The sequence below is a fragment of the Rhizobium sp. AC44/96 genome, from assembly GCF_001692185.1.
In the GTDB taxonomy this organism is placed as follows: Bacteria; Pseudomonadota; Alphaproteobacteria; order Rhizobiales; family Rhizobiaceae; genus Rhizobium.
This window is the reverse complement of record NZ_LXKO01000043.1, coordinates 114,040-170,166: the sequence shown is the minus strand read 5'-3', so window position 1 is coordinate 170,166 and position 56,127 is coordinate 114,040. Positions and strand designations below refer to the sequence as shown.

Sequence of the window (56,127 nt, the reverse complement as noted above, 5' to 3'; positions counted from 1 at the left end):
ATTCGCTGGAAGGCTACCAGGGCAAATGCCTCGTCATCGGCGGCGACGGGCGCTACTACAACAAGGAAGTCATCCAGAAGGCGATCAAGATGGCTGCGGCCAATGGCTTCGGCAAGGTGATCGTCGGCAAGGGCGGCATCCTGTCGACGCCGGCGGCGTCCCACGTCATCCGCAAGTACAAGGCCTTCGGCGGCATCATTCTCTCGGCCAGCCATAATCCCGGCGGCCCGACCGAAGACTTCGGCATCAAGTACAACATCAGCAATGGCGGCCCGGCACCGGAAAAGATCACCGACGCGATCTATGCGCGCACCAAGGTGATCGACAGCTACAAGATCGCCGACTTCCCAGACGTCAACCTTGACCGCATCGGCAAGGACGAACTGCCGGGCGGCATGATGCTTGCGGTTCTCGACTCGGTCGAGGACTATACGGCTCTGATGGAAGAGCTCTTCGACTTCACGGCGATCCGCAATCTCGTCAGCCTCGGTTTTCGCATCGCTTTCGATGCGATGAGCGCCGTCACCGGCCCCTACGCCAAGGAAATCTTTGAAAACCGCCTCGGCGCCCCGTCCGGCTCGGTCCGCAACTTCATGCCGCTGCCGGATTTCGGCGGCCACCATCCGGATCCGAACCCCGTTCACTGCAAGGAACTCTACGACGAGATGATGGGCGACGACGCGCCCGATTTCGGCGCAGCGTCAGACGGCGACGGCGACCGCAACCTCATCATCGGCCGCGGCATCTTCGTCACGCCATCCGACAGCCTGGCGATCATCGCCGCCAACGCACACCTGGCACCGGGCTATTCCGGCGGCCTCACCGGCATCGCCCGTTCCATGCCGACCTCGGGTGCCGCCGATCGCGTCGCCGAGAAGCGCAACATCGGCATGTACGAGACGCCCACCGGCTGGAAGTTCTTCGGCAACCTGCTCGACGCCAACATGGCGACGATCTGTGGCGAGGAAAGCGCCGGCACCGGCTCCAACCACGTGCGCGAAAAGGATGGACTCTGGGCGGTCCTGATGTGGCTGAACATCCTGGCCGTGCGCGGCGAGAGCGTGCAGGACATCGTCACCCAGCATTGGCAGACCTACGGCCGCAACTACTATTCGCGCCACGATTACGAAGGCGTGGACACCGAAGCCGCCAATGGCCTGATCGCCAACCTGCGCGACCAGCTGGCGAGCCTGCCCGGCAAGACCTTCGGACCGCTGAAGGTCGAGAAGGCGGACGATTTCGCTTACCATGATCCGGTCGACAAGTCGGTCAGCGAGCATCAGGGCATCCGCGTCATGTTCGAAGGCGGCTCCCGCGTCGTCTTCCGCCTGTCCGGTACCGGCACCTCGGGTGCGACGCTGCGCGTCTACATCGAGCGCTACGAACCGGATTCGACCCTTCACAACATCGAGACACAGGAAGCGCTTGCCGATCTGATCGTCGCGGCCGAGGCCATCGCCGATATTCGCAGCCGCACGGGGCGCGATGCCCCTTCCGTCATAACCTGACCGGAGCACCATGGCGGCAAAACAATCGGGGCAAGGCGGAGCGGTGATCTTCGAGACCGGCGTCGATTTTGCCGTCTGGTCACACCACGCAGGGCAGATCGAGCTTTGCCTCTTCGATGACGACGACAAGGAATTCACGCGCCTGCCGATGGCGCGTGATGACGATCATGTTCACCGCCTATTCGTCGACGGCCTGAAACAAGGCGCTCGCTACGGCTTCCGTGCCGACGGGATCTACGCCCCCGACAACGGCCTCTGGTTCGATCCTGCGAAGCTCCTGGTCGACCCCTATGCAAAGGAACTCGACCGGCCATTCCGGTATGATCCCCTACTCGGTGTCTTCGGTGAGGAGACGCGCCATCTCGTGCCGAAGGCGATTGTCACCCGCGATACGCCTGTCACGCCACAAAAACCGCTCTTCAAGCCCGGCGGCTTCATCTACGAAGTCGCGGTCCGCCCCTTCACCATGCTCCATCCTGATGTGCCGGAGGCTCAGCGCGGCACCGTCTCAGCACTGGCGCATCCCGCCGTCGTCAGCCATCTCAAGCGCATCGGCGTCGATGCCATCGAACTGATGCCGATCACCGCATGGATCGACGAACGACACCTGCCGCCGCTCGGTCTACACAACGGCTGGGGTTACAACCCCATCGCGTTCATGGCGCTTGATCCGCGCCTCGTTCCAGGCGGCATGGCGGAACTGCGCGACACCGTTGCCAGGCTTCACGCCGAGGGCATCGGCGTGATCCTCGACCTCGTGTTCAACCACACCGGCGAAAGCGACCGGTATGGCAGCACGCTGTCGCTCCGAGGTCTCGACAACCTGTGCTTCTATCGCCATGCCCAGCATCGCCCGGGCGAACTGATCAACGACACAGGCACCGGCAACACCGTGGCCTGCGACCATCCCTACATCAGGCAGCTGATCATCGACAGCCTGCGCCATTTCGTGCTCGGCGCCGGCATCGATGGCTTCCGTTTTGACCTCGCGCCGGTTCTCGGCCGCACGGCCAACGGTTTCGAGGGCCACGGCGAGACGCTGACGGCCATTCTCGCCGACGATGTTCTTGCCGACCGGGTCATGATCGCCGAACCATGGGACATCGGCCCCGGGGGCTACCAGCTCGGCAACTTCCCGGCGCCTTTCCTCGAGTGGAACGACCGCGTCCGCGATGACCTTCGCTGCTACTGGCGCGGCGACGCCTACAAGACGGGACCGCTGGCTACAGCACTGGCAGGCTCCTCCGATATCTTCTCGCGCAACGGCGGTGCGGCAACGCGCAGTGTCAACTTCCTTGCCGCCCACGACGGCTTCACGCTGAAGGACCTGGTTTCCTATAGCGGCAAGCACAATGAGGCGAACGGCGAGGAAAACCGGGACGGTCACAACGAGAACCACTCTTGGAACAATGGCGTCGAGGGCGACACCCGCTACCCCGATATCATCGCCAGGCGCCGAGACGACGTGGAGGCGCTGCTTTCCACGCTCTTCGTGACCCGCGGCAGTGTCATGTTGACGGCCGGCGATGAAGGTGGCCGCTCGCAGCGCGGCAACAACAATGCCTATTGCCAGGACAACGACATAACCTGGGTCGACTGGTCGACGCTCGACGACGAGCTGATCACCCACACCGCCTTTGTCTCCGCACTCCGAAAGCGTTTCAGCGTGTTCTCGCAGGCGACGTTTCTTTCCGGTGACGGCGATGTCGCCTGGATCGCGCCGTCGGGCCAGCCGATGACCGTTTCCGATTGGGAAACGCCTGATTTCGCGACGCTCGGCATGGTCCTGTCGACGACAGACAACAACAGCCGAAAGACGGTGCGGATCGCCGTCCTCTTCAATCGATCCGAGGTTGCACAAACCTTTTCGCTGCCGGGACCGCTCCCCGCCGCCTGGCGCCAGCTGACGGCGACCGGCGAGAAGAAAGCAGCAGCACAAACCACCGTCCCACCACGTTCAGTTTCATTCTATCTGGAAAATTGAGCCTCACCGTCCAGATATCAAAATCCTTATCGCAATCGTCACAAACCAGTCGTAAGGCTGTTGGTCGCAGCTTTCTCACGGGGAATCAATGGTCAAGGAAATCTCGCTTGCAGACGTACGGGAACTGGTCGGCACCGAAACCGGCCTCTCGGACTGGATTCTTGTCGACCAGACGATGATCGACGCTTTCGCCCATGCGACGGACGATCACCAGTACATTCACGTCGATCCGGTGCGCGCGGCCGAAAGCCCGTTCGGCGGGACCATCGCCCATGGCTTCCTGACCCTCTCGCTACTTTCGACGATGAACTACAACTGCCTGCCGAGGATCCGCGAGCAGACGATGGGCATCAACTACGGCTTCGAGAACATCCGCTTTCTCTCGCCGGTGAAGGTTGGTTCCCGCATCCGCGGCCATTTCGTTCTGTCCGAAGCGCGCTTTCGCGGCGCCGGCATGCTGATGACCAGCTATGACGTGACGATCGAGATCGAAAACGAGCGAAAAGCGGCACTCACCGCCAAATGGATCACGATCATCCAGTTCGATCCGAAGGACCGGCCACACAACGCCTGATCACGGCGCCCCGTTGATTTCGACGATATTGCGATCCGGATCGAGCAGATAGGCTTGCGGAAACCCTGCCGGCCCGTCGCGCCTCAGACGCAGCCGCCAGGGATCTCCCTCCGGCACATCCTCACGAAAACCCTTGGCGATCAGGCCGCGGATGCATCCCTCGAAATCGTCCGTGCGGAACGCAAAATGCCCGTCAGTGGTGTCGATCGTGGCATCACGCCGGAAGGTTCCTGCCGGATTGACGATCATGTGGACCTGCAGCGCCCCGCAGGCAAACCATGCTCCGACCGAGCTGAACGCCGGCCTGGCGATCTGTTCAAGCCCGAAGACCTCGCGATAGAAAGCGACCGACCGGCCAAGATCCGTGACGACAATGGAAACGTGATGCAGCATCATGAAAGACACCCCGCCCGTTAGAGCTCCAATCAGGAGCGAACGCCGCTGGTGGATGATGCATCAGTCGCGGCGATCCCGCAACGCAAAGACAATCGGGGACGGCACCGACAGTACCGTCCCCGGTCATAAATTGCAGATCAGCAGCGTTTAGTGCGCCGCGTCTTCCGCGCCCTCGGCCAGCAGGCCGAACACGAAATCGGCGAACGAACGCCAGCATTCGACACGGAACGTATCGTCTTCCGTGCGGAAAAGCACGATCTCGGCCTTGCCGAACAGCGTGCGCGAGCAGGCACCGACGGGGAATGCCTCGAGCGACAGATCCTGCGGGCAGCCGGTGGAGATTGTGGTCTCGGCACCCGGGCCGGAGACGATGATCGCGACGTTGCGGTGTGAGACGTCCGTCGCCGAATGAAGCACTTCCGCCTTCGCGAGAGCGCTCATCAGGTCTGCACCGCTCTCGTCGACGACGAGCCATTCGTCCGGGCCGAGCCAGAGGGCGGCGCGGCCACCCTTGCGGCCCGAGGTCTTCGGTGCGTTGGGTACGGTCACGCCAAGCGCAGAGGAAAGCGCCTTGAGCGACTCGGCCGGTGCGCGAAGCGCAACGCGCGTGGCGAACGGTGCGGGCGTCAGCCGTACGCTGGCGGAGCCGCCCTGCTTGCCCGAGAGAACGGATGTGCGAACTGCCGTATCAGCCATTGATGCGACCTCCTTCCTTGTCAAAGAACACCATATCCGTCACCTCGACTGCGATCGTCTTGTCGGGCATCGGCACGTAGAGCGTCTCGCCCATCCGCTTACGACCACCGGCGACCAGCGCAAACGCGATCGACCTTCCAAGGTTTTCCGACCAGTAGGACGAGGTGACGTGGCCGAGCATCGTCATCGGCTTCGGCTCGTTCGGGTTGGCGACGATCTGCGCGCCCTCTTCGAGCACCAGCGTGGGATCCTTGGTGACGAGGCCGACCAGTTGCTTGCGGCCTTCCTTGACGAGATCCGGCCGCTTCAGTCCGCGAATGCCGACGAAATCCGTCTTCTTCTTCGACACAGCCCAGTTGAGGCCGGCATCGTCAGGGGTCACGGTTCCATCCGTGTCCTGGCCGACAATGATGTAGCCCTTCTCGGCGCGAAGCACGTGCATCGTCTCCGTGCCGTAGACGCAGGCGCCGAGCGGCTCGGCATTGGCCCAGACGGCTTCGAGCACCGACTGGCCGTAATCGGCCGGCACGTTGATTTCAAAGCCGGTCTCGCCGGTGAAAGACACGCGGAAGAGACGTGCCGGAACACCCATGACCGTGCACTCGGCAACACTCATATGCGGGAAGGCCTCGTTGGAGATATCGACGCCCTCGACCAGCGGCGCGATGATCTCGCGCGCCTTCGGTCCCTGCACGGCAATAACGGCCCACTGCTCGGTCACCGACGTCAGCCACACCTTCAGATGCGGGAACTCGGTCTGCAGATAGTCTTCCATGTGGTTCAACACGCGCGGCGCGCCGCCCGTCGTCGTCGTCACGTGGAAGCGATCGTCGGCCAGACGCCCGACGACGCCATCGTCATAAACGAAGCCATCGTCGCGGGTCATGATGCCGTAGCGGCACTTGCCGGGCTTCAGCGTGTCCCAGGCGTTGGTGTACATCAGATTCATGAACTCGGCGGCGTCAGGGCCGACGACCTCGATCTTGCCGAGCGTCGAGGCATCGAACACGCCGGCCACATCACGCGCCGTCTTGCATTCGCGCGCGACCGCCTGGTGCATGGTTTCGCCGGCACGTGGGTAGAACCACGCACGCTTCCAGTTGCCGACATCCTCGAACACCGCACCCTGGGCTTCTTCCCACTGGTGCAGCGGCGTCTTGCGCGTCGGATCGAACAGCTCTCCACGCGAATGCGCGATCAGCGTGCCGTAGGTCACTGGCGTATAGGGCGCGCGGAAGGTGGTGAGACCGACCTGCGGGATCTCCTTGCCCAGCATCTCGGCGGCGATCGCCAGACCGTGCATGTTGGAGAGCTTGCCCTGGTCGGAGGCCATGCCGTTGGTCGTGAAGCGCTTGATGTGCTCGATCGAGTGCATCCCCTCGCGCACCGCAAGGCGGATATCCTTGGCGCAGACGTCGTGCTGGAAATCGATGAAGGCCTTGGCGCTGGTCTCGGGGCCCGCCCCTTCGGCGGCACCGATCATCCCGCCGGTCCACTGATGCGCCTGCTCGGCCGAGATGCTGATCTTGCCCGCCGCCGTCTTGCCGGCAGCCTGCGCCATCAGTTCGCCCGCCGCCAGCGATTCCTCGATGGTGCGCTGCAGATCGTCGGTGCCGTTGCAGGCGCCGACGGAGAGGCAATCCTGGGCATAGGTGCCGGGCAGGAAGCGCTGCGTCTCTGGCTCGAACTTCACCTTGCCGCGCGACTGCGAGAACAGGTGCACCGAAGGCGTCCAGCCCGCCGAAACGAGCAGCGCATCGACCGCGATCTTGCGAGGCGAGCCGCCACCGTTGCGGGCAACCGTCATCGACGAAATGCGCAACTTGCCGGATGTGTTGACGACCGACTGGCCAGAGAGAACATCGATGCCGAGCGAACGGGCCTCGGCCAGAACATCAGCACCCGGCGTCTGCCTGCAATCCACGATCGCCGCGATCTCGACGCCCGCGCGCTTCAGGTCGAAGGCCGCCTCATAGGCGGAGTCGTGCGCGGTGTAGACGCCGACCTTCTGGCCGACGGCAACGCCGTACTGGTTTAGATACATGCGCGCGGCCGATGCCAGCATGATGCCCGGACGGTCGTTGTTCGGGAACACCATGTGGCGCTCGATGGCGCCATTGGCGAGGATGACGCGCTTGGCGCGCAACTGCCACAGACGCTCGCGCGGCAGGTGGCGGCTGGGGTTGGCGACATGGTCGGTCACGCGCTCGGCAAGGCCGACGAAATTGTGGTTGTAGTAGCCGAATGCGGTGGTGCGGGTGAGAACCTGCACATTGTCCATTGCCTTGAGAGCGGCAACCGTCTTCTGCGCCCACTCATAGCCGGAAAGCCCGTCGATCGTCACACCGCTATCGTAGCGCAGCGCGCCGCCGACATCGGCCTGCTCGTCGCAGAGGATGACCTTGGCGCCGGTCTGTGCTGCGGCCAATGCCGCAGACAGGCCAGCGACGCCGGCTCCGACGACAAGCACGTCGCAATGTGCGTAACGCCCGGCGTAGTGATCCGGATCCGCTTCCTTCGGCGCGACGCCGAGGCCCGCTGCACGGCGGATGATCGGCTCGTAGATGCTCTTCCAGGCGGCCTTCGGCCACATGAAGGTCTTGTAGTAGAAACCGGCCGCGAAGAAGGGCGAGAGCAGGTTGTTGATGCCGCCGATGTCGAAGGAGAGCGACGGAAAGCGGTTCTGCGATTCGACGATCATGCCGTCGAACACTTCCTGCACCGTGGCGCGCACGTTCGGCTGCTTGCGGGCGGCATCACGCGAAACGTCGATCAGCGCGTTCGGCTCCTCGGCACCGGCCGACAGAATGCCGCGCGGGCGGTGATACTTGAACGAGCGGCCTACCAGATGGATGTTGTTGGCAATCAGCGCCGAGGCGACGGTATCGCCTTCGAGCGCCGTATAGCTCTTGCCGTCGAAGGTGAAGCGCGCGGTTCTGGCCGGCGTCAGGCGACCCTTGCCTGCAATACGGTTCGTCGTGCTCATTTCGCTTCTCCTTCGAGCTGCTCATAGGTCTCGACGGGAGCATGGGGCGTTGCGGCCGCACCGATATCAGGCTTCGGCTCGCCGGCCTTGTAGGTCATGATGAACTTGTCGCTGATCGTGTCGCGCGCCGCGTTGAAGAAGCGGCCGCATCCGTGCTGGTGGCGCCAGCGTTCGAAGATCAGCCCCTTGGGGTTGTCGCGCAGGAAGAAGAACTCCTCGAACTGTTCGTCGGAGATCTCGGCGATATTGGTCGGGCGGGCGATATGCGCATCGCCGGCGCCGCGGAATTCGAGCTCGGAGCGCTCTTCCTGACAGTATGGGCAATAGATAAGAAGCATGATGTCCTCGTGTCAGTGCGCGACGGCTGCGGCGGCGGCTTCGTCGATCAGACGGCCGGTGCGGAAGCGGTCCAGTGTCAGGCCGGCATTGAACTTGTGCGCCTCGTCGCGGGCGATCAGATGCGCGAAGAGATTGGCCGAGCCCGGTGTCGCCTTGAAGCCGCCGGTGCCCCAGCCGCAGTTGACGTAGAGCCCCGGAACCGGGGTCTTCGACTGGATGGCCGAACGATCCGGCGTGTTGTCGACGATCCCGCCCCACTGGCGCATCATCTTGACGCGACGGAACATCGGGAACAGCTCGCAGATGGCATCGAGCGTATGCGTGATGATCTGCAGGCCGCCGGTCTGGCTGTAGGAATTGTACTGGTCGGTGCCGGCGCCGATCACGAGCTCGCCCTTGTCGGACTGCGAGATATAGGCATGCACCGTGTTGGACATGACCACGCAGGGGAAGATCGGCTTCAAAGGCTCGGAGACCAGCGCCTGCAGCGGGCTCGACTGCAAGGGCACGCGCACATCGGCCATCTTCATGACCGTGGTCGTGTGGCCGGCAGCCGAGACGCCGACCTTCTTGGCGCCGATGAAGCCACGCGATGTCTCGACACCGGTGATGCGACCGTCGGGGCCGCGGCGGATGCCGGTCACTTCGCAGTTCTGGATGATATGGACGCCGCGATCGGACGCCGCACGCGCATAGCCCCAGGCGACCGCATCATGGCGGGCCGTGCCGCCGCGACGCTGGAGTGCGGCACCGTTGATCGGATAGCGGGCGCTGGCGGAGATATCCAGCGGCGGACAATAAGCCTTGGCCTGTTCCGGCGTCAGCCATTCATTGTCGATGCCGTAGAGACGGTTGGCATGGATATGGCGCTTGAAGGACTGCTGGTCGTGCACATTGTGCGACAGCATCATCACGCCGCGCGGCGAGTACATGACATTGTAGTTGAGATCCTGCGAGAGGTTCTCCCAAAGCTTCATCGAATGCTCGTAGATGTGCATGCTCTCTTCATAGAGATAGTTCGAGCGGATGATGGTCGTGTTGCGGCCGGTATTGCCGCCGCCGAGCCAGCCCTTTTCGAGCACCGCGACATTGGTGATGCCGTGCTCCTTGGCCAGATAATAGGCAGCCCCCAGGCCATGTCCGCCGCCGCCGATGATGATGACGTCGTATTCGGCGCGCGGCTCCGGCGAAGTCCATTGCTTCTCCCAGCCCTTGTGGCCCCTCAGAGCCTCTCGTGCCACGGCAAAAACCGAGTATCTACGCATCCGCCTTCATCTCCTTCAAGGGAAAGGTCCCTTCTCGTCGGCCATACAAATCGCAAATCCAAATGCGGCACAACGTTTCTTTTGCGACGCCGGCAGGCTTTTGTTTTGACACTCGGCAAGAATGAAGACGCTTGGCCTGCTGTCTGGAGCGTAGCAAACGCGCACAGCTGAGGCGGCCGATCCCGCGATGGCTTGCAGCCTGCCATCCTTATTACTTTAGAGTAATTGCACTTACAATTTTCGAGCGCATAATTCTTCTGCTGTGTGGGCGGCTTTGCGCCTCAAGGGTCTCGCGCCTGCAGCAACGGGAGCATTCATAATCCAAATTTCGACACGCGTGGCAAAGCCCGTGTGCGACCTGACATCAAAAGAAAACAGGCCGGCAGGGCAGGATGCTTGCTGTCTGGTCTCAGGGAGGATTAGCCATGCAATCGCATTTCATCACCCTTACTGTTGGCGTGCTTTTATCGGGCGCTTGCCTTATCAGCCCCGTCACCGCTGCCGATGGCACCGTGACCAAGGAAGAAGCGGCGGCGATCGGCGTCGACGCCTATCTCTATCTCTATCCGTTGGTCACCATGAACCTGACCCGTGAGCAGGCGACAAACGTCGAGGCCGGCAAGACGATGGGACGAGGACCGGCCAATATGTTCGTCAACGTTCCGGCGTTTCCGACAGCCGATTTTAGGGATGTCGTTCGCCCCAATTTCGATACGCTCTATTCGGTCGCCTGGCTCGACATGACGAAGGAGCCGATGATCGTCTCGGCACCCGATACGAACGGACGCTACTACCTGCTGCCGATGCTTGACATGTGGACCGATGTATTTGCCTCGCCCGGCTGGCGGACGACGGGAACCGCGAAGGCCGACTTCGCCGTCGTCCCACCCGGCTGGACAGGCAAACAGCTGCCGGCCGGAACACAACGGATCGATGCGCCGACACCCTATGTCTGGGTCATCGGCCGCACCAAAACCGACGGACCACCCGACTATGACGCCGTTCACAAGATCCAGGCCGGCTACACGGTCACGCCGCTGTCGCAGTGGGGCAAGAAGGTCGAGCCGGCCAAGGTCACGATCAACCCTGCCATCGACATGAAAACCCCACCGAAGAAGACGGTAGACGGGATGGCGGCCGAGGACTTCTTCGCCTATGCGGCCGAGCTGCTGAAGGTCAACCCGCCACACGCCACCGACCAGCCGATCATCAGCCGGATGCAGCGGATCGGATTGGTTGCGGGCAAGAGCTTCAACAAGAGCAAGGTCGCGCCCGACGTCGCCGAGGCCCTGAAGGATGTCCCGGCCGAGGCCCAGAAGCTGATGGAATGGAAAATCCCGACGCTCGCCCGGGTCGCCAACAACTGGTCAATGAACACAGACACGCTGGGCGTCTACGGAAATTACTATCTGAAGCGGGCGATCGTCGCACAGCTCGGACTTGGCGCCAACCTGCCGGAGGACGCGATCTATCCCCTCAACCTCGGCGACGAGAAGGGAAATCCGCTGAACGGAGCCAACAGCTACAAACTCCACTTCGACAAGGCGAACCTGCCGCCGGTCAAGGCATTCTGGTCCGTCACGCTCTACGACCCCGAGGGATTCCAGGTTGGCAACAGCCTCAACCGCTTTGCCGTCAGCAGCTGGATGCCCTTCGTCTACAATGCGGACGGGTCGCTTGATCTCTACTTCCAGAACAAGAGCCCGGGCACAGACAAGGAAGCCAACTGGCTGCCGGCGCCCGCCGGGCCCTTCAACCTGACCATGCGCCTCTACGGGCCGGAGAGCCAGGCTTTGACCGGGAAATGGAACCCACCGGCCGTTGAAATGATCCAGGCGCTCCAGCAGGTCACGGCCCAGTGAGCGTTCTGCCAATTCCCATTGGGCTGGATTGGAAGATCGGGTATAGAATGGTGGGAACACGGTGCTCGACTGAAAAGCCGGGCACCACCATCCTCGCCGGCGTCTCAGCCAATCACGGTGCTGGAAAACAAGCTGCCCGATCTGCCGATCACAGCATTTTTCCACCTCAATCCCATATCCCTGCTGGACTTTGGCCAATCCATCTGCTATCTCGCCTCACCAATCGCAAAGCTCTGGCTGCGCGAACCATATTTTTTTTGCCTCTGGCGCCGTGCTGACGCCGGCATCAACCAAACCAAAGGAACGTGATTCTCGTGCAGGTACTTGTCCGCGATAACAATGTCGATCAGGCTCTCCGCGCTCTCAAGAAGAAGATGCAGCGTGAAGGCATTTTCCGCGAAATGAAGATGCGCGACTACTACGAAAAGCCGTCGCAGAAGCGTGCTCGCGAAAAGGCTGAAGCCGTTCGCCGCGTTCGCAAGCTGGCTCGCAAGCGGGCACAGCGCGAAGGTATCGTAGCGCGCTAATCGGCGTGCTGTCGTTATTTCGACGTTTTCAGATGCATGTTGGCGGGGGCGATCTGTTCGCCGCCGCCTTTTTAATTTGCTGCTGAAGCCTGCCGTCCACCATCCGGACCGGCTGCACTGGGGGAAAACGAGCCCGCATGGCTGATATCATGTTGAATACCCGCTCCTTGCGTTCGCCGAAAATTGCCGTTCTGCCGGTACTGGCGATTGTTACCGCACTTGGTCTTTCCAGCTGCACGACGAACAACACCTCCGATGCCGTCATTCGCATCGACAAGGCGCAGGGCTCGCAGGAAAATATCGCCTCGCTCACGTCAGTCATCAATGCAAATCCGCGGGATCCGGAAGGCTACAACGTTCGAGGCTCCGCCTACGGTCGCGGCGGCGATTTCCGCCAGGCCCTGAACGATTTCAACACGGCACTGCAGCTCAATCCGAAGTTCTACCAGGCCTACGCCAACCGCGCGCTCATCTATCGCAACATGGGTCAGCCGCAGCAGGCAATCCAGGACTACAACTCCGCCCTGCAGATCAATCCCAACTACGATGTGGCTCTGATCGGCCGTGGCAACGTCTACCGCACCGTCGGCCAGGATGACGCCGCCTTCAACGACTTCAACAAGGCGATCCAGCTCGGCACCACAGACGGCCGCGCCTACCACAATCGCGGCCTCGTCTACCAGAAGCGGAATCAGCAGGACAAGGCGATCGACGACTTCTCGAAGGCGATCTCGCTGTCTCCGAATTCGCCCGAACCCTACAATGGTCGCGGCATCTCTTATATCGCGCTGAATGACGACGACAACGCATTCGCCGACTTCAACCATGCGATCGAGCTTAACGGCAACATCGCGGAATCCTGGGCGAACCAGGCGCTTGTCTACGAGCGCAAGGGAGACAAGCAGAAGGCGGCACGTTCCTATCGCCACGCCGTTGGCCTTGATCCCAAGTATCAGCCGGCGAAAGAGGGTCTTGCCCGCGTAGGCGCGCCGACCGCAGGCTAACGGGCACTCGACGACGATGGCAGCCAAGCAGAGTGTAATCGTCGTCGGCTCTGGCATCATCGGAGCCTCGATCGCCTGGCATCTCACCCGTGGCGGCGCCGCCGTCACCGTGGTTGCCGAAGACGAAGGTGGCGTTGCCACGCCCTGTTCTTTTGCCTGGATCAACGCCAGCTGGGGCAACCCGGAATTCTATTTCCGTTTCCGGCTGCGAGCCATGGCTGAATGGCGACGACTGGCGACGGAACTGCCAGGTCTGCCTCTCGCATGGTGCGGAGGCCTCTGCTGGGATCTCCCGCCGCACGATCTGGAAGCCTTCGCCACCGAGCATATTGGATGGGGCTACGGCATCGACCGTATCGACGGCAACGCTGTCAGGGCGCGCGAGCCGTATCTGGCCAACCTCCCTGATCTTGCCTTGTCGGTGACCGAAGAAGGCGCCGTCGAGCCGGTCGCAGCCGCCCTCGCGATGCTCTCCGATGCAAAGGCGCGGGGCGCAACATTCGTGAATGCGGCCGTGCACAGCCTTATTCGCACCGGAGAACGCATCTCGGGCGTTGTCACCTCCGCCGGGCTGCTTGAAGCCGATCACATCGTGCTCGCGACCGGTGCTGGCACCACGCCGTTGACCGCCGCGATCGACCTCCACATTCCGATCGACACACCACCCGGCCTGATCGTTCATAGCCGGCCGCACGCCCGCCGCCTGAACGGACTGGTGATGGCACCCGAGCTTCACATGCGCCAGACGGGCGATGGCCGCATCATCGCCGGCAGCGATTTTGGCGGCGCTGATCCGGGACAGGATCAGCAAGCGACGGCGGAAGCCTTGTTCGACAAGCTGCGCGGCAGCCTACTGGACAGCCCTTCGCTGGCCATGGATTTCTTCACCGTCGGATACCGACCGACGCCGAAAGACGGCTTTCCGATCATCGATGCCGCCTGTAAGGGCCTCTATATCGCCGTCATGCACTCCGGCGTCACACTCGCGCCGCTTGCCGGCCTACTCGCGTCTAACGAGATTCTGACCGGAGAGAAGGACGCAGCGCTTGCACCCTTCGCGCTCTCCAGGTTCAGTTAGATTTCTGCAACACTAAACTCCGAGAAATGCCGGCGACATGTTTTAGTGTGTTGCAAGGATTTGGACCTGTCCCTAACATACAGCTGGTTCGATAGCAGGCTATCGGCAAGCCAGAGGGCGCATCGGGGGCGATTGTGGTGAACCAGTACAAGCTCGTCAGGGCCTGCGGTGCCAGCGGTTTTGCGCCCGGCATCGGGAGCATATGCCCATGAAGATGTCGGCGCGATTCTTTCCCAAGGCCTCGATCGGCACCTACCTGATCGCCATGGCATTGGCGACTTCGCTGCCGATTTTTGCCTTGGTCGCGCTACTGCTGGGCCAGCTGGAGGACAACCAGCGGTCCATCCAAAAACGCGAGACCGCGCAGGACGCCACGGCCCTCGCCCGCGCCATCGACCGGCAATTGCAGGATATGGCTACCACCCTGAGGTTGCTGTCGACATCGCCCGAACTCGAAAGCAACGACTTCGCCGCGTTTCACAAGCGCACCGCCACGGCTCTCAGGGCAAACACCCTCTATATCATCGCCGTCGATGCCAAGGGGCAGCAGCTGCTGAACACCCGCGTCGAGTATGGGGCGCCGCTCGGCCAGGCCGCAAACATGCCCTCCGTCGAAGCCGTGATCAAATCGGGCCGCATTGAAGCCTCCGACGTGTTTCGCGGCAGGACAAGCGGCGCATGGGTCTACAACGTCACCATGCCGCTGCAGCTCGACCGGGTCGCAGCGCTGATCATCACCCAGAACGCCAATGACCTTGCCAAGCTCCTGTCGACGGATGGCCTTCCCTCGGGCTGGTCCGCGGCCGTTGTCGATCAGGGTGGCCACGTGGTCGCCTCGGTCGGCGCAAACAGCATCGATTACGGCCAGCCGTTCGACCCGCGCGTGCTGCCCGATCTGGTCGATTCGAGCGGCGTCTATGAGAACAGCAGCGTGATGCCGAGAATGCTCCTCGGCTACGCGCAGATCCCCGGCTGGTCCTGGAAGGCGATCATCTGGGGGCCGGTGGCGACCGCGCAGGAATCGATCCTCACGACCTGGCGTTTCCTGATCATCGGCGGCATCGCCCTTGTGACGGTCGCAGTCATCGCCGCTTACGCCGTGGCGCGACAGGTTCGCACCACCATTCGCTCGATTGCAGACATGGCCAACCGCATGGGCGAAGGCCACATCGTCGCGCCGATCGAGACCAGCGTCATCGAAGCAAACCAGGTGGCCGTGGCACTCTCCAACGCCTCCTTCGACCGCAGCCAGACGGAAGATCGCCTGCACTTCGTGATGAACGAGCTCGTGCATCGCACCAAGAATCTGCTGGCGCTGGCGCAGGCGATGATCCGCCAGCTTGCCAGACAGGCAACGACCGTCGAGGAGTTTCAGGCAGCGGTCGCCGATCGTCTCGACGGCTTGTCACGCTCGATCGAGCTCCTGACCAGCGAGCAATGGGCCGGCGCCTCGCTGCGCCGTGTCATCGACAGCCATTTCCAGGCGTTTCCGCAGTCGATCCAGCAGATCGACATCATCGGCAAGGACTTCATGCTGAAGCCTGATGCGGTCCAGAACCTCGGCCTCACCCTGCACGAGCTGGCCACCAACTCCATCAAATATGGCGCGCTTTCCGTGCCGCAGGGCCGCGTGAGGCTCTATTGGCAGAACCTTCAGGAAGCGTCGCATAACGAAGAGATGCTGCGCCTCGTCTGGGAAGAGCAGAATGGCCCGCCGGTCGTGACCCCAACGCGATCGGGCTTCGGGACCACGGTCATCAAGACGCATGCCGCGGCAGCTTTCGGCGGCACCGTACAGGTCGACTTTCTGGCCAAGGGCCTTCGCTGGGAGCTGACCGCGCCGCGCCGGACACTCGAGCGCACGGCGACCCCGGAAGCGCATTCTGATCGGAAAGGTGCATAGCCCCAGCCGGTCATGAAAAGGGCGCGACCGAAGTCGCGCCTCAATTCATCAAATGCTTCCACCTCCGGCGACCATTCAGTGGTTGATCGCCTTGTTGATCTCTTCGGTGACCTTCTTGGCGTCGCCGAGCAGCATCATCGTGCCGTCCTTGTAGAACAGAGTGTTATCGATACCGGCGTAGCCGGAGCCCAGCGAGCGCTTGACGAAGATGCAGGTCTTCGCCTTGTCGACATCGAGGATCGGCATGCCGTAGATCGGCGAGGTCTTGTCGTCGCGTGCCGCGGGGTTGGTCACGTCGTTGGCGCCGATGACGTAGGCGACGTCGGCCTGCGCGAACTCCGAGTTGATGTCCTCGAGTTCGAAAACTTCGTCATAAGGCACGTTCGCTTCGGCAAGCAGCACATTCATGTGGCCGGGCATACGACCCGCAACCGGATGAATGGCATACTTCACATCGACGCCGTTCTTCTTCAGATTGTCGGCAAGTTCGCGGAGCGCATGCTGTGCCTGAGCCACGGCCATGCCGTAGCCCGGCACGATGATGACCTTGGAGGCGTTGGCCATCAGGTAGGCTGCGTCCTCGGCCGAGCCGAGCTTCACGGTCTTGTCGGAATTGTCCGCTCCACCCGACGAAGTTTCGCCACCGAAGCCACCGAGGATGACGGAGATGAACGAGCGGTTCATGCCCTTGCACATGATGTAGGACAGGATCGCACCCGAAGAGCCTACCAGCGCGCCGGTGATGATCAGGGCGAGGTTGCCGAGCGTGAAACCGATACCGGCAGCCGCCCAGCCCGAGTAGGAGTTGAGCATCGACACGACGACCGGCATGTCGGCGCCACCGATCGGCACGATCAGCAGCACGCCGAGCGCCAGCGACAGGGCCACGATGGCCCAGAAGTCGATATGGCTCTCGGAAACCGCCAGCCCGGCAATGAAGAAGATGATCAGGGCAAGCAGCGCCGCGTTGATCACATGGCGGAACGGCAGCATGATCGGCTTGCCAGACATGCGCCCGTCGAGCTTGAGGAAGGCGATGATCGAACCGGTGAAGGTCAGGGCTCCGATCGCCACGCCAAGCGCCATTTCAATGCGCGCCTCGGTGTGGATCTCACCGATGTTGCCGATGCCGAAGGACGCAGGCGTATAAAGCGCGGACGCCGCCACCAGCACGGCGGCAAGGCCAACCAGCGAGTGGAACCCGGCGACCAGCTGCGGCATTGAGGTCATCGGGATCACGCGGGCGATGTAGGCGCCCGCTCCGCCGCCGATGGCAAGGCCGAGAATGATCAACACGAGACCGCCGAACGACGGCGTCGCCAGCGTTAGCGTCGTCAGGATGGCGATCCCCATGCCAACCATGCCGTAGACATTGCCCTTGCGGCTTGTCGCCGGGTGGGAAAGCCCGCGCAACGCGACAATGAAGAGGACACCGGAAACGAGATAGAGGAAGGCTGCGATACTGGTCATGCGGTCCTCACTTGTCCTTCTTCTTGTACATCGCCAGCATGCGCTGGGTGACAAGGAAGCCGCCGAAGATGTTCACCGAGACCAGCACCAGGGCGACGAAGCCGAAGCCTGTCGCAAGCCCGCTGGTCGAGATACCGACCGCAAGCAGCGCGCCAACCACGATGACCGAGGAGATTGCATTGGTAACCGCCATCAGCGGCGTATGCAGCGCCGGCGTCACCGACCAGACGACGTAGTAGCCGACGAAGATCGCCAGCACGAAGATCGCGAACTGGAAGACGAAGGGATCGATCACGCCACCGGTGGCGGCACTTGCCACCTCGGGCGCATTCGCGGCGGCCGACGCCACCGCACCGACGGCCTGGTTGAGCTGTTCCAGCGCCCGGTCCATCTGTTCCGTAGCCATCAGTTGTCCCCCTTCTTGGCGCCGCCGAATGCCGGATGCACGACCGCGCCGGCATGGGTCAGGATGGTCGCCTTGATCAATTCATCGTCGAGATTGAGGGCAACCGCCTTGGTTTCCTTGTTGACCATTGTCTCGAGGAAGGTGACCAGGTTCTTGGCATAAAGGGCCGAGGCGCTGGCCGCGATCCGGCCGGCCATGTTCGCAAAGCCGATCACCCGCACGCCGTCGACATCGGCAACCTTGCCCGGCTTGACGCCTTCGATGTTGCCGCCGCGTTCGACCGCAAGATCGACCGCGACCGCGCCCGGCTTCATCGACTTCAGCATCTCGCGGGACACGAGCCTCGGCGCCGGTCGACCGGGAATGAGCGCCGTGGTGATGACGATGTCCTGCTTGGCGATATGCTCGGCAACCAGTGCCGCCTGCTTCGCCTGATATTCCTTGGACATTTCCTTGGCATAGCCGCCAGCCGTCTCGGCGGCCTTGAACTCGTCGTCCTCGACGGCGATGAACTTGGCGCCCAGCGACGCGACCTGCTCCTTCGCAGCCGGGCGAACGTCCGTAGCCGACACCGCCGCACCGAGACGCCGCGCCGTGGCGATCGCCTGCAGGCCTGCAACGCCGGCGCCCATGACGAAGACCTTCGCCGCAGGAACGGTTCCTGCCGCGGTCATCATCATCGGCATCGCGCGGTCGTAGACAGCCGCCGCTTCGATCACCGCCTGGTAGCCCGCGAGATTGGCCTGCGACGACAGAACGTCCATCGACTGCGCACGGGTGATGCGCGGCATCAGCTCCATGGCGAAGGTCGAAAGGCCTGCCTTGGCCATGCCAGCAATGGCCTCTTCGTTGCCGTAGGGATCCATGATGGCAATGACGATAGCGCCGCTCTTGTAGCCAGCGATCTCCGCCTCGGTCGGGCGTCGCACCTTCAGCACGATATCGGCGGTTGCCGCAGCCCCCGCCAACCCGATCCGTGCGCCGACAGCCTCATATTCGCTGTCGGGTATCCGGGAAAGCTTACCGGCGCCTGCCTCGACGACGACGTCGAGACCCAGAGCCTTCATCTTCTTGACGGTTTCAGGAGACGCGGAAACACGCGTCTCATCCCCCGTGGTTTCTTTCGCCACGAAAACAATATTGCCCAACCGCCCCCTCCTCCGGGTCAGCAAGGCCGCAGCAGGTCTCCCTGCTCAGCTCAAGCAATGCATTCACAAAGCTTTGAAAACCGCCCCTCCCCGGCTGCGGCTAGCGCAGCAGAACGAGGCCGGCGATAAAGACGATCAAGAGAACAACGAGGCCACCGAGGAAACCCGCACCGGCGAAAAAGCCGGCCGTCATGCCCAAGAGCAGGGCAACCAGAAACAGCGTGCCGTATTTCGTGGCCGCAAGGAACATGTTGTAGGTCTGCTCATGTTCTTTGTAGTCCATCGACGCGCCAACTTCGGCAGGTCCGGTATGATGCTCGGCCATGAATATCGTCTCCCTCAAATGCCTGGCCGGTTTAACGTACGGCCAGTCGAACGCCATTATTTCCGAGGCTAGCGCCAGGAAATTCCCATGTCAGGCATTACACAAAGCCTGGGAAAAGCGCAATGCAGGAGAATGCCGCAACTGGTGCGACATTCTGCATTTCCAGCAGCAGCTTAGAGCGGGAGGTCGGTGCCGAACTGGCCGGTTGGCACGAAGCGGGCGGTCGGGATGATCGTCAGCGGCGGCAGCGTATCTTCGGGATTGCGCGAGAACATCATGCGCTGCTCGCTGGCGCTGGAGATGAAGAACGGATAGCGCGTCAGAAGCTTGCGGCCGACTTCGATGACGTTGGTCGCCATCAGCGTCATGTCGATGCCGTAGTTCTTCGCCAGCTGGCCGGGAACGATCGTGTCCGCGTAAAAGACCCGCTTGTAGAAAGCGGCATGCGGCGGGCGGCAGAACTGCAGGACGCGGTCGGCGCGGAAATAGGCAGCAGCCACGATGCTCGGCCGCAGCGTCAGGTAAGGAATCCATGGCAGGTCGGCCGTCAGATCCGGGTCGGCGGCGAAACGCGCCGGATCGATCAAGGTCAGCCCTGCATCGAGCAGCGCGTCCATTGCCCATGGGAAGGCACCGGCCGATTGGCTGACGCGATGCTCGGGTGTCACATAATGGAGCCGTATGGTGCTGACCAATTCCCCATAATAGTACAGGCCGAAAACGTGCGCGTGGCTGTCGAAATCTGTGGCATCCAGCAGTCCTTTCGGAGCGAGCGCCAGGACGTCGTGGGCTTTGTAAGCCTTGTAGCGCAGGCGCTCTACCTCGACCATGTCCTCGCTGCTTTCCATGCGGCGGTATTCAATATGGTCTAGAACCTCAAGAAGCTTATTGCTGAAATCGCTCGTTGTTACAGGAGTATCCACCATAGTGCCTCGGCTGATCGGTTAATAATTCATTAATCATCCGAAAACTTATCCGAGGGCAAGGAGAACAAAGACAATTTGCATTATATTTGAATTATTAAGGTTAACGGCGCCCCATAGGACGCGGCGTCGCGCGGGTGCGGATCAACCAGCTAAAAGCGTGAGATTCATGCAACCTTGGGGCGACGACGCGGCGTGGGGCGGCGTATGAGGCTCTGTGAAAGAATCGCGATATTCTGCGCCGGAACAGCCGGCGAGAAGACGTAGCCCTGCACGAGATCGGTGGCGTGATACTTGTTGAGCAGAGCCAGCTGCTCTGTGGTCTCGACACCTTCGGTGACGATCTTCAGGCCAAGCTCGCGCGCCAGGTTGACGGTGCCGCGCAGAAGCTTGAGGCGACGCTCGTCCTCGACGATGTTGCGCAGGAACGACCTATCGATCTTGACGATGTCGAGCGGCAGCGTGTCGAGGTAGCTGAGGCTCGAGAAGCCAGTGCCGAAGTCGTCGATCGCGATCGTGATGCCGCGCGCACGCAGCTCCGCCAGGATGGCGCGAACGGCAGCCGGTTCGTCGATGAGGCAGCTCTCGGTGATTTCGAGATGCAGCCGTTCCGGCTCCAGCCCCGAGGTCGCCAGCGCTTCCGAAACGACGGAAAGAATATCCGCATCCCTCAAATCGCGGGCGGAGAGATTGACCGAGATCGCGATGTGCTCCGGCCAGGTCATGCAGTCCGCGCAGGCCTTCATGAGGATGAAGCGGGTGATGTCGGAGATGATGCCCATCTCCTCGGCAAGCCGGATGAACACGTCAGGCGGAATGGCGCCCTTCTCGGGATGCACCCAGCGCGCAAGCGCTTCGGCGCACTCGATCCTGGAACCATCGGACTTGAACATCGGCTGGTAGGCGATGCTGAGCCCATGCGTGGTGACGGCGTCGCGCAGGTCGGCCTTGAGCTTCTGTTGCTCGATGTAGCGGCCATCCATCTCGCGCTCGAAGCCGGAAATGCCGCCGCGCTGCTTGGACTTGCTTTCGAACAGGGCGAGGTCGGCCTTGACGCTCCACTCTTCCATGGCGAAGGCGTCGCTTTCGAGAATCGCAAAGCCACCGCTCAGCGAGACCAGGAAGGTGACATCATCGGCTTCGTAATTGCCCTGGATCGCCGTGTGCACGCGGCGGATTTCCGCGTCCAGCGCTTCCTTGTCCTTCGCATGCGGGAAGAACAGGATGAACTGGTCGCCCATCAGGCGACCGACGATCGCCTTGCCGGCCTCCTCTTCGACCCGGTTTGCGATCGCACAGAGCAGATGATCGCCGGTGATATGGCCGCGCATGTCGTTGACATGCTTGAACTCGTCGATGTCGAGAACCATGAACCCGACCGGGCCGCGCCGCTTCGGATGCTTGTTCAGGTAATCCTGGACGAGGTGGCTGAAATACTCGCGGTTCGGCAGGCCCGTCAGCGCATCGAAGCGGACCATGTGCAGGATCTTCTGCTCCGCCTTCACGCGGCTCGAGACGTCCTCGAAAATCAGCACTGCGCCCCCATCGGGGCGGCGGCTTGCGGAGAATTCGAGCGAGAGATCCTCGGGGAAATGAATGAGCATCCGTGACAGCTTGCCATCCGCCACATGCGTCATCTGGCGAAGAATAAGCTCCGGCTGCGTGGAATCCATGAAGCTGTAGCGGGCGCCGTAGCGCAGCACCGCGCTGAGATCGCGCTCCTTCAACCGCTCCGGATCGCCGATCTTCAGCAGTTCGCAGGCCTTGCGGTTGATCACCTGGATCCGGTTCTCGGGATCGACCATGACCAGCCCGTGCGGCATGTTGTTGAGCGCCGTATCGAAACGGTCGGCGATCTCGGTAATTTCCCGGCGGGCAATGACGTTCTCATAAAGAAACTCGCGCACGCCGTTGGCCATGGCGCGCGTGGTCAGCCAGAAGGGGATGAGAAAGATCGACAGGATGCCGCGATAGAAATCCAGCACCATCAGGCTGCAGATGATCATCGGCAGGCAACAGGAGAACGTCTGCAGGTCGATCGCCATGCGCGATCCGTAGTTGCGCCCAACGACGGAGACCATGGTGGCCATGGTCACGGCAATACACGCAAGTTCCGCGAACCCATCGCCAAGGAAGAATATCGCGTAACCGCTTGCAAAGCCGAGAAGCGTCGTGGTGCCGGCGGCACCGGTCACCAAAATGCGCTCCCACCGCTTTATGTCGTCATAGGACAACGCCGCCTTGTTCACGCGGTCGTAGGCACGGAAGGTCGCGATGCGGCCTAGAAAGACGACGATAAAACCGATCGCCAGAATGACATAGAGGAGGGAATGGGTCTTGGCCGCAATCGCAAGGCAGGTCGCGGCATGGACGATAACGCCAACGAGCAACGTCATGCGGTTCCCGGAAAGAGAACTCACAAACGACAGATACACATCCGTTGGGACCCTGTTCGGGTTATCTGGCTTCATCCATACTTTCCCTGTGCGGCGAAACCTTACTGCTAACCCTTTAAAAATTGATTTCGGGCACACCATAGATTTTGTTGAATTTTTTAAAACCATAACGCGAATATCGTGGTTTCTTAAAGGTTTACGCACTTAAAAAGAGATGTTTGGTTCCGAACCAGCTCTATCCCTGGTTATCTGGGACACCTTGCATAGGCCGCTGCGTGTATAAGACTATAATCCAACATCCCGGCTTTATCCTTCCAATTTGAAAAACCCTGGTCTACCAATTGGGAGGGGAGAACGTGCCGAAAAAGGCACGAAAAAAGGGGAGAGGCATGTCGGCATTTTTGACCGTCAGCCGGCTGATCGATGCGATCAGCCAATTCATGGGCAAGCTGTCCGAATACATGGTCCTGCTATGCTGCCTGATCAGCGCCGCCAATGCCCTGATCCGCTACTCGTTCAACTACAGCTCCAACGGCTGGCTTGAGATCCAGTGGTATCTCTTCGCCTTCGTCGTGGTGCTCGGTGCGGCACACACGCTGCGCATGAACGAACATGTCCGCGTCGATCTGATCTACGGCGCCGCGTCGGACAAGGCGCGGATCTGGATCGACATCATCGGCCTGATCGTCTTTCTGATACCGGCCTGCATTTTTCTCACCTGGCTCTGCTGGCCTTTCTTCCTCTCCTCCTATCAGCAGCACGAGGTCTCGGCCAATGCCGGCGGGCTCATCCGCTGGCCGGTCAAGCTCGTCCTCCTTTGCGGCTTCGGCCTTCTAGCGTTGCAGGGTGTCTCCGAGCTGATCAAGCGGATCGCGGCCCTGACAGGCCACGTGGATATCGACACGAAATACGAAAAGCCGCTGCAGTAATCAGGACCGGGAGGAATAGCATTTGTTTGATTTCGGCATCATTCCGCCGGCCATGTTCGTGGGCATGGTTCTGTTCATGCTCTACGGCTTCCCGGTCGCCTTTTCGCTGGCCGCCGTCGGCCTATTCTTCGGCATCATCGGCATCTACACCGGCCATTTCAGCGAAGCCTTCCTGCAGGCGCTGCCGCTGCGCTTCTTCGGCATCGTCTCCAACGACCTGCTGCTCGCCATCCCCTTCTTCACCTTCATGGGCGCCATCCTTGAGCGCTGCGGTCTGGCCGAGGACCTGCTGGAAGGCATGGGCAAGCTCTTCGGCCGGGTCCCGGGCGGTCTTGCCTATGCGGTGATCCTGGTGGGTGCCGTGCTCGGCGCGATCACCGGTACCGTGGCTGCTTCGGTCATCACCATGGGCGTCATCTCGCTGCCGATCATGCTGCGCTATGGCTACAGCCCAAGGCTCGCGACCGGCGTTATCGCCGCTTCCGGAACGATCACTCAGGTCATCCCGCCGTCGCTTGTGCTCGTCGTCCTTGCCGACCAACTCGGCAAGTCGGTCGGCGACATGTATCTCGGCGCCATCGGCCCCTCGATCCTGCAGGTCGCGATCTTCATGGGGTATATCCTGATCCTGTCGATCGTGAAGCCGAGTTCAGTGCCCCCGCTGCCCAAGGAGGTGCGCGGCGATTTCAGCTGGGCGCTGCTCCTCAAGGTTCTCGGCGGCATGGTGCCGTCGATCGTGCTGATCTTCCTCGTTCTCGGCACGATCTTCATGGGGTTGGCGACGCCGACCGAAGCCGGCGCGCTCGGCGTCGTTGGCGCCATGGCGCTTGCCGCCATGCATCGCCGCCTCACCTGGCCGCTGATGCAGGAGGCGATGCGCTCGACCATGCACATCACCTCGATGGTGGTGATGATCCTGATCGGCTCCACCTGCTTCAGCCTCGTCTTCCAGGGCATGGATGGCTCGCGCTGGATCGAGCACATGCTGTCGGGCATTCCCGGCGGCCCCGTCGGCTTCCTGATCTTCGTGAACATCTTCATCTTCGTGCTGGCCTTCTTCCTCGATTTCTTCGAGATCGCCTTCATCGTCATCCCGATGCTGGCGCCGGTCGCCTCGGCGCTCGGCATCGACCTGATCTGGTTCGGCGTACTGATCTGCGTCAACATGCAGACGAGCTTCATGCACCCGCCCTTCGGCTTCGCGCTTTTCTACCTGCGCTCTATCGCCGATCGTAACGTCAAGACCTCGGACATCTACATGGGCGCCCTGCCCTGGGTCGGCATGCAGCTGATTCTCGTCGCGATCGTGATCTTCTGGCCGCAATCGGTGACCTACTGGCTGGACAAGGGAGCGAAAGTCGATCCGAACTCGATCAAGATCGAGGTTCCGGGCTTCGGCGGCAACGGCCTTTCGCTGCCGCCCCTGGGCGCGCCGGGCGGAGCCTCGCCGCAATTGCCCGGGCTGACCCTGCCCCCGATGAATGGCCTGCCCGGACAACCACCGGCCCCGGCAAAGCCCGCGCCGCCGGCAACGGACCTGAGCCAGCCGCCGCAGATCAAATGACAAAGAAAAGCCCCGGACGGCGATCCGGGGCTTTCATCTTTAGGCGTCACGAGTGGCGATCAGATCTTTCCGGCGCGCTGCTGGATCATCATGAACGTGTCGAAGGTGTATTCGGACAGCTGCATCCAGAGATAAGCGTCGCGCTTGAACGCCGTCTGGTCCTCGTAGATCTTCTTGAAGTAGGGGTTGGAGGCCGAAATCTCGCCGTAAATCCCAAGTGACGCCTGGAAGCAGGCTTCCATGATCTCCTGGCTGAACGGACGCAGCGTCGCGCCCTCGGCAACCAGCTGCTTCAAGGCCGGTGGGTTCTTGAGGTCGTACTTTGCCAACATGTTGGTATTCGCAAAGGCGCAGGCATCGTTGAGGGCCGCCTGGTAGTGCTTCGGCAGGCTATTCCACTTTTCCAGGTTGAAGAAGGCGTGAACGGTCGGACCGCCCTCCCACCAACCCGGATAGTAGTAGTACTTCGCCACCTTGTGCAGACCGAGCTTCAGGTCGTCATACGGCCCGACGAATTCGGACGCGTCGATGGTGCCCTTTTCCAGCGCCGGATAGATGTCGCCGCCTGCGATTTGCTGCGGAATGACACCGACCTTGCTGATCACCTGGCCCGCAAGGCCGGCAATGCGCATCTTGACGCCCTTCAGGTCGTCGAGCGTGTTGATTTCCTTGCGGAACCAGCCACCCATCTGAGCGCCGGTGTTGCCGGCGGGCAGGCCGTAGATGCCCTGCGTGGCATAGAATTCGTTCATCAGCGTATTGCCGTTGCCCTGGTAGAACCAGGCATTGGTCAGGCGCCCGTTGAGACCGAACGGAATGGCCGTGCCGATCGCATAGGTCGGATCCTTGCCGACGAAATAATAGGAGCAGGTATGGGCGGCCTCGACGGTGCCCGCACTGACGGCATCCGCCGCCTGCAGGCCCGGAATAATCTCGCCGGCGGCGAAGGGCTGGATAGTGAAATTGCCATCGGTCGATGCGGCAATATGCTTGGCAATATCTTCGGCGCCGCCATAGATCGTGTCGAGACTCTTCGGGAACGAAGATGTCATGCGCCACGAGATCTTCGGGTTCTCCTGTGCGATCGCCGGGGCCGCAAGCGCAGTCGCAGCAACCGCGCCGGCGCCGGCGGTTCCTGCCTTCTTCATGAATGAACGACGATCCATCAAAAACCTCCCAATAGATGGTACTGCGCGGCGAACCCTCATCCCTACCCGCACAATGGTGTGGAGCTAAGCATGTGCACGCATGTGTTTCAAGCGGTGCACTATTAGTCTTTGGGATCACGACGCCAATGTGGCGGGCTGATCATTTCCATCGAAATCAGCAGGTTAGAAAATGATTCCGCGAGCGGGAGAGTGGCAGCTGCCGCAATTTTGCCCGCGATTGGATCGAAACGTTGACTTCGAAGGCTTTCTGGTTTCACACATTAGCCAAGCGCATCATTTTCCGGGGTAGACATGACGAAGCCTATCGTCGCCGTTCCAGCCGACATCCGCACCTTCGACGGCGCGAGCTGGCATGCCGTGCAACATCAGTATGTCCGCGCGGCGCTGAATGCCGCCGGCGTCATGGCCTTCATCATTCCAGCCTTCGAAGAGGGATATGACACCGATGCGATCCTCGATCGTGTCGATGGCGTCCTCGTTTCCGGCTCGGCCAGCAACGTTCACCCCTCCTTCTACGGAATGCCGGCCACCGAGGCCGACGGACCGTTCGACGTCGCCCGCGACATGACCACCCTGCCGCTCATCCGCCGGGCGATCGATCGTGCGATCCCGCTGCTGGCGATCTGCCGCGGCATCCAGGAACTCAATGTTGCGCTCGGTGGCTCGCTTGCCAGCGAGATTCAGGACCAGCCCGGCATCTGGGATCATCGCAAGCCGGCGGACGTCGATCGCGACGGCATGTATGCGATCCGCCAGAGCGTATTCGTCAAGGAAGGATCCTGCATCGCCCGCATCATCGGTCCTGGCGAGATCAAGGTGAACTCGCTGCATCGCCAGGCGATTGCAAACACCGCGCCGCGCCTGCAGGTGGAAGCCGTGGCCGAGGATGGCACGATCGAAGCCGTTTCCGTCATCGACGCCCCAGCCTTTGCGGTCGGCGTGCAATGGCACCCGGAATACTGGGCCGAAACCGACAAGCCCTCCAACCAGATCTTCTCCGCCTTTGGTGATGCGGTCAGAGATTACGCCACCGGCAAGCTGCCGATGGCACCGTCAAAGGCGATCGCCTGAACCCTCGCTAGCGGCGCTTCATCCATCGAAGGCTCACGACAACGGCGATGGCCAAAAGCGGCCAGACCGCCCAGAACACGCCGTGCCACGACAGAAGGTTGATGCAGACCAGGCCCGCTGCGACAACCCCCAGGCCCGCAAGGCGCGGGTCCAGCCAGCTCTGGCTTCGGCTCCAGTTCATCGCCGCAAGGAAGACAATGGCAAGGAGCGGCCACTCTGCCCAGAACACCCCCTGCCAGGTCAGGATGTTGATCACGACCAGCGCGATGGCGATCACCGCGAAGAAAGCGACAGGCTTGTGGCCCACGATCGCCGGTCGGCGAGCCTGCGCAACAGGCGCCATAGCAGGGCGGACGTCATCGGTCCTCGGTTGCTGTGGCGCATCCTCGCGCTCGCCGATCCGCACCGCATAGCTGGGCACGGCATCGGCCACGTTCTTCACCGCCAGCGGCCCCAGGAAATCGAAGCCGACAGCCACCTTGTTGCGCACCTGGTCGTAGACGGTATTGGAGATCACGATTCCGCCGGCCGGCGCCGACACCTGCAGCCGGGCCGCAATGTTCACGCCATCGCCATAGATGTCGTCGCCCTCGACGATCACGTCCCCAAGATTGATCCCGATCCGAAACAGCATCCGGCCGTCGGCGGGGCGTGCGGCGTTCAAGCCGGCCAATTCGTTCTGGACGTCCACCGCCGTCCGCACCGCTTCAACGACGCTCGGAAACTCGGCAATCAGCCCGTCGCCCCAGGTATTGATCACCCGCCCACCATGCACGCCGATCAGCCGCGACATCGCGTCCCGGTAACGCTTCAGCGTCGCAAGCGTCCCCTCCTCGTCCGCACCCATCAGGCGGGTGTAGTCCTGAACGTCGGCGGAAAAGATCGTCGTAAGCTTCCGCTGCGTCTCGCTCATGCGTCTCCACCCCTCCTCGGTTTCAGTCGGCGCATCTAGCGCAGCGACTTTTCCATGCGGAAGTTCTGCAACAGCTGGCCCCGCTTTTCAACGCTCTGAGCTGCCAGCACGACGAAGCCTTTCTTCTCGAAGAAGGGCCGTGCCGTCAGGCTCGCCTCGGTGAACAGACGTGCCAGTCCCTGATCGCGCGCTGCGGCCTCCACGGTCGCAAGCAGCAGCGAGGCCACGCCGATGCTCTGATACTCGGGATGAACGAACATCATGTCGAGATGCCCATCCGGCTCCAGGTCGCTAAAGCCGATAGGCACCGCATCGTGCTCGACAATCCATGTCGGTCGGCTTGCCCGCCGCCTAGCCCAGGCCTCCAGGTCTTCCATCTTGGCCCAGGCGTCCACCTGTGCCGGATCGTAGTCTTTTGACGCAACCTCGCGGATCGACCTCAGGAATATTTCCGCAGTCGCCTCGCTATCAGCCGGACGATAAGTCCTGATGGTCAGCATGCGCTTCTCCGGTCCTTATGGGCACTGATTCCGCAACATCCTAGCCAGACCCGCATTGCTGGCAACGCCTCGCGTGCAGGGATGGAACCGCAACTTTCCCGCAGCGTTTTCTGAAGCAGAGCGAGCACTACCAGCATCCCGCTGGCACTCCCGTTTTGGAGGTAATCATGAAAACGCTGATTCTCTCTATCGGTTTGCTGACCGCAACCGCGTTTTCGGCTGTCGCAGCAGAACCGGCCATGATGGTCGACACGAAGATGGGCAAGGTCATGGCCGACGCAAAGGGCATGACGCTTTACACCTTCGACAAAGATACTGCCGGCAAATCGAACTGCGACAAGGCCTGCCTGAAAAAATGGCCGGCGTTCCATGCCGCAGCAAAGTCCAAGGCTGAAGGCGAATGGACGCTGGTCAAGGCTGCCGACGGCAAGGAAATGTGGGCCTATGGCGGCAAGCCGCTTTACACATTCAGCGGCGACAAGAAGGGCGGCGACATGAACGGCGAAGGCATGGGCGGGGTTTGGCACGTCGCCAAATAACCGCCGGCAACGATAAGCGCGCGACGATCGCCCGATCGTCGCGCGCCTTCGATCGTCAGCCCTTCACGGGCGTTTCCGGAACCGGCGTCAACGCCTTGCCCTTCCCGAACCACTCGACGAGATTATCGACGACGAGATCAGCCATGGCATTGCGGGTCGGCACCGAGCCGGAAGCTAGGTGCGGGAGAAGCACGGCGTTCGGCAGGTTCAGCAGTGCCGCAGGTACATGCGGTTCGTCATAGAAGACATCGAGGCCCGCGGCTCCGAGCTTGCCGGAAGACAATGCCGAGGCGAGCGCCTCCTCATCAACCGTCCAGCCGCGCCCGACATTGACGAAGACGCCGTCCGGGCCGAGCGCTGAGAGCACTTCGGCATTCACCGTCTTGTGGGTCTGCGGCGTTTTCGGAACGATGGCGATCATCGTGTCGACGGCGTCCGCCAGTTCCTTCAATGTCGGATAGTAGTCATAGGGGGCATCGGCATGGCGCGACCGCGTGTGATAGCTGATCTTCACCTTGAACGGCGCAAGGCGATTGGCAATCTCCTGGCCGATGCGGCCGAGGCCATAAAGCCCGACATGGCGACCCTTCAGCGAGAAACGAGACAGGGGATAGTTCTGCCCCGGCTTCCAGTTGCCTTCGCGCAGCCAGTTCTCCGCACGGGGGAACTCGCGAACGGTGTTGAGCAGAAGCCCGATCGCCGTATCGGCCACTTCGTCGTTCAGCACGTCAGGCGTGTTCGTGACGATGATGCCTTTGGACGCCGCATGCTTTGCATCGACCCCATCATAGCCGACGCCGAAGCTCGAGATCAGCTCGACAATCGGCAGTGCATCGATGGATGCTGCGGCAAACGTTCCGGAAACCGCAACGCCGCGAATGCGCCCGGCGGTCGCTGCATCGAGCGACAAGGGATCGGCTTCGATGATATCGAAGGCTTCCTTCAGGTGCGCAAGAACGCGCTCGTGTATCTTCCCCGGGACGAGAACAGCGATGCGGGACATGGCATTTCCTCTGTGATTACAGGCGGGCCCGGTATGGGCTGGTGGATTGACGGATCCGCATCTCCGGCTTGATGAGATGGATACCATCGGGCTCGTGACTGCCGGCAAGGCGATCAAGTAGCGCGCGAGCGGCAAGCCGCCCAACCTCGGCCTGACCATTCCACACGGTCGTCAGCGCCGGCATCGAAATCGATGCCTCCTCGAGATCGTCATAGCCGGTTACTGAAATATCCTTGCCCGGCACCAAGCCGGCGCGAGCGATACCGTTCATCAGGCCGATCGCAACGAGATCGTTCCAGCAGACGGCAGCCGTAGGCTTTTGCGGCAGGGACAGGAAGTGCACGGCAGCCTCAAAGCCGCCCTGCATCGAGCGCGGGCCGGGAATGCGCAGCCCCGGATCGACATCGATGCCGGCCTTGCGCAGCGCGTTCACGTAACCCTGGTAGCGATCACGCCCGGTCGACGTCTGGTCGGTGCCGCCGATCATCGCGATCGAGCGATGGCCAAGGCCGATCAGATGATTGGTGGCAAGCGAGATGCCGTAGCTGTCGTCGCCGCGATAGGTCGGCAGATCTGACCCCTCCATCGAGCGGGCAACGAGGATAGCCGGCATGCCGTTATCTTCGGCAAGCTGCATGTCTTCGGGCGGCGTGCCGATGGCAGGCGACATGATGACACCGTCGCCGCCGAGCTGCAGCAGCGTTTCGATGAAGGTTCGCTGCTTTTCGACCGAGTCATAATGGTTGGAAAGGATGAACGTGTGCCGGCTCCGGTCGAGCTCGCTTTCGATCGCCTTGAGAATTTCACCGTAAAACGGGTTCATGATGTCGTGCACGACGACGCCGATAATCCCCGATCGCGAGGTGCGAAGGCTGGCGGCGCGACGGTTGTAGATATAGCCGAGCGCCCGGGCCTGTTCCTTGATCTTGTCGCGCGTGGCGCCGGCGACCAGCGGACTGTCGCGTAAGGCAAGAGATACGGTTGCGGTGGAAATGCCGAGCGTTTCGGCGATGGTCGAAAGCTTGATCTTCTGAGCCACGTGTCCTCCCCAGGCAACGCGCGGGTTTCTCTGCACCCGGCCGATCGGAAAGACGGGAGCTCTTAAAATGTTTAATTAAAAGATTAAATCCGAGGGCGCAATTTGTAATTTCATGAAACTGTCAAATTTCCTCGGGCTCTTCGAGAGGTATGGCTTCCGCCTGAAGATTGCCGTCGATTGCCTTCAGAAGCCGAACGAGGTTGCGGATCTCCTTTTCGGAGAACTCCTGCGTGGCCAGCCTGTCGCAGGCGGACGACGCCATTTCGATCGCCGCGACGCTGCTGCGCCCGAGTTCCGTGAGATAGACCTTGGTCAGGCGTGCGTCGTCGGCATCGGCCTTGCGCTCGAGAAAGCCCTGCGCCTCCATGCGCCCGATGGTGCGGGTCATCGTTGGCGCCTTCACGCCGAGCTTGTGCGCCAGAGCGCCAGCCGTCATGCCGTCGGCTTCAGCAAGCGAGAGGATGACGCCGTCCTGCCCGGCGTATAGCCCGCTATCCAGCAGGTTTCGGGAGAGCACGGTGCGCATCGATCGGGCGGCCTGCGTCAAAGCCGGCGAAAGATCGACCACCGTATATTCGGTTTGATCCTTCTTCTTGGACTTTTGCTTCTTGCCGTCCTTGTGCTTCTTGCCCATCGCCATCCCTTTGATCTTTAAGCATTGAGAGCGCTGCGTTATGACATTGCGCATGATCTCGTCATAAACAAGAGGCATTAGCCGGATGATTGCGCCTTCACACGACTTCGAAGACAACGATCCGACCCTGTTGCCCGCCGAACGGAGCAGGTGGATCGTTGTCCTGCCGCTCGGCGCCCACGAGCAGCACGGCCCCCACCTGCCTTTCGACACCGACACGCTGATCGCCAGCGGCATCGTTGCCCGGCTCAAATCCGCCCTGCCCGAGCAGCTGCCGGTAACGTTCCTGCGCACCGAATCGGTCGGCTATTCAATCGAGCATATGGATGTGACAGGCACGCAAACCCTCGGCTACGCCGAGGCCGTCGAGCGCTGGCTTGGCATTGCGGAACGGCTCGCGGCTCAAGGGATCCGCAAATTCGTGATGCTCAATGCCCATGGTGGCAATTCGCCGCTGATGACGATCGTCGCGACCGAAGCGCGCGTGCGCTTCAACATGCTCGCCGTCGCCACCAGCTGGACCCGCTTCGGCCTGCCGCCGGGGACCATATCGCTCGAGGAAAAGGCGGTCGACATCCACGGCGGCGACATCGAAACCTCGGTCATGCTGGCATTGAACCCCGACAAGGTGGACATGGGCAAGGCCGCCAACTTCCCCTCGCGGCAAAGCGACTTCACCAAACGCTTCAAACACCTGCGCGCCTATGGCCCGCATGCCTTCGGCTGGAAGATGTCGGATCTCAACCGACAGGGCGTCGCCGGCAACGCGGCTCTGGCGACAGCGGAAAAGGGCGAAGCGCTGATCGCGCATGCGGTAACGGGGTTGGTGGAACTGCTGCAGGATGTCGATGCATTCGACCTGTCACAGCTGGCGTAGCCGTTTCGCTTACGCAATGTGATCTTATAACATACGAAACCCTTTGAACTGCCCGTCGCAACTCCTTATATGAGACCGACGAATTTTTATGCCCGGGTCCTCCGGTCCTTGGGCAAGCCCCCACTCTCGAGGTTCTCATGACCGACGCAATCCCCACTCAGCAGAAGCCTATCCCTGTCACCGTTCTCACCGGCTACCTTGGCGCCGGCAAGACGACCTTGCTGAACCGCATCCTGACGGAGAGCCACGGCAAGAAATACGCCGTCATCGTCAACGAGTTCGGCGAGATCGGCATCGACAACGATCTCATCGTCGAATCCGACGAAGAGATCTATGAAATGAACAACGGCTGCGTCTGCTGCACCGTGCGCGGCGATCTGATCCGCGTCGTCGAAGGCCTGATGCGCCGCCCGGGCCGGTTCGACGGCATCATCGTTGAAACGACGGGGCTTGCCGATCCGGTGCCTGTCGCGCAGACCTTCTTCATGGACGACGACGTCCGCGCCAAGACGGAACTCGACGCCGTCGTTGCTCTCGTCGACGCCAAGCACCTGCCGCTGCGCCTGAAGGACAGCCGCGAAGCCGAGGACCAGATCGCTTTTGCCGACGTCGTCCTGATCAACAAGACGGACCTCGTGACGCCGGAAGAACTGGCGCAGATCGAAGACATCGTCCACGCCATCAACCCCTCGGCCCGCGTCTACAAGACCAGCCGCTCTGGCGTCGATCTCGCCCGAGTGCTCGATCAGGGTGCCTTCAACCTGGAGCGCGCGCTGGAAAACGATCCGCACTTCCTCGACCATGACCACGACGATCATGTCTGCGGCCCGGATTGCGATCACGATCACCATCATCACCATGGTCATGACCACGACCATGATCACGAGCATCACCACCACCATGATCACGATCATGACCACCATCATCATGGCGCCATGTCGCCGATCCATGACGTGACGGTGCAGTCGGTCTCGCTGCGCGGCGGTGAAATGAACCCGGACCGCTTCTTCCCGTGGATCCAGAAGGTCACGCAGACGCAGGGTCCGAACATTCTACGCCTGAAGGGCATCATCGCCTTCAAGGGCGACGCCGAACGCTACGTCGTTCAGGGCGTTCACATGATCATCGAAGGCGATCACCAGCGCGCCTGGAAGGATGGCGAGAAGCGCGAGACCCGTCTCGTCTTCATCGGCCGCGAACTCGACCGCGAAAAGCTGGAGGCCTCCTTCAAGGCGTGCGAGGCCGCCGCCTGATGCCAACAGTTGCCCCATTCGATATCGACGGCCATATTCTGGCCGTCGAATTTTTAGGTGATATCCCCTTCTTCGCGAATGCCAGCGGCAGCTTTCACCGGCTGGACGGCGGCGAGAAGCTGTCCGAAGCCCATCAGGGCATGATCAGCTGCATTCGCGACCCCTATAGCGAAAGCCTGATCTCGGGCGGTGAAGACGGCAAGGTCCTGCGGATCGCAGCCGACGGCTCCGTGACCGAACTTGCCCACGCGCCGCGCAAGTGGATTTCCCAGCTGGCCGCCGGGCCGCAGGGTGCAATTGCCTATGCTTATGGCAAGAGTTCGTTCGTCCGGCTGGCCGACGGCACGACGAAGGAATTCACCGAAGAGCGCACGGTTGAAGGCCTTGCCTTTGCGCCGAAAGGCATGCGCATCGCCGCGGCACGTTATAACGGCGTCTCGCTGCATTGGGTCGCCACCGAAGCAAAGCCCGTCGATCTCGAGTGGAAGGGCGCCCATACCGGCGTGACCTTCTCCCCCGACGGCAACTTCCTCGTCACCACGATGCAGGAAAATGCGTTGCACGGCTGGAAACTCGACATCAAGCCGGGCAGCGAAGCTCGACACATGCGCATGACCGGCTATCCCGCCAAGGTGAAGTCTCTCTCCTGGTCCGCCAAAGGCAAGTGGCTCGCGTCATCGGGCGCGCCGGCTGCGATCGTCTGGCCGTTCCAGGGCAAGGACGGACCGATGGGCAAGGCGCCGCTGGAACTCGGTACCCGCGCCAACATCATGGCGACCGCCGTGAAGTTCCATCCGGTCGAGGACATCCTCGCGATCGGCTTCATCGACGGCATGATCCTCGCCGTGCGTCTCAACGACAGCAAGGAAGCCCTGCTCCGCCGCCCCGGCAAGGGCGCCATCACCTCGATGAGCTGGAGCAAGAACGGCAAGCTGCTTGCGTTCGCCTCCGAAGCGGGCGACTGCGGCGTCGTCGATATCGCCGCTTAGAATAGACCGGGCGAGATGGGATCAACCGACATCATCTCGCTCGAGGCTCGCCACATGGGAGAGGCGGCAGCGCTGCGGCGGGTCGCACTTTGGGCAAGGCTGCCTTGGCTGCCCGATGTTCATACCCCTGAAGAGGATGAGCATTACTGGCGCACCCATCTCCTCCCCGGATACACCCTCCTCGGCGCAACCGTCGAACATCGCCTTGTCGGCGTGATCGCCCATGGCCGAGGCTGGGTGGAACAGCTGTACGTCCTTCCCGCATTTCAGGACCGGGGCATAGGCTCCCTGCTCCTTGGCGAGGCCAAGGGAGCTATGGACGATATCCAGCTCTGGACGTTCAGCAAGAATGCCGGGGCGCGCAGTTTCTACGAACGCCACGGCTTTGTAGCCGAGCGAGAAACGGATGGCGACAACGAGGAGCGCGAACCCGACATCCTCTATCGCTGGCGCAGGCCTTCGGCCTAATCATGGACTTTCGAGTGACGCGCCGATGGCCGGTATGGCTCAGGCCGCGTGCTCTTGGGCGACAAAGGCCTCGACCCGGTTCCGGCCCTGCCGCTTGGAGAAATAGAGCGCCTCGTCCGCCTCTCTCAAAAGCTGCTCGAAGTCGATCGTCGGCTGCGCGCTTGTCGCCACGCCGATGCTGAGTGTAGGCGATACCGCGAGCTCCGGCACACGCGAAACGGCGACACTGAATGCCGACCGGATGATTTCGGCGGTCGCAACCGCCCCCTCGGCGGAGACATCCTTGAGCACGGCCAGAAACTCATCCCCGCCCTGGCGCGACAGCAGATCGACAGGGCGAAGCACGTTGCGCACAACGCCCGCGAAAAGCTTGAGGACATCATCGCCGACAACATGCCCATGCAGGTCATTCAGCTGCTTGAAGTGATCGATATCGATCGCCAGCACCGCGACCGGCAGCGACGTCTGGAGTGGAAGGCGCTGCGCGAGGCCACAGCGGTTCAGCGCTCCGGTCAACGGATCGTGATGCGCCAGTTCCATCAGCTCGTTCGTGCTGCGCTCCGCCGCCATCAGCACGACCACCATGCTGCGCAGCGCGATGAAGACGACGGCCGTCGTTGCCATCCAGCTGTGAACGGGACTGCTGCCGAAAACATCAGGGCCGCCGATCACACCGGTCGCCGCAAGCAGGCTGCGGATGAAGAACATGACTGCCGTTGGGACGTAGAGCCAGGCAAAGAGCCAGGCCGCGAACGACTTTTCGCGACGATAGATGCCAATGGTCTCGCGCAGGATCGCCAGATCGCAGAGGCAGCAGACGACCGAAACGTAGAAGATCCGCGCCGACACCGCCGTCGGATCGATCGTGAAGATCAGGACGGGCAGACTGATGCAGGCGAGCACTAGCCCGCACCGGCGCCCATCGACCGACCGCCCGGCAAAAATGCGAACGGCAAAGAACATCAGGAGATAGCCGGCGATCGTCGCGACGTTGCCGACATCGAGCGAGAAGAAGGAGGGAACGAAGCCCCGCAGAGACACGAGAACCGTGCCCATCCCGACGAGGAGATTGCTGGCGCCCCACCATGCGGGCCAACGCCCAAAACGCCCGGTGTTATAGGCGGCGAGGTGAGCGCAGCCCAACACCAGGCATGTCATGGCAGAAACCACATAGATCGTTCTGAGATCCAGAAGCATCGCAAACCCCGAGGTAAGACGGCTCGCGTTATACACGCGGACATTTGCGATTTGATTGGAGCGACATCTAAGATTTTAACGGTCGATGTGCACCACTGTCTGACCCAAAGCCGATATCAGTGGTGAATGCAGTTCCGCTTCAGCTCGCTTCGCTTCTGCGCTTTGGTGAACTTGGCGATCATACCGGCTGGGCAACGCTTGTCGTCGTAGAGCACGGATTGTCCCGGCGACATGTTGGCCAATGTCGGCTGCGTTGTCACGACCTGCGTCGCGCCAGCGGCGGCCGTATCGAGTGCTGACGTCAGCAATGCGGCTGAAGCGAGAATGATGATTGCACGCACCATTAGAACACCTCCAGAAATTTATCGCTTGCTAATATACAATCCTACAGAACATGCCTATGCGCAAGCGGCGCGAGTACAATCGCGACTTGAAATGATCGCCGACGACCCGGCTCATTCTCGGCAGCACTGATCACCGCGCGAAGAGCCTCCGCGACGGTGTGTTTAGGGGGAGAATAGGCAGGCAGCTGGGCGTTGATTGTGTGGTGTCAGGCATTGCCGCCTGCCCGATCGCTTGTGGTTTCCGGTCTCCTCAGAGCGGCAGGAGCGTCTCCCGTTCCGGCTGTTCCGGACGAATCATCTGCCCTGACGGCATCCGACCCACCATTTTGCGACCGTCATCGAGCGCCGGAATATGAACGGAGGCAGACCGGTTCATGAACCCGGCTCCCTGCTCGATGACCAGACGATCATAGAGGCGCGCTTGTCGGGCGAGTATGATTCCTGCCGAAAATTTCAGCTACTTGATTGAAATAATTGCAATTTATTCGAACAAACCATGAATTCCTTCCCCGCCAGAGGCAAACTCAGGTGTTGCTAAAATATCGTTAAAATTTACCGTCACAGATTTTTGTTCATCTGCCGTTCAGAAAACTCTTGGGAAAGCCGCTTTTTGAGCCCACATTGAACTCCTGAGAATAGGAGTGCATGAATGATTCTAAAGGCCACTGCCGCAGCGACTATATTCGCGGTTTATGCTTTCACGATGTTTTTCATCGCCGCTATACCTGAAAATGTCGTTCAGACTGCCGGAACCCAACTGACGGACGCAAGCGTCGTAAAATGAACGGGTACCCCTCGGGGTAGGCAGGTAAAGTTTAAGGGATAATCGTCCGCCGGCTCTTCCGGCGCCCCTGAGTTCTGATTTTCTAAAACCAGAAAACGAAAAAGCCCCTCCCCATCAGGGGAGAGGCTCTACCGATCACGCCGCCCTGCGGACCGGTGCGCTTGTCAGCATCCGTCCCGTTGGGACGATCATGCCGGCTGCGCCGTCAAGCCAGCCTTCGGTGAGCTCCAGCGCCAGGAAGCGCGAGCGTTCGAAGGGACCTGGCATGACGAGATGTTGAGCCTTCTCGGCAAAGAAGCCAAAACGCTCGTAGTAAGGCGCATCGCCGACGAGCAGGATCGCGCCGTGCCCACGGTTCTTCGCCTCCAGAATGGCGGCGCGCATCAGCGCCGAACCAACACCCTTGCCTTCGAAGCTGGAATCGACCGCCAGCGGCCCGAGCAGCAGCGCGTTGATGGCGGTTGCGTCAGCATTGACGCCGGCTTCGACATTCCACAGGCGCACGGTGCCGACGACGTGACCGTCGCGATCACGCGCAACCAGCGCCAGGCCTTCCGCCGGCACGCGGCCGCGGCGGATCTTTTCCGACGACTTCTTGCGGCGGTTCGGACCCATGGCGCGATCGAGCAAGGTTTCGCGAGCCACGACGTCGCCGGCGTTTTCGGCGTCGATGGTGAAGGCAGTAGGCGCAAAGAATGCGCGGACAGAATCAAGAACAGCGGCCATCGTGGCCTCCCGAACTCAAAACCGTTTCAAACGGTATCGTCAGATCATTGTGAGGGTGCCGCCCCGGCTGGCTACGGGGCCGGCGGTATCAGATGATGTAGGCCTTCAGCGGCTCGAAGCCGTTGAACGCGACCGCCGAGTAGGTGGTCGTGTAGGCGCCGGTGCCTTCGATCAGGATCTCGTCGCCGATCGAGAGAGTGAGCGGCAGCGGGTAGAGATTCTTTTCATAAAGCACGTCGGCCGAGTCGCAGGTCGGGCCGGCGATGACGCAGGGCTCCATTTCGTCGCCGTCGCGCTCGGTGCGGATCGGGTAACGAATGGCTTCGTCCATCGTTTCGGCCAGACCGCCGAACTTGCCGATGTCGAGGAAAACCCAGCGAGCGGCATCGTTGTCGGACTTCTTCGAGATCAGCACGACTTCCGTCTTGATGACGCCGGCGTTGCCGACCATGCCGCGGCCCGGCTCGATGATCGTCTTCGGCAGGTTGTTGCCGAAGTGGTCACGAAGGCTCTGGTAGATCGCACGACCGTAAGCTTCAGCCGACGGAACGTCGCGCAGGTACTTGGTCGGGAAGCCGCCGCCCATGTTGACCATCTGCAGGTGGATACCCTGCTTGGCCAGCTGAACGAAGACGCGCTTGGCATCGGCAAGAGCCGAATCCCAGGCATCGACCTTGGTCATCTGCGAACCGACGTGGAACGACACACCGTAGGATTCGAGGCCCAGCTGATGCGCGTAGACGAGAACGTCGACGGCCATCTGCGGCACGCAGCCGAACTTGCGGCTGAGCGGCCATTCAGCGCCTTCGCCATCGGTCAGAACGCGGCAGAACACGCGGGCGCCGGGAGCGGCACGCGAGATCTTCTCGACTTCCTCGTGGCTGTCGACCGCAAAGAGGCTGACGCCGAGCGCATGCGCGCGGGCAACGTCGCGTTCCTTCTTGATCGTGTTGCCGTAGGAGATACGGGCAGCAGTCGCACCGGCGTTGAGCGCCATTTCGATTTCGGCGACGGACGCGCAATCGAAGTTGGAGCCCATGTCGGCGAGCAGCTTCAGGACTTCTGGAGCCGGGTTTGCCTTGACGGCATAGTAGATGGCGCTATCAGGCATGGCGTGACGGAAAGCGGAGAAGTTATCACGCACGACGTCGAGGTCGACCACGAGGCAGGGACCGTCGGGACGTCGGGTTGCGAGAAAGTCGCGGATGCGCTGGGTGGTCATATCGATTCCCTCTTCCAATTCCAGAGCTCCGGCAAAAACCGGAGGACAAAGGGCAATCAATCGCTCGCATAGGAACCAGCCGGTGGAGACCCCGGAACCTTAGCAAGCGCTTGATAGCGCGAATGATGAATCAACGCCGCGAAAGCGACATGGATCCGGCTTTGTCTGCCATGGATTGGAGGGAGATTCCCAACCGCACTTCCGGCAATGAAGGTGTGCCTCTTCAGTAACCCCCGCTGATGGAAAGCAGGGAGAGAACAAAAAGGCCCGCACCGTCGTTGCTTCAGGCGTCCTCGCATTTTCCGGTTGGCCGGAATAGCGACTGGAGGGGTTAATTCCAGGTACCTTACCGATTTCCTCACCAATTCGAGGGTTCGGCGGACACCCATGGGCACGTGCGACTTTGGGCTGATCCGGAAATAAGAATATTCGCAGTCATAATCAAGAATTATTTTGACCCACACTCAAAAAAATAAATTGAACAAACAGGCGCAATTTGTTCAATATTCCTTAACAACGGAGGACAGTCATGGACACCCTGACCCGCATACGCGCTTTCATCGATGTCGTTGAAGCGGAAGGCTTTTCTGCAGCTGCTCGGCGCACCGGACGTTCAAAGGCCCTGCTGTCCAAATATGTGAGGGAACTGGAAGACGAGCTGGGCGCCCTGCTCCTCAATCGCACCACCCGCCAGTTCTCGATGACGGAGGCCGGCCACACCTATTATCGCACCGCTTCCGACATCCTGAAGGAGATCGACAACCTCGCCGATCTCGTGCGTGAGAACAACGCGCAGCTCAAGGGCCGGTTGAAAGTCTCGGTGCCGCGCACCTTCGTGGACGCCGATGTCGGCCAGTCGCTGATCGACTTCGCCAAGGAGAACCCCGATCTTGCGCTGGAGATCGCCGCGGACGACCGTTTCGTCGACCTCATCGAGGAAGGCTTCGACGTCGCCATCCGCGTCACCAAGCTCGAGGACTCGGGCATGATCGCCCGCAAGATTTCCGATTTCCGCGTCCATCTTTGCGCCACGCCCGAATTCGTCGAGCGCCATCCCGATCTCGCCCACCCGTCGGACCTGTCCAACGTTCCCTTCATCATCGACACCAACTCCCGTAGCCAGGGTAGCATTCGCTTCTACAATCCCGACAGCACCTCGTTTGCCGTGGCCGTCACCGGCCCGATGGAGGTCAACAGCCCGCATGCCACGCTGCGCGCCGCCCTTGCTGGCATCGGCGTCGCGCTGATCCCCGATTTCATTGCACGCAAACCGATCGAGAACGGCGAACTCGTGACATTGTTCAACGATTATATTCCGACCGATCGCGGCATCTATGCCGTCTATCCGCATCGCCGCTACCTGCCGGCGAAGGTACGTATCTTCGTCGATTATCTTCACAATTGGTTCAAGAAGCATCCATGACCGGCGACCACGGGGAGCGGTCCCAATTCCGTCCCATTTTCTCGCAAGGAATCAAGGTGAACAACGGGATCGCGCGGTAACCGAACGCATGAAAAAATTGATACTTCTGGCGGCGTCGATGCTGTCGCTGCTACCTGCCGCCGCGTTTGCGCACCCGCACGTCTTTGTCGAAGCGCGATTGGAAGTCGTGGCTGGTGATGATGGAACCGTCTCCGAACTGCGCAACGTCTGGCGCTTCGATGAGGTCTTCTCCTCCTCTGTCGTCATGGATTTCGACAAGAACACCGACCTGAAGCTCGATCCCAACGAGCTTGCCGAAGTCGGAAAAACCGTGCGCGATTCCTTGGCCGATTACGATTACTACATGAACCTCACGATGGACGGAAAGAACATCAAGGTTCAGAAGCCCGACATCATTCATGTCGACTACAAGCAGGGCCAGCTGCTGATGTTCTTCGCCGTCAAGCCGGCCGAGACCATGCCGCTGAAGGGGCGGTTGACCTTCGGCGTCTACGATCCGACGCTCTACACATCGATCGACTTCCCGACGGACAACGAGCTCGTGCTCGTCGGCGATGCCCTGAAAAGCTGTAAGCATCAGGTGGTGCGGCCGGATGCCGACCAGGTGATTTCGGAGAACAAGCAGTCTCTCACCGACGCGTTCTTCAATGATCCGACGGGCACAAACATGTCCAAGCTCTTTGCCACGCGCCTGGACGTGACATGCTAGTGCGCGCGCTGAAGCCGATTGTCCTCGGCGCCGCCATCGCGGTTGTCGCGGGACTGGCTGCCGCCCACGCGCAATCGCCGCTAGGAATCGGCACCTCCGAGCCGAGCTTCCAGCCGATCGGCGGACCGCTTGCGCCGCTTCTTCATTTCATCAACACGCAGCAGCAGGCCTTCTATCGCGCCCTGACAGGCTCACTCAGCGCGATGCGCGAGAACCCCTGGCACCTTTGGACGCTGATCGGGCTTTCCTTTGCCTATGGCGTGTTCCATGCCGCCGGCCCCGGCCACGGCAAGGCCGTCATCTCCTCCTATATGATCGCCAATGAGATCGAGCTGAAGCGCGGCGTGGCGATCTCCTTCGTATCCGCTTTCGCTCAGGGAGTCGTCGCGATCGCCTTGGTCGGCTGCGCCTGGGTGGCCTTGCGCGGCACCGGCATCACCTTGACGGCCGCGACACAGGCGATGGAGATCGCAAGCTTCGTGCTGGTCATCCTGTTCGGCGGCTGGCTGCTGCTGCGCAAGCTCTACGCGCTGGCGTCGGACATGCAGCGGCGAAACGCTGTTGCCGCAACGCCAGCGGGACCGGTGAGCATGATGCTCGACTGGCAGGACAATCCCGCGGGCAAGGACGGCGGCAACTATGCCTTCGGCGATACGCAGGCGCGCGCGGCCGGACACAAGTTCATTTCCGGAATGGCCTGCGAAACCTGCGGCCAGTCGCACATGCCCGATCCGGCCAGCCTCTCGGCGGAGAAATTCAGCGTGCGCGAAGCCTGGTCAGCGATTATCGCCGTTGGCCTGCGCCCCTGCTCCGGCGCCCTGCTGGTGCTGACCTTCTCGATGCTGAACGGGCTTTATCTCGGCGGCACCCTCTCGGTCTTCGCCATGTCCTTCGGAACGGCGATCACTGTCTCGATCCTCGCAACCCTGGCCGTCACGGCCAAGGGAACCGCCATGCGCCTTGCCGGCCGCGGCTCTGCGGCCTCGGTATGGATCGGCAACGCCATCGAGATCCTCGGCGCGCTGCTGGTGATTGTCATGGGAGCGTTGCTGCTCGGCGCGTCGCTGCAGGGATAAGCCCGAGGCCTTATCGGCCCTTGCTGCGCTGATAACGCGCCCTGAGCCAGAACACGACGAAGAACGCCAGGACCAGACAAATGCCTACGGCGGTCGCAAGGTAGGGCGAATAGTTCCCTAGCCACAGAACGACGGTCGGCATGAAATAGATGACGAGACCCGCGGCGACGAGAATGATCGCAGCGGCGATAGCCGACGATCGGCTCTCGGGTTTCGGGTCGGTCATGCCATTCACTCCTCCAGATGAGGAGATAGGGCTTAGGCCAGCCGCCCGGGAAAGGCAACCGGCCGTCGCATCAGGTCACAGCCTGACTTTGGCAGACGAGACCGTGGCGTCGATATGGTCGACAAGTGCATCGGGAAGACCAAGCCGCCCGGCAAGCAGGTCGAGATAGCCGCGCTCCGCGCGTGAATCCGGATCGATCGTCAGTCGCGAAGCCGTGTAGAGCTCCACGCGCTGTTCCTCGGTCACGGCGGCCGCGATAAGCGCGTCGAGATCCGTCGGCTGCGACAGCTCGCCTTCGATGAACTGCGCCGCCTCACCGCTGACATCCGCTGCCTTGATCTTGTCGAGGATCAAGGCCCGCTCGCCGTCATCGATATGGCCATCGGCCTTGGCCGCCGCGATCATCGCACGGATCAGCACCAGTACGAACTCGTTGCTCTGCGCCGGTGACGCCGCTCCAAACCCGGATTCCTGGGGTGGTGGTAGAAGCGCAGGCTGTGTGGATGGAGAGTCGGGAGGCGTGGCGGGCGACTGGCCAGCCTGATAGTTCTTGTAAGCCTGATAGCCAAGACCGGCGATGGCGGCGAGCCCGCCGATCGTCACGGCGTTGCCGGCAATATTACGGCCTGTCTTCGTGCCGAGAAGCACGGTCGCGAGCGCGCCGGCCTTCCACGGATTATCCTTGGCCATCTGGATCGCATCGCCTGCTCTGTCGCGGACGCTGCCGCCGACACCCGGCACCTGCGAACCCAGAAACTGCTCAAGAAGCTTCTTCGCGTCGAACATCCGTCGTCATCTCCCTGTTGTGGCTTCTGGGGAGATAGGAGTGAGGACAAGCGAATGCAAATGATGGAGAGTAAAAGGAGGGCTTGAAGAAGCCCCTTCTGGCCTGCCGGCCATCTTCCCCACAAGGGGGAAGATAACATTTGGCGCAGGCGGCGCCCGGATGAGCCCCTCCCCCTTGTGGGGAGGGGGTGGGGAGGGGTCTTACACCCGCCCCGCTTAGCCCTTGAGCGCTGCAGCCTCGGCAGCGAGCTTGGTGATGCCAGCCCAATCGCCGGCCGTGATCAATTCCTTCGGCGCGACCCAGGATCCGCCGACGCAAATGACGTTCGATAGCGACAGGTAGTCCTTGGCGTTCTTCAGCGAGATGCCGCCCGTCGGGCAAAACAGCGTGCCAGCGAGCGGCGAAGAAAACGCCTTCAGCATGGCAGCGCCCCCGGCCTGCTCGGCCGGGAAGAACTTCAGCACCTGATAGCCTTCCTCGCGCAGCGCCATGACTTCGCTGGCCGTCGCAGCGCCCGGCAGGAGCGGGACGGAGGAACCACGCGCGGCATCGAGCAGTTCCTGCGTCGTTCCGGGGCTGACGATGAACTTGGAGCCTGCGGCAACGGCCGCTTCCCAATGGGCGGCATTGAGGATCGTGCCGGCGCCGACCTCGGCACCTTCGACTTCGTCCGCGACGGCGCGAACCGCCTCGAGCGCTGCCGGCGTGCGCATGGTGATCTCGATCGCCTTCAGACCGCCGGCAACGAGTGCCCGCGCCAGCGATACAGCCGACTTGACGTCGTCGACGATCAGGACCGGAACGACAGGCTGAAGTTTCAGGATGGAAAGGAGCTTTTCTGTCTTCTCGCCCATGGCCGATATTTCCTTTGAATCGATTGAATTCCGAGTTGGAAATAGCGCCAAGGGTACACTTTGTCGAGACCGAAGCCATGTTTGGAATCGAATGGGTATCAACGCCTTCTAAATTGCGCTACGGTGCCAAGATCGTCACAAAAGGTTTACTGTCATGGCGAAAGAGATCGAACGGAAGTTCCTGGTACGCAACGATAGTTGGCGTGCAGGCGTTCAGACGCAAGCCAACCTGAGGCAGGGTTACATTGCATCGATGGACGATCGTTCCGTTCGCGTTCGGCTCCTCAATGGCGAGAAGGCCAGGCTGACGATCAAGATCGGCCGCAGCACCATGACACGGGAGGAATTCGAGTACGACATACCTGTCGCTGACGCCGAGCAGCTTCTCGATGATGCGATCGGCATCGTTATTGAGAAGACACGCTATCGCGTTCCGCACGAGGGTTTTGTCTGGGAAGTCGACGTCTTCTCCGGTCAACATCGTGGCCTGGTGATCGCCGAAGTCGAAATGAAGTCGGAAAGCGATCGGCCGAGTCTCCCGGCATGGCTGGGGCGCGAGGTCACCGGCGACTTCCGCTATTCGAACCAGGCGCTCGCCACCGAATTCGAGCATGACAGGCATGCCCTATCGCATTCGGCCTGACCGCGAATTCACCGCAGAATTTCGCAAAGCGGCCAAGGGGCAACTGCATCACGCAATCACCACCATCAAGGAAAAGCCTGACGGGCCGCATGAAGCGATTCATGATGTCCGCAAGAACCTGAAGCGCGTCCGTTCGCTCTACCGACTGGTCTCCAGGGAAATCCCGAAATTTCAGGAGCGCGAAAACGCTCGCCTGCGCGATATCGCGAAAACCATCTCGGCCGTCCGCGACGCCGCGGCCTTGGTTGAAACGGCAACCTACTTGAAGTCGTCTGCGCACGATGACGAGGAGGCCGAGGCACTTTGCCGCATCATAGCGATCCTCGAAGAGCGGCGCGACCGCATGATCGACGCCGAAGGCGGAATGGACGAGCAGTGCGCGCACGTGATCGCGGCCCTTGAAGCAGCGGAAGCCGCAGTTGACGATGTGACCTTCCCCCATGGTCGCCGGAAGGCCGCCAGGCTGATTTCGAAAGGCTGGCGCAACACGTTGAGCAAGGCCCAGAACGCCATGCACGCTTGCCAGAAGCGCTGCTGCACGGAAGCCTTCCATACGCTGCGCAAGCGCGCGCAGGACTACCGTGCTTACCATCTCCTGCTCGCACTGGTTTGGCCGTCGGCGATGGCTGCAAAGTACGACGCGATCAGCGACCTCGTCGATGTGCTGGGCCGGGTTCATGACCTCGATGTGCTGTGCGATCTGGTGGAGCAGGAGCCGCGTCTGTTCGAGAACTCCGACGATCTGGCCTGGCTGCTGGCCGCAATCATCTTCCGCCAGCAGGTGGACCGACATACCGCGCTCGATCTGGCCGCGGATGTCTTGGCCGACCCGCCTCGCGAGGAAGCCCGCAGGATCAAGACGCTCTGGCTCGCGCTTAGCAAGCCTTGATGGCTCTCGGCTGAGAGAAAGCATCACCGCGCCTGAACAGCTCCGGGATCCGTGAGATTGCGGCGAAATGCCCGTCTCTCCGCGTTATTGCGCATTGCAAGCAGGCGCGAGAGCCTGTATTTCCAGCCGCATGACAGACACGTTGCTCCCATCGACGTCTGCGGCGAGCCCATCCCTCGTCGCGGCCCTTTATCATTTCGTTTCCGTGCCGCGCTTCGAAAGCCTGCGCGAGCCGCTGCAGGCGCTGTGCGAGGCGAACGGCGTGAAGGGAACGCTGCTGCTCGCCCACGAAGGGATCAACGGGACGATTGCTGGCCCTGACGAAGGCATCCGCACGGTTCTCGCCTTTCTGCGCGCCCAGCCCGAATTTGCCGGATTGGAGCACAAGGAAAGCTGGGCATCGAAAATGCCTTTCCTGCGCATGAAGGTGAAGCTGAAGAAAGAGATCGTCACCATGGGCGTCGAGAACATCGACCCCAACAAGGTGGTCGGCACCTACGTGGCGCCGCAGGACTGGAACGCGCTGATCTCCGATCCTGATACGATCGTCATCGACACCCGCAACGACTACGAAACGGCGATCGGGATCTTCCGCGGTGCTGTTGATCCGCAGACCAAGACCTTCCGCGAATTTCCGGAATGGGTGCGCCAGAACACCGGCCTGCACAACAAGCCGAAGATCGCCATGTACTGCACCGGCGGCATCCGTTGCGAAAAGGCGACGGCCTTCATGAAGGAACAGGGCTTCGAAGAGGTCTATCACCTCAAGGGCGGCATCCTGAAGTATCTCGAAGAGGTACCGCAGGAAGAAAGCCTGTGGGATGGTGCCTGCTTCGTCTTCGACGAGCGCGTTTCCGTCGAGCACGGACTGAAGGAAGGCGAGCACAAGCTCTGCCACGCCTGCCGCAACCCGATCACTGCGACCGAAGTCACCTCACCCTATTACGAGGAAGGCGTCTCCTGCAGCAACTGCTACCCTACCCGCACGGAAGAAGACCGGCTGCGCTACCGGCAGCGTCAGCATCAGATCGCGCTGGCCAAGAAGCGCGGACAACGGCACATCGGCACCTAAGCGACTGAAATACGGCGCGCGCCCATCTTCTTGGAGCGCGCGTCCAGAAGCCTTTCGGTGATCTGTTCGGCTGGCATCGGCTTGCCGAAGAAATACCCCTGAAGCGTATCGCATCCGAAAAGGCGGACGGCGACAGCCTGCTGTTCCGTCTCGATGCCTTCCGCGGTCACCGGAATGTCGAGCGAACGTGCCAGCGCCACGGTGGCCTGCAGCATTTCGCGCTGGCCGTCGCTTTCCAGAATCTCCATCACCAGCGAGCGATCGATCTTGATACGGTCGAAGCCGAACTGGCGGAGGTAGCCGATGGACGAAAAGCCCGAGCCGAAATCATCGAGCGCCACTTTGACCCCGAGCGTCTTCAGTCGCTCGATCGCCTGGCGCGTGCGCTGGGGATTCTGGATCATGTAGCCTTCGGTGACTTCCAGCGTGACCCGCTTGGCTTCGATCTCGGTCTGCCGCAGGACGTAGCGGACATAGTCGACAAAGGCCGGATTTCGGAATTGCCCCGGTGAAACGTTGACCGAGATGCGAAGCTCCGGCCATTGCTTGGCGGTCTCGCAAGCTTTGCGCAGGACAAAGAGGCCGAGTGCCTCGATCAGCCCGCTCGCCTCCGCGACCGGGATGAAGACTTCTGGCGACACTGGACCATGGCCCGGACGGTTCCAGCGCACCAGGGCCTCGACGCCGGTCATTTCATGCGTGGCGGCATCGATCAGCGGCTGGTAGGCGAGTGTCAGATCACCACCCTCGATCGCCATGCGCAGGTCGAGTTCAAGCGCATTGCGCTCCTCCCGGTCCGCATCCATCGCCGGATCGTAGAGCGTCATCCGTGCGCGCCCTGCTTCCTTCGCCTTGTACATGGCAAGATCGGCGCGGCGAACCAGTTCTTCGCGATCGACCGTACCACCGACCGAAGAGGCAATGCCGATGCTCGCGCCGATAACGACGACGCGGCGTCCGATCTCCAGCGGCTCGGCCAGAAAATCGAGGATCTGCTCGGAGAGCTGCAGCGCCGCGGCATCCCCGTCCTCGGAGGTAAACGCGATCGCAAACTCGTCGCCGCCGATCCGCGCCAAAACGGCGCCCTCGGGGATCAGGACCTTGAGCCCCGCCGCAACCGCGCGGATGAGCTGGTCGCCGGTCCCGTGGCCGTAGGCATCGTTGACTTCCTTGAAGCCGTCGAGATCGAGATAGAGGATCAGTACGTTGCGATTGGTCTGCGCGGCGTGCTGGACAAAGCTATCCACCGCCAGTCGGAGACCGTCGCGATTCAAGAGGCCACTGAGCCGATCGCGAAGCGTTTCCTCGCGAGCGCGAACTTCTTCGGCGCGAAGCCTCCGGCCCGCCAGCAAGCCGATCACGAGCAGCACGACGAAAAAAAGGCCGACAAGGCAGAGAGCCTTGACGACCATCGGTCGAACTTCGCCGTAGCCGATATCACCCGGAGCACGCGACACCCAGACGAGCTTGCCCAGCGAAGCGCCGACCACATCCTCGATCTTCACAAAATAGGTGGCGGCCGTCTCTGCCGGAACCAGCTTCAGTCCGCCGATGACATAGGTCGTGCCGAGGTCATCGATCTTGCCCGCATCGAGGTGCCTCGCAAAGATCAGGTACCGATGTTGACCGGGAGGCAGGTCGAGCTCGCCCGACTTCTTCCTCACCAGCGCTATGCCAACAGCCGCAATCCCGGTTTTCGTATCGACAAAGCCGGTTGCCTCCGGCGTCTGCCCCGGTCCGGCTGCCTTGACCCGGTCGAACAGCGCCCACAGGGACGGGGCGAAGAAGTCGTCCAGGGTGCCGTCCATCGGCTTACCTTCCTGGTAGGCCATGATCGACTTGCGGTTGTCGTCGACAACGATCGCCATGTCGAAAAGTGAACTGTTGACCGACATCTCGCCGTAGTTCGAAACGGTCCACTCCATGCCGTCGGAGGCATAGACATTGGTGGCTGCATCGTCCCAGGCCGCATAGTCATTGAGGGTCGCGCTCAGCTGTGCCGCGAAGGTGTGCAAGGCACCCGACATCGTCTCGCGTGAACGCTCATCATCCAGCACATTGGATTTGGACGCCACGCGCTCGAGTGCGCTCAAGACCATGATCGTGACGACAGCAACAACCACGGCAAACGAGAACAATACGCCGGTCACGGTCGCGTGCCGACCGATACCTGAACCCTTGTTTTTTGTCTTGAAAAGTGCCGGCATTCCTACTCCCCGATCGGGGAATACTGCCAGCCAAGCGTTCAGAAAACGTTTATGCCGCGCTGTAACGATTAATCATGCGACGATTCTTGAGCGCCGAGGAATATCGGCAAACCATCAGCGGCGCAATCAATATATCCGTTATTTTCCAGTTGTTTAGATAAATGGAAATTGAGTGGAAAGGTCAGCACGCCGATCGATCGCTTTTCGAAACTTTGCAAAGCAATCCGCGAACGCTCCAGATTCTGCAACCTGACAGATCGATGCCGTTTGCTCTTCGTCTGTTTTGCCGAGCACGGGAACGCGGATGAACGCCTCCCCGACAAGGTTGAATGACATCGTCTTCAAGACCTCGGTCAATTGCTCCAGCGCAATGTCCCCGCGATGCGAGGCGTGGGCGATCATGACAGGCTTGAACGGCACCTCGTCGCGCGACACCAGCCAGTCCAGTGCGTTCTTCAAGCCGCCCGGCAGACCATGGGCATATTCCGGGCAGGCAATGATGACGCCGTCGGCTGCGCGAACCTTGGCGGCGAATTCCTCGACGATCGCAGGCGTGTTTTCTCCCTCCCGATCCGGATTGAAGATCGGCAGTTCGCCGATCAGATCCGATATCGCGACGACCACGCCATCCGGCGCATAGTCCCTGAGCGCCTCAAGCAACCGGCGATTGGTTGAGGCCTCTCGCTGGCTGCCGCAGAGCGCATAGAGGAATAGAGGTTTTCGATCCATGCGTCCGGCTTAGCGCAACGCGCCGATTCGGGCCATCATCCGCCCTTGTGATTGCCTTTCGGGAACTGGGCCGCCAGTTCGCTATACCACTTGCCGCTCTTCTTCACGGTGCGAACCTGCGTTTCGTAGTCGACGTGAACAAGGCCGAAGCGCATGCGGTAGCCTTCCGCCCATTCGAAATTGTCCATCAGGCTCCAGGCGAAATAGCCGCGCATAGGGTAGCCGTCCTTGATCAGGTCGGCAACGACATCGAGATGCTCGCTGTAGTAATCGAGACGCGGCTGGTCATCGACCTCGCCATTGACGACGTCCATGTTGTAGCAGGCGCCGTTCTCGGTGATGTAGCATTCCGGCAGTTCGTAGCGACGATAGAGGTCTTCGACGACGTTCTTCAGGCCTGGCGCGTAGACTTCCCAACCGATATCCGTCTTCACGTCGCTGACGCGCGGCGCCTCGACCGTCCACGGGAAATCACCACTCTTGGCCGGATCATCGGCAACGCGCAACGGCGTGTAGTAATTCAGGCCCCACCAATCGAGCTTCTGGCTGATGGTTTTCAGGTCCGCGTCCTCGACCACCGGCATGCGGTCGCCAAGCGCCTCCAGGAATTCCTTCGGATATTCGCCCTTGAAGACAGGATCGAAGAAGGCGCCGTTGTGGAACTGGTGCGCCCGCTCACCCGCTGCCTGGTCTGCGGCACTGTCGGAGCCCGGCATCACGGACATGGCGTTGAGCACGAGACCCACCGGCACGTTCGGGGCTTCCGAACGGATCGCCTCGACACCGAGACCATGCGCGAGGTTCATGTGATGCATCGCATGCAGCGCCGCCTGCATGTTGCGCTCGCCTGGCGCATGAATGCCGTAGAGATGGCTGAGCCAGACAATGCACCACGGCTCGTTGAACGTCGCCACGCTGTCGAGGCGGTCGCCGAGGCGAGCCATGACAGTCTTGGCATAGCGCTGATAGGCATAAGCCGTCGAACGCGCCGTCCAGCCGCCGTCGCCCGCCAATAGCAGGGGCAGATCCCAGTGGTAGAGTGTAGCGAAGGTCTTGATGCCACGCGCCTTGCAGCCATCGACGAGGCGATCATAGAAATCGAGGCCGGCTTCATTCACCGGGCCCGTGCCGTCAGGAATGATGCGCGGCCAGGCGATCGAGAACCGATAGGCCTCGACGCCCATCGACTTGATCAGGTCGAGATCCTGGTCGAGCCTGTTGTAGTGATCGCAGGCGACATCGCCATTGTGGCGGCCATAGACCCGCCCCGGCATGTTGCAGAAGGCATCCCAGATCGACGGCTTGCGGCCATCGGCCTTGCTTGCGCCCTCTATCTGAAATGCGGCAGTCGCAACGCCAAAGGTAAAATCGCCCGGAAAGCGGGCGGCGAGGGTCTTCGCATCGATCATCTGGAAATCCCGTTCTTCATGGTTTCGACGGCGGTTTAGCCAAGCGGACCGATGTTGTACAGAGCGGAAATGACAGGACTGCAACGTTTCAGTGGCTGGATAGGGGATTGCTCCCGACAGGCTTGAAGAGTCGCGTCCAAGCCCCGCGAGAGCCTTGCCTTGCAATGCACCAATTTTCGCGGAACAACGCTGCCATGAGTATTCCCAAGACGCACCCCTTCCCCTTCGACCCCACCTACGGCATGACGCTTGACCAGTTGCGTGCCATCGCCCCGCCGCCGGCACCGCCAGGTTTCGATGGGTTCTGGGCGAAGCGCTATGAGCGAGCGCTTGCCATCGATCCGCAGCCGAGGTTGAAGAAAAGCGCGTTCACCCACCCCGCCTGGCATGTGCTCGACATCACATACCGCTCGAGCGGCGACGTTGAGATCAGCGGTTGGCTGCTGCTGCCGCGCGACAGACCGGTGCGCCGCGGCGTAATCGTGGGCCACGGCTATGGCGGCCGCGATGCGCCGGATTTCGAGCAGCCAGTGGAGGAAACAGCCCTGCTCTTCCCGTGCTTTCGTGGCATGTCGAAAAGCCAGCATCCGCCGATCCCGTCAGATGCGCCGGGCCATGTGCTGCATGACATCGACAAGCCCGACCAATACGTCATCGGCGGTTGCGTCGACGATCTCTGGCTCGCCGTCTCGACGCTGCTTGCACTCTATCCCTGGCTATCAGGCCGGATCGGCTATATCGGCGCCAGCTTCGGCGGCGGCATCGGCGCGCTGGGCATCCCCTTCGATCCCCGCATCGCCAGGGGCTACCTCGTCGTCCCGACCTTCGGTGACCGCGCCCAATGGCTGACGCTACCGACCGTCGGCAGTGCCGATTCAGTCCAGACCTACCGCAAGACAAACCCCGACGTCCTCGATCACCTGCGCTTGTTCGATGCCGCGACCGCCGCCACGCGGATCAACGTACCCATGCTGGTCGCCCCCGCGCTGTTCGACCCCGCCGTCGCACCGCCCTGCCAGTTCGCCGTGGTCAACGCCCTGCCGGTGTCAAAAGACAACGAGATCTTCGTGCTCGATGCCGGCCACTTCGATTATCCCGGCATGATGGAGCAGAACTACGCCCTGCGCGAAAAGCTCCGCGGGTTTCTGCGCCTGCTGTAGCAGGATACCTCAACAAGCTGCTCTCCCCGCATGAGGGAGACGCCCGGCAGCTCGCCGACCCGATAACGCTGATGTCAGAAGTCGTGAATTGTCATTGCCGCAACCACAGCTAAAGGCTGCAGGCAGTCTTCCTCATGAAAGGTCTGCCATGTTCGCTTCGGTCAGCTCCCTGCAACCGCATCTTCTCAGCCTGCTGCGTATTGTCTCGTCGCTCGTGCTCTTCAGCTACGGCACGCAGAAGATCCTGCATTTCCCCGCCGCCGAGCGGGTGCCTGATGTCGGCTCCCTGTCCTGGATCGCCGGGCTGCTTGAGCTTGTTCTTGGTTTTCTGGTGCTGATCGGCTTCCAGACGCGCGCTGCAGCCTTCGTGCTGTCAGGCCTGATGGCCTTTGCCTATTTCATCGGCCACGCATCGAAAAGCCTGTATCCCGCCCAGAACGGCGGCGTCGCCGCCATCCTGTTCTGCTTCGTCTTCCTCTACATCGTCGCTGCCGGCGCCGGACCATTCAGCGTCGATGCCGTGACGAAGCGCAAGCAGGCGACGGCCTGACCGATACGCGGTTCGAAGCGGCGCATTGCCGCTTCGAACACAGAGCCGAACAACGCTCACGGGTTCTGTTTCGCGTCCTTGAGCTTCACTGCCATCGAGACGGTGCCGCGCACGATTATGTCATTGCGCGAGCCATCGCCTCGAGGATAGCGATTGAGATCAGCGGTGCTCGTAAGATTGGTGATCTGGCAGCTCTCGGCCAGGGTCTGCAGAATGAGATCGCACTGTCCACCCGCCATCAGGTAAAACCCCCTCTGCGCAGTGCTGATCTGCTCAGCAGTATCCTTGTCCGCTTCGACAGGTACGGAGAGCGACATCGTCGCCTGCACGTTGACCATTCCCGGCGTACGCTGCCCGGCATAGAAATTCGGCATGCGATTGGGCATGTCCTGCGACAGTACCGGAAACGCGACAAGCGCGAAGCCGCAGGTCATGACTCTGGCAAAAACTTTCATCGAACGTCTCCCCATCTGGTTGCGTTCGTTTCTGCCACAGCATTGTTAAACGACAATGAGCGCACTCCCTGAGAATGCGCTCAATAGTTGCATTTCATATCTGGATGAGGGATCAGACCTTGACCCAGGCGCCATTCTTCTTAGAGGAAGCCACGCAGGCCTCGACGAAGGCAACACCCTTCACACCGTCATCGACCGTCGGGTAAACCACGGCCTTGTCGACTGCCTTGCCCTTCTTGTGGGCATTGATGGCATGCGCGGCTTCCGTGTAGATCGTCGCGAAGGCTTCGAGATAGCCTTCCGGATGACCGGACGGAATGCGCGAAACGCGGGCAGCGGCAGGGCCGGAGCCGGCGCCGTTGCGGGTGATCAGGCGCTTCGGTTCGCCGAATGGCGTGAACCACAGGTAGTTCGGATCGGCCTGTACCCATTCCAGGCCACCCTTGGTGCCATAGACGCGGACCTTGAGGCCGTTTTCGTGGCCGGGCGCGACCTGGCTGCACCAGAGCATGCCCTTCGCCGGCTTCTCGGACCCCTTGGCCTTGAAGCGAAGCATGACGTGGGCGTTGTCGTCGAGACGACGGCCTTCGACGAAGCTGTCGAGGTCGGCCGCAAGGCTGTCGAGTTCGAGGCCGGAGACAAAGGAAGCGAGGTTATAGGCATGCGTGCCGATATCGCCGGTGGAGCCGCCTGCACCCGACTGCGCCGGGTCGGTGCGCCATACGGCCTGCTTTGCACCACTCTGCTCGACCGCTTCGGTCAGCCAGTCCTGCGGATATTCCGCCTGGACGATGCGGATATCGCCGAGTTCGCCATTGGCGATCATCTCGCGTGCCTGACGAACCATCGGATAGCCGGTGTAGTTATGCGTCAGGATGAAGAGCGCGCCGCTTTCGTCGGCCACCTTCTTCAGCTTCTTGGCATCCGCAAGGTTCGACGTCAGCGGCTTGTCGCAGATGACGTGAATGCCGCGACGCAGGAATTCCTTGGCAGCGTCGTAGTGGACGTGGTTCGGCGTGACGATCGAGACCGCTTCGATGCCGTTCTTCAGCTTCGCCTCGCGGATCGCCATCTCGCGATAGCTCGAATAGGTGCGCGACGGATCAAGACCGAGATCGCGGCCCGAGGCAAGCGCCTTCTCCGGCGTCGACGACAGGGCGCCGGCGATCAGGTCATATTGATCGTCGATGCGGGCAGCGATGCGATGCACCGCGCCGATGAACGCGCCGGCGCCACCGCCGACCATGCCGAGACGGATGCGCGGTTCGCGCGCCTGTTCTGTAGATGCTTCAATTGCCATTGGTTCCTCCAAAATTAGTCCCTGCGGGAAAGGTCCCCCTCTGCCCTGCCGGGCATCTCCCCCACAAGGGGGGAGAAAACTCGCGGCGGCGCCTCACCTAAGCCCCTCCCCCTTGTGGGGAGGGGTTGGGGAGGGGTTTTAGCTGATCAAAGCCCCAGCATGCGGCGGTTGGCCGCCTGGTCCGTGCCGCTGCCCGCGAAGTCGTCGAACGCCTTCTCGGTGACGCGGATGATGTGCGATTTGACGAACTCCGCACCTTCGCGTGCGCCGTCCTCCGGATGCTTCAGCGCGCATTCCCATTCGACAACGGCCCAACCATCGAAGTTGTTGGCTGTCATCTTAGAGAACACCGCGCCGAAATCGACCTGGCCATCGCCGAGCGACCGGAAGCGGCCGGCACGTTCGACCCAGCCCTGGTAACCGCCATAGACGCCCTGGCGACCCGTCGGATTGAACTCGGCATCCTTGACGTGGAACATCTTGATCCGGTCTTTGTAGATGTCGATGTTGTCGAGGTAGTCCAGGCATTGCAGCACGTAGTGCGAGGGATCGTAGAGCATGTTGGCGCGCGGATGGTTCTTCACGCGCTCGAGGAACATCTCGAAG

General features: G+C 61.4%; 56 protein-coding genes (2 of these 56 cut by a window edge). 25 read left to right on the top strand and 31 right to left on the bottom strand.

From position 1 onward, the window contains the following. From A6U87_RS29850 to A6U87_RS28850, 3 genes are all read left to right on the top strand, one after another. Nucleotides 1–1,508, top strand: the 3' portion of a protein-coding gene (locus tag A6U87_RS29850) for an alpha-D-glucose phosphate-specific phosphoglucomutase (protein WP_065694757.1). The gene continues 124 nt to the left of window position 1, outside the view; only the last 1,508 of its 1,632 coding nucleotides appear in the window; the start codon falls outside the window, past its left edge; the stop codon is at nucleotides 1,506–1,508. Nucleotides 1,509–1,518: 10 nt separating this feature from the next. Continuing rightward, nucleotides 1,519–3,492, top strand: a complete 1,974-nt coding sequence (gene glgX / locus A6U87_RS28855; RefSeq protein WP_065694756.1) for a glycogen debranching protein GlgX — start codon at nucleotides 1,519–1,521, stop codon at nucleotides 3,490–3,492. Between the two features lie 88 nt (nucleotides 3,493–3,580). Next, the gene (locus tag A6U87_RS28850) at nucleotides 3,581–4,066 is read left to right on the top strand and encodes a MaoC family dehydratase (RefSeq protein ID WP_065694755.1); all 486 of its coding nucleotides are present in this window, start codon (nucleotides 3,581–3,583) and stop codon (nucleotides 4,064–4,066) included. Here the strand turns inward: A6U87_RS28850 and A6U87_RS28845 are convergent, their stop codons facing one another. From A6U87_RS28845 to A6U87_RS28825, 5 genes are all read right to left on the bottom strand, one after another. Next, on the bottom strand, nucleotides 4,067–4,462 hold the full coding sequence (locus A6U87_RS28845) for a VOC family protein (RefSeq protein WP_065694754.1): 396 nt from the start codon (nucleotides 4,460–4,462) through the stop codon (nucleotides 4,067–4,069). Between the two features lie 147 nt (nucleotides 4,463–4,609). Then, nucleotides 4,610–5,158, bottom strand: coding sequence for a sarcosine oxidase subunit gamma (locus A6U87_RS28840; RefSeq protein WP_065694753.1), 549 nt, complete (start codon nucleotides 5,156–5,158; stop codon nucleotides 4,610–4,612). Then, nucleotides 5,151–8,144 (bottom strand): sarcosine oxidase subunit alpha, encoded by a 2,994-nt coding sequence (locus A6U87_RS28835; protein WP_065694752.1) that lies wholly within the window; start codon nucleotides 8,142–8,144, stop codon nucleotides 5,151–5,153. Before A6U87_RS28835 ends, A6U87_RS28840 begins: the two co-directional genes overlap by 8 nt. After that, nucleotides 8,141–8,482 carry a sarcosine oxidase subunit delta gene (locus A6U87_RS28830; RefSeq protein ID WP_065694751.1) on the bottom strand — a complete coding sequence of 114 codons (342 nt, stop codon included), beginning with the start codon at nucleotides 8,480–8,482 and terminating at the stop codon, nucleotides 8,141–8,143. The genes A6U87_RS28835 and A6U87_RS28830 overlap by 4 nt, the downstream gene beginning before the upstream one ends. Nucleotides 8,483–8,494: 12 nt before the next feature. Further along, nucleotides 8,495–9,748: a sarcosine oxidase subunit beta family protein gene (locus A6U87_RS28825; RefSeq protein ID WP_065694750.1), complete on the bottom strand. Its 1,254-nt coding sequence runs from the start codon at nucleotides 9,746–9,748 to the stop codon at nucleotides 8,495–8,497. Nucleotides 9,749–10,173: 425 nt separating this feature from the next. Between A6U87_RS28825 and A6U87_RS28820 the strand changes: the two genes are divergently transcribed. The 6 genes from A6U87_RS28820 to A6U87_RS28795 all read left to right on the top strand — a co-directional run bounded on the left by A6U87_RS28820 (nucleotide 10,174) and on the right by A6U87_RS28795 (nucleotide 16,122). Beyond that, entirely contained in the window at nucleotides 10,174–11,610 is a 1,437-nt protein-coding gene (locus A6U87_RS28820; RefSeq protein WP_065694749.1) for a DUF1254 domain-containing protein, read from the top strand. 117 nt (nucleotides 11,611–11,727) lie between these two features. Beyond that, entirely contained in the window at nucleotides 11,728–11,919 is a 192-nt protein-coding gene (locus A6U87_RS28815) for a hypothetical protein (RefSeq protein WP_065694748.1), read from the top strand. A gap of 5 nt (nucleotides 11,920–11,924) precedes the next feature. After that, entirely contained in the window at nucleotides 11,925–12,137 is a 213-nt protein-coding gene (rpsU, locus tag A6U87_RS28810; RefSeq protein ID WP_037119559.1) for a 30S ribosomal protein S21, read from the top strand. Nucleotides 12,138–12,274: 137 nt separating this feature from the next. Next, entirely contained in the window at nucleotides 12,275–13,141 is an 867-nt protein-coding gene (locus A6U87_RS28805) for a tetratricopeptide repeat protein (RefSeq protein WP_065694747.1), read from the top strand. A gap of 16 nt (nucleotides 13,142–13,157) precedes the next feature. Continuing rightward, the gene (locus A6U87_RS28800; protein ID WP_065694746.1) at nucleotides 13,158–14,219 is read left to right on the top strand and encodes an FAD-binding oxidoreductase; all 1,062 of its coding nucleotides are present in this window, start codon (nucleotides 13,158–13,160) and stop codon (nucleotides 14,217–14,219) included. 208 nt (nucleotides 14,220–14,427) lie between these two features. Next, nucleotides 14,428–16,122, top strand: a complete 1,695-nt coding sequence (locus tag A6U87_RS28795; protein ID WP_065694745.1) for a sensor histidine kinase — start codon at nucleotides 14,428–14,430, stop codon at nucleotides 16,120–16,122. Between the two features lie 75 nt (nucleotides 16,123–16,197). On the opposite strand, the gene A6U87_RS28790 is transcribed toward A6U87_RS28795, so the two are convergent. The 6 genes from A6U87_RS28790 to A6U87_RS28765 form a co-directional block, all read right to left on the bottom strand. Beyond that, nucleotides 16,198–17,592, bottom strand: a complete 1,395-nt coding sequence (locus tag A6U87_RS28790; protein WP_065694744.1) for an NAD(P)(+) transhydrogenase (Re/Si-specific) subunit beta — start codon at nucleotides 17,590–17,592, stop codon at nucleotides 16,198–16,200. Nucleotides 17,593–17,599: 7 nt separating this feature from the next. After that, a complete protein-coding gene (locus tag A6U87_RS28785) occupies nucleotides 17,600–17,998 on the bottom strand; it encodes a proton-translocating transhydrogenase family protein (protein WP_065694743.1) in 399 nt (132 codons plus the stop codon). After that, nucleotides 17,998–19,146, bottom strand: a complete 1,149-nt coding sequence (locus A6U87_RS28780; protein ID WP_065694742.1) for a Re/Si-specific NAD(P)(+) transhydrogenase subunit alpha — start codon at nucleotides 19,144–19,146, stop codon at nucleotides 17,998–18,000. Before A6U87_RS28780 ends, A6U87_RS28785 begins: the two co-directional genes overlap by 1 nt. 100 nt (nucleotides 19,147–19,246) lie before the next feature. Further along, on the bottom strand, nucleotides 19,247–19,471 hold the full coding sequence (locus A6U87_RS28775; protein WP_065694741.1) for an aa3-type cytochrome c oxidase subunit IV: 225 nt from the start codon (nucleotides 19,469–19,471) through the stop codon (nucleotides 19,247–19,249). Nucleotides 19,472–19,644: 173 nt separating this feature from the next. Beyond that, entirely contained in the window at nucleotides 19,645–20,397 is a 753-nt protein-coding gene (locus tag A6U87_RS28770) for a hypothetical protein (RefSeq protein ID WP_065694740.1), read from the bottom strand. 164 nt (nucleotides 20,398–20,561) lie between these two features. After that, entirely contained in the window at nucleotides 20,562–22,865 is a 2,304-nt protein-coding gene (locus A6U87_RS28765) for a bifunctional diguanylate cyclase/phosphodiesterase (protein ID WP_065694739.1), read from the bottom strand. A 314-nt stretch (nucleotides 22,866–23,179) separates the two neighbouring features. Between A6U87_RS28765 and A6U87_RS28760 the strand changes: the two genes are divergently transcribed. Next, complete coding sequence (locus A6U87_RS28760) at nucleotides 23,180–23,719, top strand: TRAP transporter small permease subunit (protein WP_065694738.1); 540 nt, start codon at nucleotides 23,180–23,182, stop codon at nucleotides 23,717–23,719. A 22-nt stretch (nucleotides 23,720–23,741) separates the two neighbouring features. Continuing rightward, nucleotides 23,742–25,283, top strand: a complete 1,542-nt coding sequence (locus A6U87_RS28755) for a TRAP transporter large permease subunit (RefSeq protein WP_065694737.1) — start codon at nucleotides 23,742–23,744, stop codon at nucleotides 25,281–25,283. A 59-nt stretch (nucleotides 25,284–25,342) separates the two neighbouring features. Here the strand turns inward: A6U87_RS28755 and A6U87_RS28750 are convergent, their stop codons facing one another. Continuing rightward, a complete protein-coding gene (locus A6U87_RS28750; RefSeq protein ID WP_065694736.1) occupies nucleotides 25,343–26,449 on the bottom strand; it encodes a TRAP transporter substrate-binding protein in 1,107 nt (368 codons plus the stop codon). A gap of 294 nt (nucleotides 26,450–26,743) precedes the next feature. Between A6U87_RS28750 and A6U87_RS28745 the strand changes: the two genes are divergently transcribed. Continuing rightward, on the top strand, nucleotides 26,744–27,523 hold the full coding sequence (locus tag A6U87_RS28745; RefSeq protein WP_065694735.1) for a gamma-glutamyl-gamma-aminobutyrate hydrolase family protein: 780 nt from the start codon (nucleotides 26,744–26,746) through the stop codon (nucleotides 27,521–27,523). Nucleotides 27,524–27,530: 7 nt separating this feature from the next. Here the strand turns inward: A6U87_RS28745 and A6U87_RS28740 are convergent, their stop codons facing one another. Further along, nucleotides 27,531–28,436 carry an adenylate/guanylate cyclase domain-containing protein gene (locus A6U87_RS28740; protein WP_065694734.1) on the bottom strand — a complete coding sequence of 302 codons (906 nt, stop codon included), beginning with the start codon at nucleotides 28,434–28,436 and terminating at the stop codon, nucleotides 27,531–27,533. A 35-nt stretch (nucleotides 28,437–28,471) separates the two neighbouring features. Then, nucleotides 28,472–28,936, bottom strand: coding sequence for a GNAT family N-acetyltransferase (locus tag A6U87_RS28735; RefSeq protein ID WP_065694733.1), 465 nt, complete (start codon nucleotides 28,934–28,936; stop codon nucleotides 28,472–28,474). Nucleotides 28,937–29,103: 167 nt separating this feature from the next. On the opposite strand from A6U87_RS28735, the gene A6U87_RS28730 reads away from it, so the two are divergent. Further along, nucleotides 29,104–29,475 carry a hypothetical protein gene (locus A6U87_RS28730; protein ID WP_065694732.1) on the top strand — a complete coding sequence of 124 codons (372 nt, stop codon included), beginning with the start codon at nucleotides 29,104–29,106 and terminating at the stop codon, nucleotides 29,473–29,475. A gap of 55 nt (nucleotides 29,476–29,530) precedes the next feature. Here the strand turns inward: A6U87_RS28730 and A6U87_RS28725 are convergent, their stop codons facing one another. From A6U87_RS28725 to A6U87_RS28715, 3 genes are all read right to left on the bottom strand, one after another. Continuing rightward, a complete protein-coding gene (locus A6U87_RS28725) occupies nucleotides 29,531–30,478 on the bottom strand; it encodes a 2-hydroxyacid dehydrogenase (RefSeq protein ID WP_065694731.1) in 948 nt (315 codons plus the stop codon). A gap of 16 nt (nucleotides 30,479–30,494) precedes the next feature. Next, on the bottom strand, nucleotides 30,495–31,517 hold the full coding sequence (locus A6U87_RS28720) for a LacI family DNA-binding transcriptional regulator (RefSeq protein WP_065694730.1): 1,023 nt from the start codon (nucleotides 31,515–31,517) through the stop codon (nucleotides 30,495–30,497). Between the two features lie 121 nt (nucleotides 31,518–31,638). Then, nucleotides 31,639–32,229, bottom strand: coding sequence for a MarR family winged helix-turn-helix transcriptional regulator (locus A6U87_RS28715; RefSeq protein WP_065694729.1), 591 nt, complete (start codon nucleotides 32,227–32,229; stop codon nucleotides 31,639–31,641). Nucleotides 32,230–32,236: 7 nt separating this feature from the next. Between A6U87_RS28715 and A6U87_RS28710 the strand changes: the two genes are divergently transcribed. The 4 genes from A6U87_RS28710 (at nucleotide 32,237) to A6U87_RS28695 (ending at nucleotide 35,738) form a co-directional block, all read left to right on the top strand. Then, nucleotides 32,237–33,028 (top strand): creatininase family protein, encoded by a 792-nt coding sequence (locus tag A6U87_RS28710; RefSeq protein ID WP_065694728.1) that lies wholly within the window; start codon nucleotides 32,237–32,239, stop codon nucleotides 33,026–33,028. Between the two features lie 137 nt (nucleotides 33,029–33,165). Next, entirely contained in the window at nucleotides 33,166–34,281 is a 1,116-nt protein-coding gene (locus tag A6U87_RS28705; protein WP_065694727.1) for a GTP-binding protein, read from the top strand. Beyond that, nucleotides 34,281–35,270, top strand: coding sequence for a WD40 repeat domain-containing protein (locus tag A6U87_RS28700; RefSeq protein WP_065694804.1), 990 nt, complete (start codon nucleotides 34,281–34,283; stop codon nucleotides 35,268–35,270). Before A6U87_RS28705 ends, A6U87_RS28700 begins: the two co-directional genes overlap by 1 nt. A gap of 15 nt (nucleotides 35,271–35,285) precedes the next feature. After that, complete coding sequence (locus A6U87_RS28695; protein ID WP_065694726.1) at nucleotides 35,286–35,738, top strand: GNAT family N-acetyltransferase; 453 nt, start codon at nucleotides 35,286–35,288, stop codon at nucleotides 35,736–35,738. Between the two features lie 39 nt (nucleotides 35,739–35,777). Here A6U87_RS28695 and A6U87_RS28690 read toward each other — a convergent pair whose 3' ends face one another. From A6U87_RS28690 to odc2, 5 genes are all read right to left on the bottom strand, one after another. Beyond that, a complete protein-coding gene (locus A6U87_RS28690; RefSeq protein WP_065694725.1) occupies nucleotides 35,778–36,935 on the bottom strand; it encodes a GGDEF domain-containing protein in 1,158 nt (385 codons plus the stop codon). A 116-nt stretch (nucleotides 36,936–37,051) separates the two neighbouring features. Next, a complete protein-coding gene (locus tag A6U87_RS28685; RefSeq protein ID WP_065694724.1) occupies nucleotides 37,052–37,279 on the bottom strand; it encodes a DUF6719 family protein in 228 nt (75 codons plus the stop codon). Nucleotides 37,280–37,529: 250 nt separating this feature from the next. Beyond that, nucleotides 37,530–37,655 carry a hypothetical protein gene (locus A6U87_RS30615; RefSeq protein WP_275078425.1) on the bottom strand — a complete coding sequence of 42 codons (126 nt, stop codon included), beginning with the start codon at nucleotides 37,653–37,655 and terminating at the stop codon, nucleotides 37,530–37,532. Between the two features lie 543 nt (nucleotides 37,656–38,198). Continuing rightward, nucleotides 38,199–38,789, bottom strand: a complete 591-nt coding sequence (locus A6U87_RS28680) for a GNAT family N-acetyltransferase (RefSeq protein WP_065694723.1) — start codon at nucleotides 38,787–38,789, stop codon at nucleotides 38,199–38,201. Between the two features lie 88 nt (nucleotides 38,790–38,877). After that, nucleotides 38,878–40,011, bottom strand: coding sequence for an ornithine/lysine decarboxylase (odc2, locus tag A6U87_RS28675; protein WP_065694722.1), 1,134 nt, complete (start codon nucleotides 40,009–40,011; stop codon nucleotides 38,878–38,880). Nucleotides 40,012–40,540: 529 nt separating this feature from the next. Here odc2 and A6U87_RS28670 point away from each other — a divergent pair. The 3 genes from A6U87_RS28670 to A6U87_RS28660 all read left to right on the top strand — a co-directional run bounded on the left by A6U87_RS28670 (nucleotide 40,541) and on the right by A6U87_RS28660 (nucleotide 43,240). Further along, nucleotides 40,541–41,434: a LysR family transcriptional regulator gene (locus A6U87_RS28670; RefSeq protein WP_065694721.1), complete on the top strand. Its 894-nt coding sequence runs from the start codon at nucleotides 40,541–40,543 to the stop codon at nucleotides 41,432–41,434. Between the two features lie 88 nt (nucleotides 41,435–41,522). Further along, a complete protein-coding gene (locus A6U87_RS28665; RefSeq protein WP_065694720.1) occupies nucleotides 41,523–42,164 on the top strand; it encodes a DUF1007 family protein in 642 nt (213 codons plus the stop codon). Then, the gene (locus A6U87_RS28660; RefSeq protein ID WP_065694719.1) at nucleotides 42,158–43,240 is read left to right on the top strand and encodes a nickel/cobalt transporter; all 1,083 of its coding nucleotides are present in this window, start codon (nucleotides 42,158–42,160) and stop codon (nucleotides 43,238–43,240) included. Before A6U87_RS28665 ends, A6U87_RS28660 begins: the two co-directional genes overlap by 7 nt. Nucleotides 43,241–43,250: 10 nt before the next feature. On the opposite strand, the gene A6U87_RS28655 is transcribed toward A6U87_RS28660, so the two are convergent. The 3 genes from A6U87_RS28655 to A6U87_RS28645 all read right to left on the bottom strand — a co-directional run bounded on the left by A6U87_RS28655 (nucleotide 43,251) and on the right by A6U87_RS28645 (nucleotide 45,107). Further along, the gene (locus A6U87_RS28655) at nucleotides 43,251–43,466 is read right to left on the bottom strand and encodes a hypothetical protein (RefSeq protein ID WP_065694718.1); all 216 of its coding nucleotides are present in this window, start codon (nucleotides 43,464–43,466) and stop codon (nucleotides 43,251–43,253) included. A gap of 75 nt (nucleotides 43,467–43,541) precedes the next feature. Continuing rightward, nucleotides 43,542–44,252: a tellurite resistance TerB family protein gene (locus A6U87_RS28650; RefSeq protein WP_065694717.1), complete on the bottom strand. Its 711-nt coding sequence runs from the start codon at nucleotides 44,250–44,252 to the stop codon at nucleotides 43,542–43,544. Between the two features lie 216 nt (nucleotides 44,253–44,468). Further along, a complete protein-coding gene (locus tag A6U87_RS28645; RefSeq protein WP_065694716.1) occupies nucleotides 44,469–45,107 on the bottom strand; it encodes a 2-dehydro-3-deoxy-phosphogluconate aldolase in 639 nt (212 codons plus the stop codon). A 154-nt stretch (nucleotides 45,108–45,261) separates the two neighbouring features. Here A6U87_RS28645 and A6U87_RS28640 point away from each other — a divergent pair, with 154 nt between their 5' ends. The 3 genes from A6U87_RS28640 (at nucleotide 45,262) to A6U87_RS28630 (ending at nucleotide 47,711) form a co-directional block, all read left to right on the top strand. After that, nucleotides 45,262–45,750: a CYTH domain-containing protein gene (locus A6U87_RS28640; protein WP_065694715.1), complete on the top strand. Its 489-nt coding sequence runs from the start codon at nucleotides 45,262–45,264 to the stop codon at nucleotides 45,748–45,750. After that, a complete protein-coding gene (locus tag A6U87_RS28635; protein ID WP_065694714.1) occupies nucleotides 45,728–46,639 on the top strand; it encodes a CHAD domain-containing protein in 912 nt (303 codons plus the stop codon). Before A6U87_RS28640 ends, A6U87_RS28635 begins: the two co-directional genes overlap by 23 nt. Before the next feature lie 130 nt (nucleotides 46,640–46,769). Further along, nucleotides 46,770–47,711 (top strand): rhodanese-related sulfurtransferase, encoded by a 942-nt coding sequence (locus A6U87_RS28630; RefSeq protein ID WP_065694713.1) that lies wholly within the window; start codon nucleotides 46,770–46,772, stop codon nucleotides 47,709–47,711. Here the strand turns inward: A6U87_RS28630 and A6U87_RS28625 are convergent. The 3 genes from A6U87_RS28625 to A6U87_RS28615 form a co-directional block, all read right to left on the bottom strand. Then, the gene (locus A6U87_RS28625) at nucleotides 47,708–49,918 is read right to left on the bottom strand and encodes an EAL domain-containing protein (protein WP_065694712.1); all 2,211 of its coding nucleotides are present in this window, start codon (nucleotides 49,916–49,918) and stop codon (nucleotides 47,708–47,710) included. The genes A6U87_RS28630 and A6U87_RS28625 overlap by 4 nt on opposite strands. A 153-nt stretch (nucleotides 49,919–50,071) precedes the next feature. Further along, nucleotides 50,072–50,647, bottom strand: coding sequence for an NADPH-dependent FMN reductase (locus A6U87_RS28620; RefSeq protein WP_065694711.1), 576 nt, complete (start codon nucleotides 50,645–50,647; stop codon nucleotides 50,072–50,074). A 35-nt stretch (nucleotides 50,648–50,682) separates the two neighbouring features. Next, entirely contained in the window at nucleotides 50,683–52,056 is a 1,374-nt protein-coding gene (locus A6U87_RS28615) for a GH1 family beta-glucosidase (protein WP_065694710.1), read from the bottom strand. Between the two features lie 194 nt (nucleotides 52,057–52,250). On the opposite strand from A6U87_RS28615, the gene A6U87_RS28610 reads away from it, so the two are divergent. Continuing rightward, complete coding sequence (locus A6U87_RS28610; protein ID WP_065694709.1) at nucleotides 52,251–53,216, top strand: acetylxylan esterase; 966 nt, start codon at nucleotides 52,251–52,253, stop codon at nucleotides 53,214–53,216. A gap of 148 nt (nucleotides 53,217–53,364) precedes the next feature. Next, nucleotides 53,365–53,766 carry a DoxX family protein gene (locus A6U87_RS28605; protein WP_065694708.1) on the top strand — a complete coding sequence of 134 codons (402 nt, stop codon included), beginning with the start codon at nucleotides 53,365–53,367 and terminating at the stop codon, nucleotides 53,764–53,766. 56 nt (nucleotides 53,767–53,822) lie between these two features. Here the strand turns inward: A6U87_RS28605 and A6U87_RS28600 are convergent, their stop codons facing one another. The 3 genes from A6U87_RS28600 to A6U87_RS28590 all read right to left on the bottom strand — a co-directional run. Then, nucleotides 53,823–54,221, bottom strand: a complete 399-nt coding sequence (locus A6U87_RS28600) for a hypothetical protein (RefSeq protein WP_065694707.1) — start codon at nucleotides 54,219–54,221, stop codon at nucleotides 53,823–53,825. A 112-nt stretch (nucleotides 54,222–54,333) separates the two neighbouring features. Beyond that, nucleotides 54,334–55,521 carry a Gfo/Idh/MocA family protein gene (locus A6U87_RS28595; RefSeq protein WP_065694706.1) on the bottom strand — a complete coding sequence of 396 codons (1,188 nt, stop codon included), beginning with the start codon at nucleotides 55,519–55,521 and terminating at the stop codon, nucleotides 54,334–54,336. Nucleotides 55,522–55,667: 146 nt separating this feature from the next. Continuing rightward, a protein-coding gene (locus A6U87_RS28590) for a sugar phosphate isomerase/epimerase (protein WP_065694705.1) crosses the window boundary here: on the bottom strand, nucleotides 55,668–56,127 show its end. Its footprint extends 593 nt past the window's final position; 460 of the gene's 1,053 nt are visible here — the last part of the coding sequence; its start codon lies off the right edge, out of view — the gene reads right to left on this strand; the stop codon is at nucleotides 55,668–55,670.

Coding starts and splice junctions, on each gene's coding strand:
- glgX (WP_065694756.1), top strand. CDS start 1,519: ATGGCGGCAAAACAATCGGGGCAAGGCGGAGCGGTGATCTTCGAGACC.
- A6U87_RS28850 (WP_065694755.1), top strand. CDS start 3,581: ATGGTCAAGGAAATCTCGCTTGCAGACGTACGGGAACTGGTCGGCACC.
- A6U87_RS28845 (WP_065694754.1), bottom strand. CDS start 4,462: ATGATGCTGCATCACGTTTCCATTGTCGTCACGGATCTTGGCCGGTCG.
- A6U87_RS28840 (WP_065694753.1), bottom strand. CDS start 5,158: ATGGCTGATACGGCAGTTCGCACATCCGTTCTCTCGGGCAAGCAGGGC.
- A6U87_RS28835 (WP_065694752.1), bottom strand. CDS start 8,144: ATGAGCACGACGAACCGTATTGCAGGCAAGGGTCGCCTGACGCCGGCC.
- A6U87_RS28830 (WP_065694751.1), bottom strand. CDS start 8,482: ATGCTTCTTATCTATTGCCCATACTGTCAGGAAGAGCGCTCCGAGCTC.
- A6U87_RS28825 (WP_065694750.1), bottom strand. CDS start 9,748: ATGCGTAGATACTCGGTTTTTGCCGTGGCACGAGAGGCTCTGAGGGGC.
- A6U87_RS28820 (WP_065694749.1), top strand. CDS start 10,174: ATGCAATCGCATTTCATCACCCTTACTGTTGGCGTGCTTTTATCGGGC.
- A6U87_RS28805 (WP_065694747.1), top strand. CDS start 12,275: ATGGCTGATATCATGTTGAATACCCGCTCCTTGCGTTCGCCGAAAATT.
- A6U87_RS28800 (WP_065694746.1), top strand. CDS start 13,158: ATGGCAGCCAAGCAGAGTGTAATCGTCGTCGGCTCTGGCATCATCGGA.
- A6U87_RS28795 (WP_065694745.1), top strand. CDS start 14,428: ATGAAGATGTCGGCGCGATTCTTTCCCAAGGCCTCGATCGGCACCTAC.
- A6U87_RS28790 (WP_065694744.1), bottom strand. CDS start 17,592: ATGACCAGTATCGCAGCCTTCCTCTATCTCGTTTCCGGTGTCCTCTTC.
- A6U87_RS28785 (WP_065694743.1), bottom strand. CDS start 17,998: ATGGCTACGGAACAGATGGACCGGGCGCTGGAACAGCTCAACCAGGCC.
- A6U87_RS28775 (WP_065694741.1), bottom strand. CDS start 19,471: ATGGCCGAGCATCATACCGGACCTGCCGAAGTTGGCGCGTCGATGGAC.
- A6U87_RS28770 (WP_065694740.1), bottom strand. CDS start 20,397: ATGGTGGATACTCCTGTAACAACGAGCGATTTCAGCAATAAGCTTCTT.
- A6U87_RS28765 (WP_065694739.1), bottom strand. CDS start 22,865: ATGAAGCCAGATAACCCGAACAGGGTCCCAACGGATGTGTATCTGTCG.
- A6U87_RS28760 (WP_065694738.1), top strand. CDS start 23,180: ATGTCGGCATTTTTGACCGTCAGCCGGCTGATCGATGCGATCAGCCAA.
- A6U87_RS28750 (WP_065694736.1), bottom strand. CDS start 26,449: ATGGATCGTCGTTCATTCATGAAGAAGGCAGGAACCGCCGGCGCCGGC.
- A6U87_RS28745 (WP_065694735.1), top strand. CDS start 26,744: ATGACGAAGCCTATCGTCGCCGTTCCAGCCGACATCCGCACCTTCGAC.
- A6U87_RS28740 (WP_065694734.1), bottom strand. CDS start 28,436: ATGAGCGAGACGCAGCGGAAGCTTACGACGATCTTTTCCGCCGACGTT.
- A6U87_RS28735 (WP_065694733.1), bottom strand. CDS start 28,936: ATGCTGACCATCAGGACTTATCGTCCGGCTGATAGCGAGGCGACTGCG.
- A6U87_RS28730 (WP_065694732.1), top strand. CDS start 29,104: ATGAAAACGCTGATTCTCTCTATCGGTTTGCTGACCGCAACCGCGTTT.
- A6U87_RS28725 (WP_065694731.1), bottom strand. CDS start 30,478: ATGTCCCGCATCGCTGTTCTCGTCCCGGGGAAGATACACGAGCGCGTT.
- A6U87_RS28715 (WP_065694729.1), bottom strand. CDS start 32,229: ATGCCTCTTGTTTATGACGAGATCATGCGCAATGTCATAACGCAGCGC.
- A6U87_RS28710 (WP_065694728.1), top strand. CDS start 32,237: ATGATTGCGCCTTCACACGACTTCGAAGACAACGATCCGACCCTGTTG.
- A6U87_RS28705 (WP_065694727.1), top strand. CDS start 33,166: ATGACCGACGCAATCCCCACTCAGCAGAAGCCTATCCCTGTCACCGTT.
- A6U87_RS28700 (WP_065694804.1), top strand. CDS start 34,281: ATGCCAACAGTTGCCCCATTCGATATCGACGGCCATATTCTGGCCGTC.
- A6U87_RS28695 (WP_065694726.1), top strand. CDS start 35,286: ATGGGATCAACCGACATCATCTCGCTCGAGGCTCGCCACATGGGAGAG.
- A6U87_RS28690 (WP_065694725.1), bottom strand. CDS start 36,935: ATGCTTCTGGATCTCAGAACGATCTATGTGGTTTCTGCCATGACATGC.
- A6U87_RS28685 (WP_065694724.1), bottom strand. CDS start 37,279: ATGGTGCGTGCAATCATCATTCTCGCTTCAGCCGCATTGCTGACGTCA.
- A6U87_RS30615 (WP_275078425.1), bottom strand. CDS start 37,655: ATGAACCGGTCTGCCTCCGTTCATATTCCGGCGCTCGATGACGGTCGC.
- A6U87_RS28680 (WP_065694723.1), bottom strand. CDS start 38,789: ATGGCCGCTGTTCTTGATTCTGTCCGCGCATTCTTTGCGCCTACTGCC.
- odc2 (WP_065694722.1), bottom strand. CDS start 40,011: ATGACCACCCAGCGCATCCGCGACTTTCTCGCAACCCGACGTCCCGAC.
- A6U87_RS28670 (WP_065694721.1), top strand. CDS start 40,541: ATGGACACCCTGACCCGCATACGCGCTTTCATCGATGTCGTTGAAGCG.
- A6U87_RS28665 (WP_065694720.1), top strand. CDS start 41,523: ATGAAAAAATTGATACTTCTGGCGGCGTCGATGCTGTCGCTGCTACCT.
- A6U87_RS28660 (WP_065694719.1), top strand. CDS start 42,158: ATGCTAGTGCGCGCGCTGAAGCCGATTGTCCTCGGCGCCGCCATCGCG.
- A6U87_RS28655 (WP_065694718.1), bottom strand. CDS start 43,466: ATGACCGACCCGAAACCCGAGAGCCGATCGTCGGCTATCGCCGCTGCG.
- A6U87_RS28650 (WP_065694717.1), bottom strand. CDS start 44,252: ATGTTCGACGCGAAGAAGCTTCTTGAGCAGTTTCTGGGTTCGCAGGTG.
- A6U87_RS28645 (WP_065694716.1), bottom strand. CDS start 45,107: ATGGGCGAGAAGACAGAAAAGCTCCTTTCCATCCTGAAACTTCAGCCT.
- A6U87_RS28640 (WP_065694715.1), top strand. CDS start 45,262: ATGGCGAAAGAGATCGAACGGAAGTTCCTGGTACGCAACGATAGTTGG.
- A6U87_RS28635 (WP_065694714.1), top strand. CDS start 45,728: ATGCCCTATCGCATTCGGCCTGACCGCGAATTCACCGCAGAATTTCGC.
- A6U87_RS28630 (WP_065694713.1), top strand. CDS start 46,770: ATGACAGACACGTTGCTCCCATCGACGTCTGCGGCGAGCCCATCCCTC.
- A6U87_RS28625 (WP_065694712.1), bottom strand. CDS start 49,918: ATGCCGGCACTTTTCAAGACAAAAAACAAGGGTTCAGGTATCGGTCGG.
- A6U87_RS28620 (WP_065694711.1), bottom strand. CDS start 50,647: ATGGATCGAAAACCTCTATTCCTCTATGCGCTCTGCGGCAGCCAGCGA.
- A6U87_RS28615 (WP_065694710.1), bottom strand. CDS start 52,056: ATGATCGATGCGAAGACCCTCGCCGCCCGCTTTCCGGGCGATTTTACC.
- A6U87_RS28610 (WP_065694709.1), top strand. CDS start 52,251: ATGAGTATTCCCAAGACGCACCCCTTCCCCTTCGACCCCACCTACGGC.
- A6U87_RS28605 (WP_065694708.1), top strand. CDS start 53,365: ATGTTCGCTTCGGTCAGCTCCCTGCAACCGCATCTTCTCAGCCTGCTG.
- A6U87_RS28600 (WP_065694707.1), bottom strand. CDS start 54,221: ATGAAAGTTTTTGCCAGAGTCATGACCTGCGGCTTCGCGCTTGTCGCG.
- A6U87_RS28595 (WP_065694706.1), bottom strand. CDS start 55,521: ATGGCAATTGAAGCATCTACAGAACAGGCGCGCGAACCGCGCATCCGT.